Origin of the sequence: Burkholderia sp. Bp8998, assembly GCF_003854235.1 — a bacterium.
GTDB lineage: Bacteria > Pseudomonadota > Gammaproteobacteria > Burkholderiales > Burkholderiaceae > Burkholderia.
Genome location: NZ_QTQF01000032.1, coordinates 1 through 57,671, shown reverse-complemented (window position 1 = coordinate 57,671; position 57,671 = coordinate 1). Strand labels below are relative to the sequence as shown.

The 57,671-nt window shown below is 58.7% G+C and carries 52 protein-coding genes and 1 pseudogene (1 of these 53 running past the window's edge); 37 read left to right on the top strand and 16 right to left on the bottom strand.

Annotated features, from left to right (window positions below; genetic code table 11):
* Window positions 1-1,645, top strand: the 3' portion of a protein-coding gene (locus tag DIE06_RS27385) for an ATP-binding sensor histidine kinase (RefSeq protein ID WP_124664060.1). It extends 3,503 nt beyond the left edge of the window; only the last 1,645 of its 5,148 coding nucleotides appear in the window; its start codon lies beyond the left edge, outside the window; the stop codon is at window positions 1,643-1,645.
* A gap of 27 nt (window positions 1,646-1,672) precedes the next feature.
* Here the strand turns inward: DIE06_RS27385 and DIE06_RS27380 are convergent, their stop codons facing one another.
* The 5 genes and pseudogenes from DIE06_RS27380 to DIE06_RS27360 form a co-directional block, all read right to left on the bottom strand.
* Entirely contained in the window at window positions 1,673-2,338 is a 666-nt protein-coding gene (locus DIE06_RS27380; RefSeq protein WP_124664059.1) for a response regulator transcription factor, read from the bottom strand.
* Between the two features lie 97 nt (window positions 2,339-2,435).
* Entirely contained in the window at window positions 2,436-2,813 is a 378-nt protein-coding gene (locus DIE06_RS27375; RefSeq protein ID WP_124664058.1) for a response regulator transcription factor, read from the bottom strand.
* A 135-nt stretch (window positions 2,814-2,948) separates the two neighbouring features.
* Entirely contained in the window at window positions 2,949-4,463 is a 1,515-nt protein-coding gene (locus DIE06_RS27370) for a winged helix-turn-helix domain-containing protein (protein WP_124664057.1), read from the bottom strand.
* 104 nt (window positions 4,464-4,567) lie between these two features.
* Window positions 4,568-5,015: pseudogene (locus tag DIE06_RS39135) on the bottom strand (MFS transporter); the annotation flags it as partial.
* Window positions 5,016-5,275: 260 nt separating this feature from the next.
* Complete coding sequence (locus tag DIE06_RS27360; protein ID WP_124664055.1) at window positions 5,276-6,259, bottom strand: alpha/beta fold hydrolase; 984 nt, start codon at window positions 6,257-6,259, stop codon at window positions 5,276-5,278.
* Window positions 6,260-6,654: 395 nt separating this feature from the next.
* On the opposite strand from DIE06_RS27360, the gene DIE06_RS27355 reads away from it, so the two are divergent.
* The 12 genes from DIE06_RS27355 to DIE06_RS27300 all read left to right on the top strand — a co-directional run bounded on the left by DIE06_RS27355 (window position 6,655) and on the right by DIE06_RS27300 (window position 20,318).
* The gene (locus tag DIE06_RS27355; protein WP_124664054.1) at window positions 6,655-7,077 is read left to right on the top strand and encodes a DUF3331 domain-containing protein; all 423 of its coding nucleotides are present in this window, start codon (window positions 6,655-6,657) and stop codon (window positions 7,075-7,077) included.
* Between the two features lie 55 nt (window positions 7,078-7,132).
* The gene (locus tag DIE06_RS27350) at window positions 7,133-7,960 is read left to right on the top strand and encodes an alpha/beta fold hydrolase (RefSeq protein WP_124664053.1); all 828 of its coding nucleotides are present in this window, start codon (window positions 7,133-7,135) and stop codon (window positions 7,958-7,960) included.
* A 165-nt stretch (window positions 7,961-8,125) separates the two neighbouring features.
* Entirely contained in the window at window positions 8,126-8,506 is a 381-nt protein-coding gene (locus DIE06_RS27345) for a BON domain-containing protein (protein WP_124664052.1), read from the top strand.
* A 347-nt stretch (window positions 8,507-8,853) separates the two neighbouring features.
* Window positions 8,854-9,831, top strand: a complete 978-nt coding sequence (locus DIE06_RS27340; protein ID WP_124664051.1) for a zinc-binding alcohol dehydrogenase family protein — start codon at window positions 8,854-8,856, stop codon at window positions 9,829-9,831.
* Window positions 9,832-10,199: 368 nt separating this feature from the next.
* A complete protein-coding gene (locus tag DIE06_RS27335; RefSeq protein ID WP_124664050.1) occupies window positions 10,200-10,694 on the top strand; it encodes a (2Fe-2S)-binding protein in 495 nt (164 codons plus the stop codon).
* On the top strand, window positions 10,646-12,949 hold the full coding sequence (locus tag DIE06_RS27330) for a xanthine dehydrogenase family protein molybdopterin-binding subunit (protein ID WP_260433783.1): 2,304 nt from the start codon (window positions 10,646-10,648) through the stop codon (window positions 12,947-12,949). Before DIE06_RS27335 ends, DIE06_RS27330 begins: the two co-directional genes overlap by 49 nt.
* Window positions 12,946-14,244 carry a c-type cytochrome gene (locus DIE06_RS27325; RefSeq protein ID WP_260433782.1) on the top strand — a complete coding sequence of 433 codons (1,299 nt, stop codon included), beginning with the start codon at window positions 12,946-12,948 and terminating at the stop codon, window positions 14,242-14,244. The genes DIE06_RS27330 and DIE06_RS27325 overlap by 4 nt, the downstream gene beginning before the upstream one ends.
* Before the next feature lie 362 nt (window positions 14,245-14,606).
* The gene (locus DIE06_RS27320; RefSeq protein ID WP_260433788.1) at window positions 14,607-16,094 is read left to right on the top strand and encodes an FAD-linked oxidase C-terminal domain-containing protein; all 1,488 of its coding nucleotides are present in this window, start codon (window positions 14,607-14,609) and stop codon (window positions 16,092-16,094) included.
* Between the two features lie 9 nt (window positions 16,095-16,103).
* Window positions 16,104-17,321 carry an FAD-binding protein gene (locus tag DIE06_RS27315; protein ID WP_185733489.1) on the top strand — a complete coding sequence of 406 codons (1,218 nt, stop codon included), beginning with the start codon at window positions 16,104-16,106 and terminating at the stop codon, window positions 17,319-17,321.
* A 1-nt stretch (window position 17,322) separates the two neighbouring features.
* Window positions 17,323-18,651 (top strand): glycolate oxidase subunit GlcF, encoded by a 1,329-nt coding sequence (glcF, locus tag DIE06_RS27310; RefSeq protein WP_124664047.1) that lies wholly within the window; start codon window positions 17,323-17,325, stop codon window positions 18,649-18,651.
* 117 nt (window positions 18,652-18,768) lie between these two features.
* A complete protein-coding gene (locus tag DIE06_RS27305; RefSeq protein ID WP_124664046.1) occupies window positions 18,769-19,635 on the top strand; it encodes a fumarylacetoacetate hydrolase family protein in 867 nt (288 codons plus the stop codon).
* A gap of 467 nt (window positions 19,636-20,102) precedes the next feature.
* Entirely contained in the window at window positions 20,103-20,318 is a 216-nt protein-coding gene (locus DIE06_RS27300) for a CBS domain-containing protein (protein ID WP_260433781.1), read from the top strand.
* A 555-nt stretch (window positions 20,319-20,873) separates the two neighbouring features.
* Here DIE06_RS27300 and DIE06_RS27295 read toward each other — a convergent pair.
* The gene (locus DIE06_RS27295) at window positions 20,874-21,476 is read right to left on the bottom strand and encodes a TetR/AcrR family transcriptional regulator (RefSeq protein WP_124664045.1); all 603 of its coding nucleotides are present in this window, start codon (window positions 21,474-21,476) and stop codon (window positions 20,874-20,876) included.
* A gap of 177 nt (window positions 21,477-21,653) precedes the next feature.
* Here DIE06_RS27295 and DIE06_RS27290 point away from each other — a divergent pair, with 177 nt between their 5' ends.
* Complete coding sequence (locus DIE06_RS27290) at window positions 21,654-22,367, top strand: hypothetical protein (RefSeq protein WP_260433780.1); 714 nt, start codon at window positions 21,654-21,656, stop codon at window positions 22,365-22,367.
* 308 nt (window positions 22,368-22,675) lie between these two features.
* Window positions 22,676-23,740 carry a porin gene (locus tag DIE06_RS27285; protein WP_409364518.1) on the top strand — a complete coding sequence of 355 codons (1,065 nt, stop codon included), beginning with the start codon at window positions 22,676-22,678 and terminating at the stop codon, window positions 23,738-23,740.
* Window positions 23,741-23,945: 205 nt separating this feature from the next.
* Here DIE06_RS27285 and fahA read toward each other — a convergent pair whose 3' ends face one another.
* Both fahA and DIE06_RS27275 read right to left on the bottom strand, forming a co-directional pair.
* Window positions 23,946-25,268 (bottom strand): fumarylacetoacetase, encoded by a 1,323-nt coding sequence (fahA, locus tag DIE06_RS27280; RefSeq protein WP_124664044.1) that lies wholly within the window; start codon window positions 25,266-25,268, stop codon window positions 23,946-23,948.
* A 13-nt stretch (window positions 25,269-25,281) separates the two neighbouring features.
* Window positions 25,282-26,109, bottom strand: a complete 828-nt coding sequence (locus DIE06_RS27275) for a cyclase family protein (RefSeq protein ID WP_124664043.1) — start codon at window positions 26,107-26,109, stop codon at window positions 25,282-25,284.
* A gap of 165 nt (window positions 26,110-26,274) precedes the next feature.
* Between DIE06_RS27275 and DIE06_RS27270 the strand changes: the two genes are divergently transcribed.
* Window positions 26,275-26,976 (top strand): TetR/AcrR family transcriptional regulator, encoded by a 702-nt coding sequence (locus tag DIE06_RS27270; protein WP_124664042.1) that lies wholly within the window; start codon window positions 26,275-26,277, stop codon window positions 26,974-26,976.
* A 1,155-nt stretch (window positions 26,977-28,131) separates the two neighbouring features.
* On the opposite strand, the gene dapA is transcribed toward DIE06_RS27270, so the two are convergent.
* The 3 genes from dapA to DIE06_RS27250 all read right to left on the bottom strand — a co-directional run bounded on the left by dapA (window position 28,132) and on the right by DIE06_RS27250 (window position 31,004).
* Complete coding sequence (gene dapA / locus DIE06_RS27260) at window positions 28,132-29,031, bottom strand: 4-hydroxy-tetrahydrodipicolinate synthase (RefSeq protein ID WP_124664040.1); 900 nt, start codon at window positions 29,029-29,031, stop codon at window positions 28,132-28,134.
* A gap of 521 nt (window positions 29,032-29,552) precedes the next feature.
* Window positions 29,553-30,413: a DMT family transporter gene (locus DIE06_RS27255; protein WP_124664039.1), complete on the bottom strand. Its 861-nt coding sequence runs from the start codon at window positions 30,411-30,413 to the stop codon at window positions 29,553-29,555.
* Window positions 30,414-30,782: 369 nt separating this feature from the next.
* Complete coding sequence (locus tag DIE06_RS27250; RefSeq protein ID WP_124664038.1) at window positions 30,783-31,004, bottom strand: cupin domain-containing protein; 222 nt, start codon at window positions 31,002-31,004, stop codon at window positions 30,783-30,785.
* 397 nt (window positions 31,005-31,401) lie between these two features.
* Here DIE06_RS27250 and DIE06_RS27245 point away from each other — a divergent pair, with 397 nt between their 5' ends.
* The 8 genes from DIE06_RS27245 (at window position 31,402) to DIE06_RS27210 (ending at window position 38,924) form a co-directional block, all read left to right on the top strand.
* Window positions 31,402-32,676, top strand: coding sequence for an IS256 family transposase (locus DIE06_RS27245; protein WP_409364517.1), 1,275 nt, complete (start codon window positions 31,402-31,404; stop codon window positions 32,674-32,676).
* 230 nt (window positions 32,677-32,906) lie between these two features.
* Complete coding sequence (locus DIE06_RS27240; protein ID WP_185733488.1) at window positions 32,907-33,488, top strand: helix-turn-helix domain-containing protein; 582 nt, start codon at window positions 32,907-32,909, stop codon at window positions 33,486-33,488.
* Window positions 33,489-33,595: 107 nt separating this feature from the next.
* On the top strand, window positions 33,596-34,345 hold the full coding sequence (locus DIE06_RS27235; protein WP_221624072.1) for a B3/4 domain-containing protein: 750 nt from the start codon (window positions 33,596-33,598) through the stop codon (window positions 34,343-34,345).
* A 435-nt stretch (window positions 34,346-34,780) separates the two neighbouring features.
* Window positions 34,781-35,554: an ABC transporter substrate-binding protein gene (locus tag DIE06_RS27230; RefSeq protein ID WP_124664088.1), complete on the top strand. Its 774-nt coding sequence runs from the start codon at window positions 34,781-34,783 to the stop codon at window positions 35,552-35,554.
* Window positions 35,555-35,616: 62 nt separating this feature from the next.
* The gene (locus DIE06_RS27225; protein WP_124664036.1) at window positions 35,617-36,306 is read left to right on the top strand and encodes an ABC transporter permease; all 690 of its coding nucleotides are present in this window, start codon (window positions 35,617-35,619) and stop codon (window positions 36,304-36,306) included.
* Window positions 36,303-37,016 carry an ABC transporter permease gene (locus DIE06_RS27220; RefSeq protein ID WP_124664035.1) on the top strand — a complete coding sequence of 238 codons (714 nt, stop codon included), beginning with the start codon at window positions 36,303-36,305 and terminating at the stop codon, window positions 37,014-37,016. The genes DIE06_RS27225 and DIE06_RS27220 overlap by 4 nt, the downstream gene beginning before the upstream one ends.
* 21 nt (window positions 37,017-37,037) lie before the next feature.
* On the top strand, window positions 37,038-37,805 hold the full coding sequence (locus DIE06_RS27215; protein WP_124664034.1) for an ABC transporter ATP-binding protein: 768 nt from the start codon (window positions 37,038-37,040) through the stop codon (window positions 37,803-37,805).
* A gap of 189 nt (window positions 37,806-37,994) precedes the next feature.
* The gene (locus DIE06_RS27210; protein WP_124664033.1) at window positions 37,995-38,924 is read left to right on the top strand and encodes a LysR family transcriptional regulator; all 930 of its coding nucleotides are present in this window, start codon (window positions 37,995-37,997) and stop codon (window positions 38,922-38,924) included.
* Window positions 38,925-39,036: 112 nt separating this feature from the next.
* Here DIE06_RS27210 and DIE06_RS27205 read toward each other — a convergent pair whose 3' ends face one another.
* Window positions 39,037-39,357, bottom strand: a complete 321-nt coding sequence (locus DIE06_RS27205; RefSeq protein ID WP_124664032.1) for an antibiotic biosynthesis monooxygenase — start codon at window positions 39,355-39,357, stop codon at window positions 39,037-39,039.
* A gap of 326 nt (window positions 39,358-39,683) precedes the next feature.
* Here DIE06_RS27205 and DIE06_RS27200 point away from each other — a divergent pair, with 326 nt between their 5' ends.
* From DIE06_RS27200 to DIE06_RS27180, 6 genes are all read left to right on the top strand, one after another.
* Window positions 39,684-40,139, top strand: a complete 456-nt coding sequence (locus tag DIE06_RS27200) for an Lrp/AsnC family transcriptional regulator (RefSeq protein ID WP_124664031.1) — start codon at window positions 39,684-39,686, stop codon at window positions 40,137-40,139.
* Window positions 40,140-40,277: 138 nt separating this feature from the next.
* A complete protein-coding gene (locus DIE06_RS27195; protein WP_124664030.1) occupies window positions 40,278-41,327 on the top strand; it encodes a homoserine dehydrogenase in 1,050 nt (349 codons plus the stop codon).
* 2 nt (window positions 41,328-41,329) lie between these two features.
* Window positions 41,330-42,745 carry an aldehyde dehydrogenase family protein gene (locus DIE06_RS27190; RefSeq protein ID WP_221624071.1) on the top strand — a complete coding sequence of 472 codons (1,416 nt, stop codon included), beginning with the start codon at window positions 41,330-41,332 and terminating at the stop codon, window positions 42,743-42,745.
* Window positions 42,746-42,869: 124 nt separating this feature from the next.
* The gene (locus DIE06_RS27185; protein ID WP_221624070.1) at window positions 42,870-44,213 is read left to right on the top strand and encodes an amino acid permease; all 1,344 of its coding nucleotides are present in this window, start codon (window positions 42,870-42,872) and stop codon (window positions 44,211-44,213) included.
* Complete coding sequence (locus tag DIE06_RS38715) at window positions 44,207-44,398, top strand: hypothetical protein (protein ID WP_221624069.1); 192 nt, start codon at window positions 44,207-44,209, stop codon at window positions 44,396-44,398. Before DIE06_RS27185 ends, DIE06_RS38715 begins: the two co-directional genes overlap by 7 nt.
* Window positions 44,399-44,438: 40 nt before the next feature.
* Window positions 44,439-45,665, top strand: a complete 1,227-nt coding sequence (locus tag DIE06_RS27180; protein WP_124664028.1) for a PLP-dependent aspartate aminotransferase family protein — start codon at window positions 44,439-44,441, stop codon at window positions 45,663-45,665.
* Between the two features lie 85 nt (window positions 45,666-45,750).
* On the opposite strand, the gene DIE06_RS27175 is transcribed toward DIE06_RS27180, so the two are convergent.
* A complete protein-coding gene (locus DIE06_RS27175) occupies window positions 45,751-46,527 on the bottom strand; it encodes a hypothetical protein (protein ID WP_124664027.1) in 777 nt (258 codons plus the stop codon).
* Between the two features lie 192 nt (window positions 46,528-46,719).
* Between DIE06_RS27175 and sugE the strand changes: the two genes are divergently transcribed.
* The 6 genes from sugE to DIE06_RS27145 all read left to right on the top strand — a co-directional run bounded on the left by sugE (window position 46,720) and on the right by DIE06_RS27145 (window position 52,161).
* On the top strand, window positions 46,720-47,040 hold the full coding sequence (gene sugE / locus DIE06_RS27170; RefSeq protein ID WP_124664026.1) for a quaternary ammonium compound efflux SMR transporter SugE: 321 nt from the start codon (window positions 46,720-46,722) through the stop codon (window positions 47,038-47,040).
* A 149-nt stretch (window positions 47,041-47,189) separates the two neighbouring features.
* Window positions 47,190-47,453: a hypothetical protein gene (locus tag DIE06_RS39130; protein WP_260433779.1), complete on the top strand. Its 264-nt coding sequence runs from the start codon at window positions 47,190-47,192 to the stop codon at window positions 47,451-47,453.
* A 329-nt stretch (window positions 47,454-47,782) separates the two neighbouring features.
* Window positions 47,783-48,871 (top strand): nucleotidyltransferase, encoded by a 1,089-nt coding sequence (locus DIE06_RS27160; RefSeq protein ID WP_124664025.1) that lies wholly within the window; start codon window positions 47,783-47,785, stop codon window positions 48,869-48,871.
* Between the two features lie 80 nt (window positions 48,872-48,951).
* Window positions 48,952-50,571: a ThiF family adenylyltransferase gene (locus DIE06_RS27155; protein WP_260433787.1), complete on the top strand. Its 1,620-nt coding sequence runs from the start codon at window positions 48,952-48,954 to the stop codon at window positions 50,569-50,571.
* Entirely contained in the window at window positions 50,568-51,092 is a 525-nt protein-coding gene (locus DIE06_RS27150; protein WP_124664023.1) for a Mov34/MPN/PAD-1 family protein, read from the top strand. The genes DIE06_RS27155 and DIE06_RS27150 overlap by 4 nt, the downstream gene beginning before the upstream one ends.
* Window positions 51,043-52,161, top strand: a complete 1,119-nt coding sequence (locus DIE06_RS27145) for an SAVED domain-containing protein (RefSeq protein WP_124664022.1) — start codon at window positions 51,043-51,045, stop codon at window positions 52,159-52,161. The genes DIE06_RS27150 and DIE06_RS27145 overlap by 50 nt, the downstream gene beginning before the upstream one ends.
* A gap of 187 nt (window positions 52,162-52,348) precedes the next feature.
* Here the strand turns inward: DIE06_RS27145 and DIE06_RS27140 are convergent, their stop codons facing one another.
* Window positions 52,349-54,565 (bottom strand): P-loop NTPase fold protein, encoded by a 2,217-nt coding sequence (locus DIE06_RS27140; protein WP_124664021.1) that lies wholly within the window; start codon window positions 54,563-54,565, stop codon window positions 52,349-52,351.
* 120 nt (window positions 54,566-54,685) lie between these two features.
* On the opposite strand from DIE06_RS27140, the gene DIE06_RS39125 reads away from it, so the two are divergent.
* Window positions 54,686-55,843: a lysozyme inhibitor LprI family protein gene (locus tag DIE06_RS39125; protein ID WP_260433778.1), complete on the top strand. Its 1,158-nt coding sequence runs from the start codon at window positions 54,686-54,688 to the stop codon at window positions 55,841-55,843.
* A 1,116-nt stretch (window positions 55,844-56,959) separates the two neighbouring features.
* Here DIE06_RS39125 and DIE06_RS27130 read toward each other — a convergent pair.
* Together DIE06_RS27130 and DIE06_RS27125 are read right to left on the bottom strand one after the other, a co-directional pair.
* Entirely contained in the window at window positions 56,960-57,226 is a 267-nt protein-coding gene (locus DIE06_RS27130; RefSeq protein ID WP_124664020.1) for a hypothetical protein, read from the bottom strand.
* Window positions 57,201-57,671 (bottom strand): DNA/RNA non-specific endonuclease (locus tag DIE06_RS27125; protein ID WP_148094367.1); only part of this gene is annotated, 471 nt, incomplete at its 5' end. The genes DIE06_RS27130 and DIE06_RS27125, both read right to left, overlap by 26 nt.

Sequence of the window (57,671 nt, the reverse complement as noted above, 5' to 3'; positions counted from 1 at the left end):
TCGAGAACAGATGGCGACTTGGTCGGCACTGAACCCGGGTACGTTCCAGAACAAGCTGATGCTGATCGAGGCGGAGTTCGAGCGCGTGCGTGGCAACGATCTTCGCGCGATGCAGTTGTACGAGGTGTCGGCCAACATGGCGGCTGCACAAGGCTTTGTGCACGAACAGGCGCTGGCCCACGAACTGGCAAGCCGGCACGCGGCCGAGTCGTCGCTTTCCGGCGTCGCGCGCCACCATTTGCGCATCGCCCATGCGTGCTATCGGCGCTGGGGCGCGCTTGGCAAGGCGGCCCGGATTGAAGCGCAGCATTCGTTTGTCGCGACTGACGCTTTACCGGCGGTGGCGCCATTGGAGATTCAAGGCAGCACGGATCTCGATTTCATGGTCGCGATGCGTACCGCGCAATCGCTTTCCGAAGAGCTCGACCTGCAGCGTCTCGTCCAGTCGCTCATGATCAACATGGTCGTACATGCCGGCGCACAGTACGGCGTGCTGATCCTCGTGCGCAACGGTGCGCCGAGGATCGAGGCATCGGCCCGTGTCGATGGCGACGACGTGGTCGTCGATTTCACGCGGACGCGACCAGTCGACAAGGACATGCCGACATCGATGCTGAATCGCGTCATGCGAACGCGCAAGCCGCTCGTGTTTGACGATGCGTCGACGCAGGGTATGCCCGAGCATGCGGCGAGCCTGGCCGTTCGCCCGACCCGATCCGCATTCTGCTTGCCGTTGCTCAAGCAGGGGGAACTGATCGGCGTGCTTTATCTTGAGAACGCGTTGGTGCACGGCGTATTCACGCCCAAACGGACCGCGATGCTCGAGGTGCTCGCGCCTCAGGCCGCGAATTCACTTGAAACCGCACGGCTCTATACCGAACTCATCGAGGAGAATGCGCGCCGTCAGGAAATGGAAGAGGCGTTGCGGCGCGCGCGAACGGAGTTGGCTCATGCGGCCCACGTCACGGTGATGGGGGAACTCGCCGCATCGATCGCCCATGAGATCAACCAGCCGCTCACCAGCATCGTATCGAGCGCCGGCGCGAGCCTGCGCTGGCTAGGCAACGCGCAGCCGAACATTGCCGAGGCGCGGTCCAATCTCGAAGATATCCGTGCGTCAGGCGTTCGTGCGGCGGACATCGTACGAGCGTTGAGGTCGCTGGCGAAGCAGGCACCCGTCACGCTCGCGCCGGTCGTGATCGATGATCTCGTCGGAGAGATGCTGAAGCTGACGGCGATGGAGATCGACGCGAAGCGCGTCCGGCTACGAGTTCGGCTGGATAGCGGTGGCGTCGAGGTCCTGGCAGACCGGATTCAGATCCAGCAAGTCGTTCTGAATCTGATTACAAATGCGCTGGATGCAATGGACGGCGTGGAACACCCACGCCTGCTCGACGTGGCATCGACGATCGAGGCGGGCCATGTCGTTGTCAGCATACTCGATAGCGGCCCAGGGATCGACGAGTCGCTGATGGAGCGCATCTTCGCCCCCTTCTTTACGACCAAGTCGCACGGAATGGGCATGGGGCTCGCCATCTGCAAATCGATCATGGAGGTGCATGGCGGAATGTTGACCGCAACGGCCGGACCGTCCGGAGGTTCGGCATTCGTGTTCAGGCTGCCGCTTGCCGACATCGCCCGCTGAACAGACTGCCCTGGCAGCAGCCCGTTACTAATTTCGGATGTCGTGTGGTTCGACGCCGAGCGCTTGCGCCATGCGAACGAGATCGGGCAGCGTGCGCGCGCCCATCTTGCGCATCACCTGACCGCGATGGACCTTCACGGTGATTTCATGCAGGTTCAGGTGCCCCGCGATCTGTTTGTTCATCAGGCCGGTGATGACGAATCCCATGACTTCGCGCTCGCGCGGCGTCAGAGAAGCGTATGCGGCCCGCAGGCCGGTCAGCGAGCGCGCCGCATCGAGCCTCGCGGCGTCAACCGCGAGGGCGTGCGTGACGGCGTCGACAATATCCTGCTCGCGAAACGGCTTGGTCAGGAAGTCGACTGCACCGCTTTTCATTGCCTTGACGGACATCGGTACATCGCCGAAGCCCGTCATGAACAGGATCGGAATGCTCAGCCCGTTTCGCATGGCGTCTTCCTGAAAGGCGAGACCACTTTCTCCACGCAGACGCACGTCGAGTAGCAGGCAACTCGGAGTGTCCGGCCGATGGAAGGCAAGAAAGTCGCGCGACGACGCAAACGTTTCGACGTGCAGTCCGACCGAGCGCAGCAGCGAGTCGAGCGAGCGACGCAAAGTTTCGTCGTCGTCGACGATATAAACGACAGGCGGATGGTTTGGCACGTCCGGCGATATCGTGCTTGTTTCGCTTGTCATTCTGGATCCCTTCGGGGTGGTTAAACCGGCGCGCATCATGTCGCCACGGCTCCCAACGTTCTATGCAGTTGAAATATCACGGCGATTCGAGGCGGAATCAGTAGGATCCGGCGGTGCCGGAGGATGTCGCTTGGTCGACCAGATTCAACAGGTCGTCATCCGAAAAGGGTTTGCGCAGGAAATCTAAAGCACCTTGATCCAGTGCACGCTTGACGACATCGTCGTCGCGTTGGGCGGACATGATGATGACTGGCGTTCGCGCCCCTTTTTCTTTGAGCGCGCGCTGGACTTCCAGGCCGTTCATTCCTTTCATCTTGAAGTCGAGAAGAATGCAGGCGGCGTGAAGTCGTTGGTCGGAAAGCAGAAAATCCTCGCCCGACGCAAACGACAAGGCTGTATGTCCAGCCGCTTTGAGAAGGCTTTCGAGGCTTTTCCGTACCGACGCGTCATCATCGATAATGCAAACGAAGGCCATGAGCGCGAACTTTACGAGGCAAGCTGTAATAATAAAGACAGATTCGTTTCGCCGCGATTAGTCGTTCGTATAATTGCACCGAACGGAGAAACCACGCTAGCCCTGAATCGGCCGGGTTCGCGACTCGCGGCGACGTCAATATGTGACTTGCGCCACCGATGCGGCGGCAGGTGCGTAGGTTGCCGGTTCGCAATAGGGGTGATGATGTTCGAGTTCGCCGCATTCGCCAGCTTCTATCCGTCTTTTCAGAGCATAGGCCCGCGTAGGCCCCGGCAGTCGGTAGCGCTGCGATTTGGCGGTCGGGCTGGTCAGGATCAGCGACTTCTCCACCAGCCCGACGATACCACTCAGCATCCGCGCCGAGTCAAAGCGCTCACAACCGGCGACTGCGCGAGCGGTTGCGAGCTCGAATGGGCCATCGATGACAGACAAGCGGCCCAGTAGCGTTCGCTCGTCATCGTCCAGCAACCGATAACTCCAGTCAAGCGCTGCCGCCATCGTCTTATGTCGCGGCGGTGCGGCTCGCAACAGGTTGGGCAACTCGAGCAGTCGTGCATCGAGTTCGGCGCTCAACGTCGGAATCCCGAGTGAAGCGACACATGAAGCCGCCAGTTCCAGCGCGAGCGGAATGCCGTCGAGCGCGCGGCACATCGATGCGACGAGCTGCAGCGTACACGGATCGAGCGAAATGTCCGAACCCGTCGCCGTCGCGCGCTTCAGGAACATCTGGACGGAACTGCTGGCTAGCACGTCCTCGCCGGAGGCGCCCGCGGCCGGCGAATCTAGCGGAGGGATCCGGTACACCCGTTCGCGTGCGATCCGCAGCGGCTCGCGGCTTGTCACAAGGATGCGGGTGTCAGGGCGATGCGCATGAAGGTCGGTGCAGAGTTCCGCGACTTCGTCGGCGACGTGCTCGCAGCCGTCGAAGTACAGCAAAGTCGGTCGCGCGTCGAGCGTCGCAAGCAATTGGGCGAGATCAGTCGACGGCACCTTCAATGCACGTCCGGTGGCATGCAACACTGATTCGTACGGCTGTCCCTCGGACAGGTCGACCAAACAAACTGCCATGCCTGAGCCGGCCGAGAACTGCCAGGCGCATTCGTGGGCGATGGTGGTTTTTCCGATCCCGCCGGGGCCGCAGAGCGTCACGATGGCCTCGGACGTGATGGAATCGAGCACGCTGGCGATTACGGAGTCACGTCCCACGAGGGCGGAGGGCACGGCCGTGATGCGGCTCGGCATATCGATCGGGCCGCCGCCAGACGGTGCTTGTACCGGCCGGGCGAGCCTGTAGCCGCGTCCCGCGCACGTCTTGATGGTGCCATGCTTTCCCCCAAAAATCTTGCGTAGCGCCGAGATATGAACCTGGATATTGTTGTCGACGACGAAGGTGTTCGGCCAGACCTTGTCCATGATCTCGTCCTTCGAGACGAGTCGTCCGTCCGCCTTGATCAGCAACTCGAGGATGTCGAATGCCCGCATGCTGATATGGCGTGCTTCGCCGTCCACGAAAATTTCGCGGCTTTCGAGGGATACCGCTACCCGGTCGAATGTGTGCATGTTTTGCTCATTCAATGAAATAGCGCAGGCGCGCCGTCTGTTGAGCACTCGCCCGGACGCGTGGAACGCGGCCCGGTAACTTGTCGCCATCGTATTTCGGGAGCCGGTATGTCGCTATTATCCATGTGTCTAAGTTGGCTAAACCTACCGAACATGGACCAGCAAATGTCGCACTGTCACCCGGTGACCGATGGACCGGTCATGATTGTGCCGACCACGCGTCCACGCGCATCATCCGGTGGAAAATGCACGACGAGCTGGATCAGGAACTGCACGGCCACCGAACTGAAACCGATATGCAGCGAAATGGCGAGGAGAGATCCAGGCGATTGCACGACTGCCGCCACCCGGCTCACGCTCGCGCCGAGCGCTGTCGTTATCATCAGCTTGCGGTTTTAGAGCGGGGCGCCGAGCGGTTCGCTGAAGAACAGGCGAGACGCATAGTCAATCTGCGTGAGCGACACGATGAGGCTTGCCGGGTCACCCGACATGTGAAGACATGGCGCGATCATTCCGGTAATCGTTGCGCGTAGTACAGGTTTGCAACGATCGCGCCCCAACAGAGCGCGAAGCGTGTAGTGAGCCTTCGGCGAGTTTGGCGGCATGTCCTCGGGCCGCAACCGAAGTCGAATCTGCCGACATAAGGGTTCACTGAACGTAGAGCATCATACGCATCGCGGCCATTGGAGCAGTGATCGGATGGCCGCGGTGCGTGGGGCGGTAACGCATGCGTTCCGTTCTGCGCATAGTGCGTCATGCACGCAGGCAAGAGTATGGGTTGTGCGCTCCGATTGGAGCGGCGCCAGCGCGCAATCCACCAATGCCGGCAGGCAAAAGCGGGGCCGGACGCATCTGCAGCCGCGCGTGCCGGCTCCAGCGGCCCCTTGCGCGGCATCGTACGATTACGCTTGCAGGAACGCCAGCAGTTCGGCGTTGATCTGGTCCGCGTTGACGACGCACATCCCGTGCGACGCTCCGGCGATGATCTTGAGCCGGGCGTCCTTGACGATCCTGGCCGATAGCTCGGCCGAGTCATGGATCGGCACGATCTGGTCGTCATCGCCATGCAAGATCAGCGTCGGCACGTTGACCTTCTTGAGATCCTCGGTGTAGTCGACCTCCGAGAATTCCTTGACACACAGATACTGACCGTATGCGCCGCCCATCATGCCCTGGGCCCAGAATCCGTCGATCGTCCCTTGCGAGACTTTCGCACTCGGCCGGTTGAAGCCGAAGAACGGCAGTGCGAGTTCCTTGTAAAACTGTGAGCGGTTCTCGGCGACGTTCTTACGGATACCGTCGAACACCGCCATCGACAAGCCACCGGGGTTGCTCTCCGACTTCACCATCTGTGGAGGTACCGCGCCGATGAGGACGGCCTTGGCGACCCGCTCCGTACCGTGGCGACCGATGTAGCGCGCGATTTCGCCGCCGCCCGTGGAGTGGCCGACGAGCGTCGCTTCGCGCAAATTGAGGGCGTTTATCAGCGCAGCGAGATCATCGGCATAGGTGTTCATGTCGTTGCCTTGGGACGGCTGGCTCGACCGTCCGTGACCGCGCCGGTCATGCGCAATGACCCGAAAGCCGTGCTGGACGAGGAACAGCATCTGCGCGTCCCACGCATCCGCGGAAAGCGGCCAGCCATGGGAGAAGACAACCGGACGGCCGGTGCCCCAGTCCTTGTAGTAAAGCAGGGTGCCGTCGTTCGTGGTGATCGTGTTCATTGCGTTGACTCCGTGATGGGCCGAAGTGGCAGAAGAATGTCTCGTCGGACTGACGGCCGACGCGGCTGCGGGCAGTGCCGCCGACTCCAGGGCTGTGGCGCCGGCGAGCATCATGTCGCGTCGCCGAGGCGAGGGCGGGACATCAGTTTGCGGAATGCGCATCGTGGCTCCAGGTGCGTGCGGGGGATGATGTCGCGTTGAACGAGCGGGTAATGCTGCCGGCGCGGGACGATGGCACCGGGCCGGCAGTTATGCGCCGTCGGAATCGGGCATCGTCCGGATGCTGACAAGCGCGGTAGGCAGCCTAAATCGTGTTGCGGCAGCACGTACTGAGAGCCGTCTCAATTTTCATGAAAGCGCCACGGCTGCGCCGAGCAAGCGTACCGGCAAGAAAGTTTCAGAAACGGTAAAGGACGCTTCAGCGGAGTCTCGCTATCGTTGGTCCCGAATCGTCTCCATACCCTACCCGTATCGCTTCATGCCAAAAGACGCCACGAGTGATGCAGCGGTCAGGCACGGGGACGCGTCGCCCACGTCATTTGCGAGGATGCCTTGCCATGAATGAGATCAGTCGTTGGGAGCGGATGCTTACGCAGTTTGCTCCGTTGTTCGGCGCGGACGGCCATGTGCCGGTTTGCCAAAGCGTCGACGTCGCCGGACGATGCCGGCGCGACGTCGCATCTATGCAATCGCTCGGTAACGTTCGAGCGCGGAGCTCGATCGTTTCTGTCGAGCGCCAGACAGAGTCGTCGGTTCTCGTATCGTGGAGCGATCCGACGTGCTGTCGCTACGACGAGCAACGCTGGATCAGCGCGAAGTCCCGGATGCGAGCTCGCTGCGCGTTGAGTGGACACGTCATTCGCCTGGGCGATTCTGTTTACAAGCCGCAGTGGCGCGGAGCAAGGAGGCCGGCGAACGGTGCGGAGATGATTCTGACGACCGAACTGGATCGGCTTATCGTCGAACTGAGTCGCCATTGATACCCATTCAGGTCGCGGGCTAATCCGACGACCGCCAACCTGTCAGGAAATGACTATGAGTCTGTTCACGACCCCCGATGGCGTTTCGCTCTACTACAAGGACTGGGGCACCGGCCGTCCGGTTGTCTTCATTCACGGCTGGCCTTTGAATGCCGATATGTGGGATGTACAGATGCACCACCTCGCATCGCAGGGGTTTCGATGCATCGCGTACGACCGGCGCGGGTTCGGTCGGTCCAGCCAGCCGTGGCAAGGTTACGACTACGACACGCTGGCGGATGACCTCGCAGGCTTGCTCGATAAGCTGGATCTGCGTGAGGTCACGCTCGTCGGCTTTTCGATGGGGGGCGGTGAGGTTGCGCGCTACATCGCGCGACACGGGGCCGCCCGTGTGGCGAAGGCCGTGCTGATCGGTGCGGTCACGCCGTTGATTGCGCAGCGCGACGATTATCAGGAGGGCATCGCGGTCGAAGTGTTTGATGGAATTCGGACGGCAATACTCGCCGATCGCGCTACCTTTCTCGAAAACTTCTGGTCGTTGTTCACCGGGTCCAACCGAGCCGGTTCGACAGTCTCACGCGCGGCGCTCGAGGCAACCACGTACATGGCGCTGCAGGCAGGCCTGAACGCCACGCTCGATTGTGTGCATGCGTTCTCGGAAACGGACTTCCGTGCAGATCTCGACAAGCTCGATGTGCCGACATTGATCGTGCACGGCGATGACGATCAGACCGCACCGATCGAGCTTACGGCGAGAGCGACAGCGAATCGTGTGCCTCACGCAACCCTGCTCGAATACGAAGGTGGCCCACACGCGCTGTACCTGACGCATGCTGAGCAATTGAATGAAGATCTGCTTGCTTTCGTGCGAGCGTACGATTAACCGCGCTCGGTTGGGAGGTAAAAAATCAGCACGACGTGTGTCGAATTTGAACGGAAGCTGCAGCAGCATTCAAGTTCATTTTATGACGGAGATCGTTCAGCGGAACTCGATCTTTGCGTCGCGTAGCAGGTTCTGTAACGTTCGTCATAGCCCTGAGGAAACCACATGAAATCTAGCCTTCTTTCACTGTTCATTGCTGCAGTCGTTGCGGCTCCTTCGATAGCGTCCGCGTCGGTTGCGTATGCACCCGCGGAACCGGAATCTTCCGTCGTTGGCCGGAAACATAAGGATTCGGCTGTTGTTGTATCGCGCAAGAAAGCGAAAGCCACCGATCGAGCTCTTGCAAAGCGTGTGCGGAAAAGTTTCGAGCAGGATCATGCGCTGGATTCGGCGCGCATTGTGGTGTTTGCCAAAGGCGGCACGGTGACGTTGACCGGTGAGACCGCGGACGACGCGCAGATCCAGCTCGCAGAAAAGCGAGCGAGTGCGGTGCCTGGCGTGACATCGGTGAGCAACCGACTGACGCTTACCGAAGGCGGAAGCTGAGCGTTGTGCCAAACCTGATGGCGACGAGAACTCGGAGTATTGCCGGCTGGGATGGCCGTTGCGTTCGAGCGCAACGGCCTGGATGAGCAACGTCAGGCACACGGTGCGCTTTTCGAATCTGCTGCTAACAGCTGAACACGGCAAGAGCGTACATCGCATAGTCAGTGGTCGGGTCGACATCTCGGGAGTCTCCTTGATGCGAAGCGCCGGGCGACGCTCCCACGGTTGTCGCAGGTTCTGATGCTCGACCCGTCGCAAACGACTTTCCACGGGTACGTGACCGACCGCATACGGCTGCACTCGGGAACGTCATTTCGGCAGCTGGAACTTCTTGGAGAGGCTGACGAATGAGGCGCGTTCGCGTCCTTGAGAGAAGCAACGATGTCAATTCCTTGCGCCTGGAAGTTGAGACGCAATCGCTTCCCGAGGCGAATGATTCGGAATGCATCGTCGAAATTGTAAGTGCCGGTGTTGATCCAAGCGACGTGAACGCATTGCTTGGCCTCGTGCGGCACGCCGTGTGGCCGCGTACACCAGGTCGCGACTACGCCGGTCGAGTAATCGATGGGCCTCCGGCGCTTGTCGGAAGATCGGTGTGGGGCAGCGGCGCCGATCTTGGAATCCGGCGTGACGGCACGCACGCGCGCTATCTTGCAGTTCCGCTCAATAGCGTACGCGAAAAGCCGGCTAACTTGACGTTGGACGAAGCCGGGGCAGTCGGTGTGCCGTTTGTTACGGCATTCGAGGGTTTCCGTCGGGCTGGTGGGGTCAATAAGGGGGATGTGGTGCTGGTCCTCGGTGCCAACGGAATTGTCGGACAAGCAGCGATTCAACTCGCGACGATGGTGGGCGCCACCACGGTAGCTGCCGAGCGTGCAGCACCGGCCTACCTTGGTCATGCGAACAACAAGGTACGTATGATCGATGCGTCTTCGAGCGATTTCGATGCGATGGTGCGTGATGTCACACATGGACACGGTGCGGACATCGTATTCAATGCGATCGGCAGTCCGTACTTCGAGCAAGCCAATTTGGCGATGGCGGTCGGTGGTGCACAGATCTTCATTTCAACGACCGAGGGGGCGGTGCCGTTCGATATCTCCACGTTCTATCGTGACCAGCACAGCTATGTTGGAGCCAACACGCTCGGTCTCGATGCGCGCAAAAGTGCGGTCATCCTCGACAAGCTGCTTCCCGCATTTGAGCGCGGTGCGTTGAGACCCTTTCCGATCCACGACGACTACATGTTTGACCTCGATGACGCAGTGCGCGCGTATCGGACTGCATATGCCGGTGCGGCTTATCGGACGCTGCTAAAACCCTGAGCGTTGTCCGCGAATCGCGCATTGTCACTGTACATCCCCAATCCGCATTTCAAATGAGCTGCATGTGGTTGCCACGTGCATGGTTGTTATACCGAGGCGCTATCGGTCTGTCTGTCGGCGAACTGACCGGTTTGTAATTGCATACTGTCAGAAGGTGATGTGTCTGACGGTACTCGAAGATCAATGCCCGATCGCCGGACCTTCTTCCTCGTCCAGTTGATTCGTTTCATTCTCCAAGAACGATTCAGGCAGATTCAGGAATCTCGTTGTGGAATTCCCTAATCTGTCAGTGTCAATCTCGATGACTCGCAGGACATGGTGAAAAAGGCGTGCGATTAATCGAATTCGCTGATCAAGGACGACTGCAAATGGGAAAGCAAGTGCCAATACCGGAGCAACAGACGAGTTCACCGTGGCCGGTTACATCACTGGTCATCAACGGGCAGCGCACTGAACTTCGCGTTCCCCCTGACATGCCGCTCCTGTGGGCGTTGCGCGAGATCGTCGGTTTGTGCGGTACGAAATTCGGCTGCGGCATCGGACAGTGCGGTGCCTGCACGGTACACCTGGACGGAAATCCGGTGCGCTCGTGCGTTCTGCCGGTGTCTGACGTCAACGGGCCAGTGACGACAATCGAAGCAATCGGCAAAACCGATATCGGCAAGCGGGTCCAGGCAGCCTGGCTCAAGCTTGAAGTAGTCCAGTGCGGTTACTGCCAGTCCGGGCAGATCATGTCGGCTGCTGCCCTGCTGACGCGCGACCCCCATCCCGACGATTCGGCCATCGACGCAGCGATGTCAGGAAATCTGTGCCGATGCTGTACGTACCCGCGCATTCGTGCGGCAATCAAGGTGGCAACATGAAAACGTATGGGCCCGTTGACGAAGCTACCTTACCTGACATCGCACGCCGTCGGTTCTTGACGGCAGGCGCGTTGCTGGTTGGTTTTTCCCTTGCAGCGCCGGCGCGTGCGTTTATGAGAGAACCGGATCTTGCTGCTGTCGGTGCCCTCGACGCGGCGGGTACGGGTTTTGATGGTTTTGTCCCAAATGGTTTCATTCGCATCGGTGTCGACGGGCGAATCGTGCTTGTGGTACCGAGCGTCGAAATGGGGCAGGGTATCGCTACCGGCGAGGCGATGATGCTGGCCGAGGAACTCGAGGTGGAACTCGACCAGGTCGAGGTCGTGATGGCGCCCGCCGATGCTCATGCCTATACTCAGTCGCTCCTGAAAGCACAGGCCACGGGGGGCTCTACATCGGTTCGGGCTTATTTCGGTCCGCTAAGAAGTGCCGGTGCGGCCGCGCGCACAATGTTGGTAGGGGCCGCGGCCGAGCGGTGGCATGTTCCTGCAACGGAATGTTCCGTATCGCGCGCGATCATCACCCACGATCCGACCGGGCGAACGCTGTCTTTTGGAGCAGTCGCGTCGGCCGCACGCCGGCAGCCAATGCCGACGCGTGTCGCGTTGAAGCCACCTTCACGTTTCCGACTCATCGGCAAATCAACCAAGCGGGTCGATACGCCGGCCAAGGTTAACGGGACCGCTACGTTCGGGATCGATGTACATGTCGCAGGAATGCGTGTAGCCGCACTGGTGATGAGTCCGACCATCGGCGGCAAGGTCCACCGTGTCGACGACCGGGCCGTTCGGGCAATGCCAGGCGTGGTTGACGTGTTGCGAATTGACGATGCCGTAGCTGTGGTCGGTGAAAACTATTGGATTGCGCGTCGTGCACTGGCGCAATTGCAGGTCGAGTGGGAAGTAGGACCCAATGCCGCGCTGACCTCGGCCGCACTCGCGAATCAACTACGAGACGCGCGAGGTACACCTATACTCGGCAAGCAGGTCGGTGAGCCGGAACGCAAGTTGGATGAGGCTGGCGATCACCGGATCGAATCCGTTTATACGCTGCCATACTTGGCACATGCAGCACTCGAGCCGATCAACACGACGGTTCACGTGCGGTCAGACGGGTGCGATATCTGGGTCGGCACGCAGGTGCCGCAGACAGTACGTATCGTTGCTGCACAGATCACCGGTCTATCGATGGAGCGGGTCGTTGTTCGCAATCACCTGATTGGCGGCGGATTTGGTCGCCGACTGGCTGTCGATACGATCGAGCAAGCCGTGCGCTTTGCGCGCCAGGTCAGCTACCCGCTCAAGGTGATCTGGACACGTGAACAGGATATCCAGCACGATCGCTTCCGTCCTGCGTATCACGACACCATTTCGGCGGCGCTCGGAGCCGACGGTATGCCGGCGGCGTGGATACACCGCACGAGATGCTCGACCGTCCGTTCGTACTACGATCGCAAGCCCTGGCCACAGGGCCAACTCGATCATGATGCCGTGGCCGGTGCGGCAGACCTGCCTTATGAAATTGCTGCGATGCGCTCCGATTGGGTGAGGCAGGATGGGCCTGTCGCACTGAATTGGTGGCGCGGAGTCGGGGAGACTCATAACGTATTTGTTGTCGAATCCTTTCTAGACGAGCTCGCGCATGCCGCAAAACGCGATCCGATCGAATACCGCCGTGCGCTCCTGCGCCAAAACCCCCGCTCGCTAGCCGTGCTCGATCGAGCGGAAAAGGCTGCGGGGTGGGGAGACCCGCTACCATCACGCTGCGGCCGAGGTGTCTCACTGCATGACAGTTTCGGCACGCACGCTGCACTCGTGGTGGAAATCGAGGTCGATCCACAAGGCGATATTCGGTTGCGGCGAGCTACCGCGGTCGTCGACTGTGGCATCGCTGTCAATCCTGACAGCGTGGTGGCGCAAGTCCAGGGTGGCGTACTGTTCGGGCTCTCGGCTGCACTCTATAACGAGATCACGATAGAAAAAGGTGTGGTCCAGCAGAGTAACTTCCATGACTATCGACAGATCCGCATGAACGAAGTGCCTCCATTCGAGGTAATCGTCATGCCGAGCGAGGAATCGCCTGGCGGACTCGGTGAAGTTGGAACGGTCTCGGCAGCCCCGGCGCTAGCGAATGCGATCTTCGCTGCAACCGGAGTGCGTCAGCGCAGTCTGCCTATCAACAGGCTGGCGTTGGCGATCAAAGGGGAAAGTCGACGTGCGCCGTCGATCTCGGCGTTCGACGGGAGACGCGCATGATGCTCCGTCAAAAGAAATGGGTAGTCGCCATCGCCGTGGGAAGTGCAGCGTTAGCCGGCCTGGCGTCGGTGTTTTTCTGGCCGCATCGCCTTGAGCCGGTCTCGACTAGTATGGCGTTGCCGCGAGGTGATGTGTTGATAGCGCGAGGTCGCTATCTTGCGACCGCCGCTGACTGCGCTGCATGTCACACGGTACCGAACGGTCGGCCCTTCGCGGGCGGGGCGAGCTTCAAACTCCCTTTCGGCAAAATATACGCGCCCAATATAACGCCAGACAGAGACTACGGCATCGGTGCGTGGAGTGACGCGGAGTTCGTACGAGCCTTGCGTGAAGGAGTGGGGCGGCATGGCGAAGATCTCTATCCTGCGTTTCCATATACATCGTATTCAAAGCTCTCCAACGATGACGCATTGGCGATCCGAGCGTTTCTCGCAACGCTGGAGCCGGTTCATGCGTCGGCACCTTCGAATGACCTCGCCTTCCCTTTTGATCAGCGTCGATTGATGCGGGCCTGGAAGGTACTCTTCTTCGATAACAAGGCATTCATTCCTGATCCGACACGTAGCATCTCCTGGAACCGCGGAAACTATCTCGTCAATGGTCTTGCCCATTGCGGGGAATGCCATTCGCCGAGAAATATGTTGTTCGCCACGAAGACCACGGAAATGTTATCCGGTGGTGTTGTTGATGGTTGGAAAGCTTGGAACATTACTTCCGATCCGGACACTGGAATTGGTAGATGGAGCGATTCGGATCTTGTCGAGTACTTGTCGAGAGGATATGCGATCGGCCATGGCGCGGCGTCGGGTAGTATGCGAGAGGCAGTCGAGATGAGTCTTGGCCGACTACCACGACGCGACATTGAGGATATGGTGACATACTTGCGGACCGTCCCACCACGGCGTAGCGATCCGGCGGCCGCCGTTTCCGTGGCATCGTCAGTGCTTGCGCGATCGGGGCGATGGGCAACCGTACAGGGTGGTGATGGTGTCGGCAAGCGCGTATTCGAAGCTGCCTGCGTGAGTTGCCACGGTTACGATGGAGACGGGCAGCAAACGAAGCGTGCCGGTCTAGCCGGGGCCCATGCCCTTAGCGACCCGGCCGGTGACAACCTCATAGGCTTGCTGCTCGATGGGTCGCACAGCCGCGAGGACGCTCCTTCCACGTCAATGCCTGCGTTCGGTGCCGCATACAGTGATGTCGAGATTTCGGCAGTTGCAAACTACACCATCGTTCAATTCAGCGGAAAGAGAGGGCAAGTTACACCAGATCGAGTGGCTGCATTCCGAAAATAAAGCAGAGTATTGATCTGCATCAGTTCTGAACAAGCAATATCTGCCTGCTCTGTAGTCGAATATTTTTCGTCGTTTAGATGATGTTCGCTGGTTGAAGGGTTCTCGATTCATATAGAAAATTCTTCGTTGTTAAAGAAGATCTCTCACTTGAAAGATTGGTCAGGATTTTCGTTCGATTGAAATAGAAACATTGAAAAATTCTTAATCGTAAAATTAATCAATTAATTAATAATGATTAAATTTCTTGCGATTGGGCTGCGCCGTCTAATTGGCATGTAAGTTATTAATGGATGGTGCGCCCGAAGTCGGTCGTGCCCCGCATGTCTGGACAACCAGTCGCCGAAGGAGCTTCCGACGTGAAAATGCCTGTTGTCGATTCGTCCGTTATCGAGCGCCGCGCCACGATCGCGGAAGACTTGCGAGAGATCGTTGGAGAAGAATGGGTGCTAGACAGCGAGGTGGAGCGACGCCCGTACGAATGCGATGGTCTGACCGCTTACACGGCATTGCCGTTACTCGTAGTTCTCCCCGACACGACGGAGCAGATTAGCCGAATACTCGCGTACTGCCACGCCGCGCGCATCAAGGTCGTGCCTCGAGGATCGGGTACGTCGCTGTCTGGCGGCGCGCTGCCACTTGAGGACGGTATCTTGCTCGGCACCGCACGCATGAACCGTATCGTCGATATCGATGCCGCAAATCGTGTCGCGCGTGTTCAACCTGGTGTGCAGAACATCCGGGTGACCGAGGCAGTTCGTTCGCTTGGCCTCTGCTACATGCCGGATCCGTCCAGCCAGGCGATTTCGACGATCGGCGGAAACGTCGCCGAGAACTCAGGAGGGGTGCATTGCCTGAAATATGGTGTCACGTCGAATCACGTTACCGGAATGGAAATCGTGTTGATGACGGGCGAAGTGCTCAGGCTGGGCGGTGCGTTTGTTGGCGGCGCGGACGGCGAGTTCGACCTGTGCGGCGCATTGATCGGCTCCGAAGGTCTGCTGGCCGTCGTTACTGAAATTGCGGTGCGGTTGACTCCCGAACCGCCGCTAGCGCGCGTCGTGTCACTGGGTTTCGCCGATGTCGCCCACGCGAGCCGTTGTGTCGGTGACATCATTGGGAGCGGCATCGTGCCGGCCGGACTCGAATTCGTCGACCGCAGGGTGATCGGAGCGGTGGCGTCATTGCTCGGTGAAATGCCGTCCTCCGGTGTCGAGGCGTTGTTGCTGTGCGAACTTGATGGTACCGAAAGCGAGGTGGATGCGCTGGTCGAGGAGGTCGAGCGCATCGCCCGCAACGCTGGTGCTGTCGACCTGAAGGTCAGCCGGACAGAAGCTGAACGCGAACGTCTGTGGCGTGCCCGCAAGCTCGCATTCGGTGCGATGGGAAAGATCGCGCGGGACGTCTACGTGACGGACGGGACGATTCCCCGCCGCCGCCTTGCGGAGATATTGAGTCGGATTGAGGAATTGTCGAAACGCCATGGGCTCGAGTACGCAAACTGCTTTCACGCGGGCGATGGCAACTTACATCCGATGGTGTTGTTCGATGCCGCCATTCCCGGTGATCTCGAGAAGGCAGAAGCATTCGGCGCGGATATTCTTCGAGCCTGCGTCGATCTCGGTGGTGTGCTGAGCGGTGAACATGGCATTGGTGTCGAGAAGCGTGATTTGCTGAATTACCAGTTCGACCCGAACGACATTGCACAGCAGCAGCGGCTCAAGTGTGCATTCGATCCGAATGAGTTGCTCAACCCCGGCAAGGTGTTCCCGACAGCCTGTCGTTGCGTCGAATTAGGCCGCGCCCGTATGCGCGACGGCAACGTGCGCTTTGCCGATGTTCCCCGCTTTTAGGATATGCAAATGGTACCGACCGACAATCGCCTAATTCTAGATCGAATCTGCCCGCGTGATGCGGAAGACCTAGTCGACATCGTCGCCGACGCGGATAGTCATGGCCGCTCCTTTGAGATCGTCGGAGGCGGGACAAAACGTGGATTCGGCGAACCGATTAGCGCCGACGCGCTGTTGGATTTGTCTTCAGTTTCCGGGATCGATTTCTACGAGCCCGAGGAACTTGTGATCAAAGTGCGCGCTGGCACGCCGATCGAGGTGGTGCATGAGGCTCTGGCCGCGCACCGGCAACAGCTCGCGTTCGAGCCCCCGGATTACGGCGCGTTGTTTGGTGAACAGGCGGGACGCAGCACGATCGGCGGTATTGTCGCCAGTAATCTTTCCGGACCGCGCCGCGTATCTTCGGGTGGGGTGCGCGACGCGGTGCTTGGCGTGGAGGGTGTGAACGGTCGAGGAGAGGCTTTCAAGGCAGGCGGGCGTACCGTCAAGAATGTGACCGGCTACGATTTGCCTCGGCTGATGGCAGGTTCGTTCGGAACGCTGGCTGTGCTGACGACTGTCACCTTGAAACTGCAACCGGCATGGTCGGACGAGATCACTTTGCTGATCGACGGGATCGACGACGAGACGGCGATCGAACTGTTGACTGATGCGCTGCAGTTGCCTTTCGACGTTAGTGCCGCAGCTCATATCGGCGGCGCACGTCGTGAGGCGCAGACCACAGCTTTAAGGCTTGAAGGTTTCGGTGTGTCGTTGGCGGCACGTGCGAAGGAGCTCATGAAGCGTCTGGGGCGATCCTTCACTGTTCAATCGATAGGCACCGACGCGAGTCGTGGATTTTGGCGCGCGTTGCGCAATCTGCAGGTGTTCGCTGACGACCCTAACGCATGCATATGGCGCCTCATGCTACCTGGCACGCAAGCGGCGGGAATCGTCGAATCAATGGGGGGCGACGCGATCTACGATTGGGGCGGCAGCCTTGTGTTCCTGCGAACCGACGGGGCAGATGTTGCAGTCCAAGCGGAGCCGCTCCGGCGCGCTGTTGATGCAGTAGGCGGTCGAGCCTGTTTGTTGCGAGCGCCTGCGACGCTGCGGCGCACGGTCGGCGCGTTTCATCGTCGTCCGGCAGCGCTGCGCGCACTCGGTGAACGTGTGCGCGGGATCTTCGATCCGAATCGAGTGCTTAATCCAGGCCGGCTAGTACCCTTCGATACGGGAGTGGCGTGACATGAGAACCCGCATTCGCGACACCGTACTAATCGACCCTGATATCGCGCTGTCGAACGACATCATCCGCAGTTGCGTACATTGCGGCACTTGCCTTTCGCACTGCCCAACCTATCAAGTTCGCCACGACGAGAACGACAGCCCGCGTGGGCGCATCGTCTTGATGAGGAACATGTATGAGTCGGGCGGCGCCCCGGACCCGAAGACAGTCGAGCACCTCGATCGCTGCCTGACTTGTCTCGCGTGCGAGGCAATCTGTCCGTCCGACGTACAGTATTCGAAGTTGATCGCACATGGCCGCGAGTACGTTGAGAGCCATTATCGTCGGCCGCTCGTGCATCGCGCGATCCGCCGCGCACTGGCCGGACTGATTCCCAGGCGCGGAATGTTTCGTGCCGCACTGGCTGTCGGTCGGCTGTTCTGGCCGCTGAGGTCGGTGTTCGGCGGCACGCCGCGCGCGATGCTGGAGATGACTCCTCGCAAGCCCCTCCCGAAGGCAAGCCCAGTCGACCGACCACAGGTGTTTCCCGCGCAAGGGCCGCGGCGTGCGCGCGTGAGTTTGCTGAATGGTTGTGTGCAAACTGTACTGGATCCTGCCATCAACGAAGCGACGATCAGGCTGTTGCAGCGGCACGGTGTCGAAGTCGTTATCGCGCGAGGTGCCGGGTGCTGTGGGGCACCGGCCGAGCACATGGGGCATGAAGTGCAGGCACTGCAGCTGGCAAAGTCGAATATCGATGCATGGTTGCATGAGGTCGACGGGCCGGAGGGGCTCGACGCCATCATCGTCAACACGTCTGGATGCGGTACGTCGCTCAAGGCTTACGGTCATGCATTGCGGCTTGATCCTGCGTGGAAGGATAAGGCGGCGCGCATCAGCGCACTTGCCAGGGACATTTCGGAGTTCATGACGCAGGTCGGACTTCGGACGCCAGTTATCGTGCCTGGGTTTCGAGTTGTCTATCACGCGGCGTGCTCGATGCAACACGGTCAGCGGATAGTGCATCAGCCGATCGACTTGCTGAATGCCGCGGGGTTCGACGTCGTCCAACCGTCGGACTACTTCATGTGCTGCGGGTCGGCCGGTGTTTACAACCTGCTGCAACCCGAGATCGCGAACGAGTTGAAGCGGCGCAAGGTCGCGGCGATCAGTGCAACAGGCGCCACAATTGCAGCGAGCGGCAACATCGGTTGCATGACCCAGCTTGCTGACGCGGTCAGCGTGCCGTTCGTGCATACAGTGCAGTTGCTCGACTGGGCCACTGGTGGGCCGTTGCCCGGAGCATTGCAAGACATCATCAAGACGCGCGGCTCGTACCACGCCGAATAATGATGTCTCGGCATGCCGGGGATGGGGGGCACACCGTCGGCTGCGCTGGTGATATGCCTAGAGAGGATTTTGACCATGTAACCGACATCTTCTCAGATGTCGAATAAGGAGCATGCTATGCGATTTGCTGCGTATGAAAAGAACGGTTTTCGTGGTTTGGCCGTCGAACGAAATGGGGAATGGTTCGGCCCATCAGCCGAGGATTCGGACGCTCCCAGGGATCTGGACACGATGCTGGCGCAGGGTGCCGATCTTGTCGAGGCAGCTGATCGCCTCGCGCGCGGAGCGCGAATCGATCTCGACTCGGTGCGTCTGCTGCCGCCATTCACGCATCCAAACAAGATCTTGTGCGTGGGGCTGAACTACCTTGACCACTCGAACGAAACAGGTTTTGCGAAGCAGACATATCCGACTGTATTCGCCCGGTTTACGTCGAGCCTGATTGGACACGGCGAACCAATAACGCTGCCGACGCAATCCACTCAACTCGATTACGAGGGCGAGCTTGCAGCAGTGATCGGGAAGGGCGGCCGCGGAATCTCGCGTGAGCGGGCACTCGATCACGTAGCTGGCTATTCAATCTTCAACGATGCGACGCTGCGTGACTATCAGTTCCGTACGCCGCAGTGGACGATGGGCAAGAACTTCGATGGAACAGGGGCATTCGGGCCGTGGTTCGTCACTGCGGATGAATTGCCGGCAGGCTGTGAAGGATTACGGATCCAGACACGCCTGAACGGGGAAGTCGTCCAGGACGCGTCGACGTCCGACATGATATTTGATGTTGCGACGCTGGTCGCATTGTTGAGCGACGTGATGACGCTGCAACCCGGCGATGTGATCGTCACCGGGACGCCGGCCGGGATCGGGATGGCGCGCGATCCTCAGCTCTGGATGAAATCTGGTGACGTATGCGAAGTCGCAATTGAACGGCTTGGCGTGTTGCGCAACCCGGTTGCATCGGCTGCCGTCACCCACAACTGATCGAACATGTCGGGCATGCCCTGTGTAGATTGACTGTCGCCGCATCATACGCATGATCGGATTCCGACTGCGTGTGAGCGGCGATGCCAGCGCTCTGGAAGTGGCGTCTGCTGGTTTTCTACGTGGCGCGTTCACCCAAGTTCTTCGAAGGGCGTCTCTGGCACCTGTATCGCCCGGCCGCCGGATTCAGCCCCGCTGCCCCTGAAGCGTCGGAATTAACGCTGTCATTGGGAGCGCATGTAGCAATCTTCGCGATCCCGTGTGTGACCCGACGGTATCGATGACGGTATCTCTACAATGGCCGTTATCGAGATGTGCGGTCTTCGTGGATCTTCAACGAAAACAAGCCTTGATTTTCCGGTGCGGCCTCTCCAGTGCCGGCAACAGCCGGCAGGATTCTTCGGTATCTTTGACGGTATTGTCGAAGGCGTGCCTGTTAGTGTCCAACGCATTGCGGGAGAAATCTCATGTGGGCGCGTGACGTGATGACAACCTCGGTCATTTTCGCTACTCCGGAGATGGGCGTGCAGGAAGCAGCCAAACTGCTCGCCGAGCACTCAATTAGCGCGGTTCCGGTGGTAGATGCAGATGGCAGGCTGATTTGCATCGTGAGAGAAGGTATCCGTCCTGACTTCACCGCTCATGATGTGCCTGCTCCCTTCGGGTGGCCGTCGCCCAATTGACAAGTACTACAAGAATCAGAGCGACCCCTCCGCTTGAAAGGCGATACCAGACTTCGCTATCGGCAGACTGATCCACTGGACCAGCCGCTCAAATCTCTAGTTGGGACGCGTCGAGACCGTTTCAGTCGTTAAATGTAGCGACGAGAAGGTATCCCAAACACGCGCACAAATCGGAGAGAACGGTGCGGATGATAGGGAACCTTATCACCATCGCACGATCGGCTGCTCAAACTCGGCTGTCGCACTGCGCGTGACTGCGGCCACCGGGCGCTGCAGCAGCCTCGCGGTGAGGTAACACATTCGCTTCGCAAACTGTGACAACTTTGCAGTGGCCTATGGCTGTCATGCCGGCGATGCTACGCATTTGTCCGCTGGTGGCATGCACGCATGTGAGGCACGATGAGTTTCGCGACGCTTGCCTCGTGAATACGGATCGCTACGTCAACCACGGTGTGACGTTGGTCGCGCGCCAGCAAATTCCCGCTCGATCAAACTGGATTTCTCGTCGAGCGCTTGCCCGGCCCTGATGGTCTGATCTTTTAGATTGCCCGATGCTCATGCGTCTCGTTCGCGAAGCATCCAACGCGTCAGTTCTCGAATCTGATCGGTCGTGACGCGCTCGTGCAGGATCAGTGTGCGTAGGTAAACGGCACCGATCAGGCAATGAAGCAGGGGCATCGGATCCGCCCCCTGCGGCCACTCGCCCAATTTTGCGGCGCGGTCGAAAACCTGCTGAACCGCCGAAAAGCGGTTCGCCCACAACCTGCGCAATTCGCCCGCCACGGTCGCATCGTTGTACGTCGCCAGCACGAACTGAATGGCAGACCTGCCCACGCCGGTTCGCAAGTAGCGCGCGGTTGCCGACAGCAGCGCGACGAGATCCGCATGCAGCGAACCCCGATCCGGTATCGCGATGTGCTCGGCAAAAAGCTCGAAGACGGCCTCCATCATCAGCCCTTCCTTGCTCTTCCAGCGGCGATAGATCGAACTCTCATGCACGCCCGCGAGCGCGGCGATGGCGCCGATGTTGAGCCCCTCGAAACCCGCTGCCTGTAATTGGGCAATCGTTGCGGAGATCACGGCTTCACGGACACGTGCGCTGCGGCCGCCCAGGCGGCGACGGGGCGATGGCGATTCTTGTTCGGCAGACTTTGGCATGAGCGGATTTTACACACCGTTTCGTTGACCGCCGGCGTCGCCGTGGCGGTCCGGTCACGAGCACAACGGTGGGCGGTGACCGACAGGCATGCGGTAAACACTAACGCAAGTTTACTTGCGTTAGTGGCGCGAGTCGGGAAACATGGCGACTCGTTCACCAGCGCGACGGAGGTTCAAGTGAAAGCAGTGACGTTTTTCAAGTCAGGTACTGAAGTGGCCTGCGAGGACATCCTCAGAATGGAGGTAAAAAGGGCGCGCTACATGATGGCCTTGCTCATGGAGAAACTGGGGGCAGACGGCATGGTCAGCCTGTTCGCGAAGGAGATCGCGGAGCACGAATCGAACGAGAAGGATTGGTCGCTGCGTGCGAATGGTCGCTTCAGTTCGTCCGTTGCCGAAGCGCACGTAGCGGTGGGCACCAGCGCGGAGTTCGTGGCCTGGTTCTGGGAGGGATACGGCGGGCCGAACAGCCCGGCAATGCTTCGTGCTCACCCTGAGCATCTCGGTGCGCTACCGCTTTCGGACGGGCGTGTCGGCATTCTGGAAGTACCCGGCCATACAAAGTCGCCGGCCCTCCTTAAGCTCCGCCATCTGGATGACTGGAGCGGTATCCCGATCGAACTGGCACCCGATATGCCGCATCGGATGATGGGGCGTGTCGAGACGCCCGATGGTGTGACTGTCGGTTACTTGCTGCACCAATTCAGGGACACGCTTCCGGGGTTCGATGCGCGGCTGGAGATCTTCTGGCCATCGACCGCGCCGGAGGAGCTCATTCACGGCCACTCGGACCACCTGATGGTCGAGTGGTGCAACTGGTTCGAGCTGTACGCCCTCTCGCGGACGCAGGCACGCGACTTGATGCCGTTGGCGCTTTCCGTGAATACATGACCGCGCCATCGGTTCGCGATACCGTGAACCGATGGCGGCGGATGTGCGATCAAATTTGCGATCCGATCCCTCGGCAACGTCGCAAGGGACATCGATCCCTGGCCGACGGAGGTTCAAGAAAAACCAATGCTCCGGCGTGCGTGCCCGGCAGCACACCGAGGACCGAAGCCGAAGCGGCCATCTGTCCGGCTTCATTTGATCGCCATACGTCGGGCGCCGCACGAGGCAGATTCATATTCAATTATTTTGCAGTCCTGCATGACTGGAGGAGGCATTAAAACGTGAGCAAGATGCAAAAAATCCGTCCGATGCTGCTGTTCCCTTTCTCGATCGCAATATCGGGCTTACCGTCAATCGCACATGCGCAAAGTAACGTCACGCTGTATGGTGTCTTGGACTCCGGCGTGATGTACGCGAGCCGTACCTTCGACGCCGCAACGGGTACGAGCGGCCCGCATCAAGTGTCGGCAACGGATGGCGGGATCTCGGGTTCTCACTTCGGTATCACCGGTGCCGAGGATTTGGGCGCAGGTACGAAGGCGATCTTTACGCTCGAAAGCGGTTTTACGATGAACAACGGGGCGCTGGGCAACTCGAACGGGAATCTCTTCGGGCGACAAGCCTTCGTCGGGCTCTCCGGACACTTCGGTACCGTCAAGGCCGGCCTGCAGTACTCGCCGTTCGGACTTGCGATCGTCGACACGGACGCGCGGCATGCGTCGTTCTTCGGGAGTCAGGCCGGAATCTATATGGGCAATTTTTTTGCGACCGGCATTTTCGTCGCGAATGCCGTGTCCTACACGAGCCCGACGATCGCCGGCTTGCAGGCGAGTGCATTGCTTGCGCTGGGCGGCGATCCAAAGGGATTTCAGGCAGGGCGCCAGTATGCGGCTCGCGTGAGATACGAATGGAAAGACCTGGTCGTGAACGCTGCCCTCTTCAGTGGAAATCCCGGCGGTTCAGCCAGCGTTTCCACACCATTCCCGTCAACGATCGAATTCAGCGGTCGAACGGTCGGCGCGAGCTATAGCTGGGGAGGCGCGACACTCAAGGGATCGTACACAAGCTACAAGATCGCCGGCTCCTTCAACGAGAAAGTGTACTCTGCGGGCGGCGAATATCTGATCACTCCCACACTGTCCACTGATGTGGGAGTCTGGTACATGCGGGACAGCAACGACTCAGCGAACCATTCTTTGCTGACATCTGCCGGGCTGTACTACTTTCTGTCGAAACGAACGACCTTGTATGGCGCGGCGGCATTCGTGAACAACCACGGGCTGATGCACACGGGATTCACGGTGAATGGCGCGCTTTATGAGCCAACGGGTAGCAGTACGAGCGTCGTCCTTGGCGTTCGCCACATCTTCTAGGACGCCCGAAAGCGACATGCTTTGAAATCGCCGCCAGCGAGTACGCTGGCGGCGATTTCACGAACGCGTCCGGGTATTGCAGTGCGGCGTTCAAGCAGGGTGCGCGGACGCCACGTGTGCCGTGAGGGGGAAGCCGCCGCAAAGTGTGAGAACCACGCACGTGGTCCTCACATTGCCTCAGCAGCGGGTGGGAAAAGACTTGCGGTCAATGACCGCTTTCCGCGGCAGGCACCGGCAATACCGTTCCATAGTTGGCGCCGAAACCGATTCGTGCGAAACCATCGCGCTCGCACCAGCCACGGAAAATGACGGTATCACCATCTTCGAGGAACGCGCGATTTTCACCGTTGCCGATGTCCACGGGTTGCGCGCCGCCGACCGTGAGTTCGATCAATGCACCGGCTTCGCCCGATGACGGCCCGGAGATGGTGCCGCTTCCCAGTAGATCGCCGCTCTGGAGGTTGCACCCCCCCATTGTGTGGTGCGCGATCATCTGTCCCAACGTCCAGTATTGATGCCGGAAACTGGTGCGTGTCAACGTGCGCGGTTGCAGTCCTCGCGCAAGCTGACGCGCACTGAGGATCGACGCCTCGAGTTGGATGTCGAACGCACCGGCCGTGCTGTTGTCTTCTGAAGACAGATAGTCGAGCGGCTGTGGGCGCTCGGCGACGCGTGACCAGGTGGTGCGGTACGGCAGCAATGCTTCGAGGGTGACGAGCCAGGGCGATATCGTCGTCGCGAAGTTTTTCGAGAGGAATGGCCCGAGCGGGTGCATTTCCCACGACTGGATGTCGCGCGCGGACCAATCGTTCAGCAGGCAGAGGCCGAAGATATGCCGTTGAGCATGGAGCAGCGGGATTGGGGTGCCGCGCGGATTGCCGGTCCCAATCACCGCGCCCAGTTCCAGCTCGTAGTCGAGCCGGCGACATGCGTCATGAAGGGGAGGGGTGGACGGATCCGGGCGGTATTGCCCCATTGGCCGGTAAACCTGCTGACCGCTGACGTCAATCGACGACACGCGACCATGATAAGCGATGGGTAGCCAGTCGAAATTCGGGCTGATCGCCATGCTGAGCGGGCGGCTGCAGTTCACCGCATGATCGAGCGAGGTGTAGAAGTCGGTGTAGTCGCCGATACGCACGGGTACGGCGTACTCGGCTTCCGCCTGTGATACCAGCGTCTTCCGCACGCCCGGCTCATGCGGACTGCCGGCTCGAAGCAGGTCGAAAAGTGCGTGACGCAGTGCCTGCCAGGCAGTCGGCCCCATATCGAGCAGTGCATTCAGTGTGGTTGCCGTGGCCGCTCGCACGGCCTCGAGTGCCAGACCGTCCATGCAGCCCGCCTGCTGTAACGCAGCGAGGTCGACGATCTGGTCGCCGATCGCGATCCCGCCGCGCCAGGTTTCGCCGACGCCCCTGCGGCGAAACACGCTGAGTGGCAGATTCTGCAACGGAAAATCGGTCCCTGCCACGTTGGCCGCTTCCAGCCAACTGTGTTGAGTGACGTCGTGTGTGTGATTCAAGTCCATCGAGGCTCCTTGCCTATACGGTTCGATGCAGGTCGCAAGCTGTTGCGTTGAGGGCGTCGTCGAAAATCGCCACTGCGCGAGTCCAGCCGGCGGAGGCGCCCCGGATTTTGTGCGGGAAGCACGAGATGAAGAAGCCGTGAGGTGGCAGCACCTCGAGATTGTGGAGTTTTTCCAGGTGGCAATAACCGATCTTGCGGCCGGCCTTGTGTCCTTCCCAGATCAGCGATGCATCACGCGTTTCGGCATATTTTTTCGCTGTATGTACGAATGGCGCATCCCAGCTCCACGCGTCGGTGCCAGTCAGGCGAACACCTCGCTCGAGCAGGTACATGGTCGCGTCGAAGCCCATGCCGCAACCCGAGGAAACATAGTCGGGTTGTCCGTAGCGCGTGCCTGCACGCGTGTTGATGACGACGATTTCAAGCGGCTTGAGTTCGTGGCCGATGCGCGCAAGCTCGACTTCGACGTCGGCAGCAGTCACGACGTAGCCATCGTCGAAACCGGTGAAATCAAGCTTCACGCCGGGCTGAAAGCACCAATCTAGCGGCACTTCGTCGATGGTGATCGAGCGCTCCCGCTCGCCCGTCGAATCGTTCATCGTGCTGTGGAAGTGGTAGGGCGCATCCAGATGAGTACCGTTGTGTGTGCTCAACTGGATGTGTTCGATGGCCCAGCCTTCGTTGTCAGGCAGGTCGGTTTCCTGAAGTCCGGGAAAGAAGGCGGTAACGGCTTTGGCCGTATTCCGGTGCGTCAGATATTGAATCTTGGGGCCGTAACCCGGCGGATCGGAAATGACGTCGTTTTCCAGATAGATCGATAGATCGATGAAGCGTCGTGTCATGTGCGGCTGCTCCTGATTTGGGGACTTACCTTCAACGCCGCATAGCAGCGGTCACGTTATTAAGACTGTACGATCGTACAGTCAGTATCGTATTGGTGTAAACTGGCGCCGCATAATGAGCGAACGGCATTCGGGGCAATCGAGCCACAGGACAGTGGAGAAATCATGCAGGCGAAGGAAGTCACGGTAAGGGCGGCCGGCGTACGGAGCGGGAAGGGAGCGCAACGGACGGTCGAGACGAGCAAGCGTGAGCGGGTGCTCGACGTGGCCGAGCGATTGTTTGCCGAAGGCGGTTTCGATGGCGTTTCGATGCGGGATATTGCATCGGCGGCGGAGGTCGGCTTACCGTTGATCGTGTATCACTTCGAGACCAAGATGGGTCTGTACCGCGCCCTGTTCGAGCGCCGCAAGACCGTGCTCGACACGCGGTTGGCTTTGCTTCGTGAACCCGTGGCTGCAGGGGAAGACCCGCTCGAGCATATCGTGCGCGCCTTCGTGCTCCCGGTGATGCAGATCCAGAATACCGAGTCCGGACTTGCGTATGCCAAACTCGTTGCGCGCGAAGCTTCCGATCCGCGCGAGGCCGAGCGCGGCATCGTTGCTGAATATTTCGATCCGTTCGCGGCGGAATTCATCAAGGAAATCAGGAAGACGCTGCCAGGCCATAGCGCCAACTATGCGCACTGGGCCTACTTGTTCGCGGTAGGCGCGTTGGTGATGAGTGCGTTTGACAGTCGCATCGAGCGTATCTCGGGCGGCAAGATCAAGGCCGGCGCCCTGAAGCGCAAGGCCGAGCATCTGGTGACTTTCATTTCCGCCGGGATTCGCGCTGGCGCAACCACTGACGCGCGTGCGTCAGCCGCTTAGGCGGCACCGTGTTGTTGAACACCATTACATTCGAGATCGCGTCTCGGTTCTCAATGCATCGTGTGGGACCTGACTGTTGGCGGAAGCCGTTAGAAAGGCTGGGCCGTCTCCTGACAGGACCACGTAACGTCTTGCCGTCCAATCCACTGCGGTCCGTTGCGACGCAGAGTTCAGTCGGGACGCTTTTTGACTCAAACCAAGTACGCCGGTGGTGGAATGGAAAGCCGGGGCGCGACAGCATCTGACGGCCTTCGGCCGGTAGCGGCGGAACAGGCCACTATCGAGCGCTGGAAGCTGAAGAGCGAGCCTTGCAGGCTGCTCTGCGACCCAAACGCTGCCTCCTGGTGTTGAAGTGCTTGGAAACTGCTAATCGTGCCCATAGATTACGCTAATGTAATAATGCCAGCCGGCCCCATCCGATAAGGCACAGCGGCGGCCTCGAACACTTTTCTGGGTGTTGTATTTCAACAACGTCTGCACGTCGAATGCCCGTTTATTTTGCTAATGGGGTTCTGCTGTCCTTTAATTCCGCTAATACGTCTGATGAAGCTCGATAAGGAGTTGCAATGACGGCTTTGGAACAAGCGGATAGGCGTGCTTCGAAAATTGCTGACGTTCTTCGTCGGTTAGGGCGAGGACCACTCTCGAAGAAGCATGCGGTGGTAGCTGCGAATCTGCTGGGCGTCCACTGGACAACCGCGATCAGCGCCGCGAACGGTACGTTCACGGTTGCCAGCGGCGCAGCTAGTGCGTTCTTGCTGACGCTTGCAAAGTAGTGAGAGACGCGCGTCGAGGTTGCGAGTGAACCGTTAGGATTTTTGGGGTCGTGCCGAATGTCCCAGTCCATGCTTTCATGAGTACTCGGCCGTAGGCCGGAGGCTGTCTTGCCGAGACCAGCGACATCGTGGCAGCATCTGACAATTACATACATCGGCGTCGAGCGATGTCCGGATTCGTGGAACTCAACAAGAGAGAACGATTGACCGATTGCTCGAATCTGGCACGCGATGATCAAAGAGGGGGCGACGAGTGAGCGGAGCGCGCCTCGATGACGATTGGAGGCCGCACTTGATGAAGCGTGCGGCCTGCTCATGAAGTGGAGCCTCGATATCCACAATGCTCGCCGGCTGAGCTAGAACTTGGTTTAGTGGTGCCTCAAGCAAGCAGTTCGGCTTCGCGCAGGGCCGAGCGGATGACATCATGGTATCGCTCCTCGAGCGGTGTGAGCGGTAACCGAATGCCGCCTTCGATTCGGCCGAGAGCGTGCAGTGCCCATTTGACGGGGATCGGATTGGCTTCGCAGAAGAGATGCTTGTGCAGGGACAGCAATTGAAGGTGATGACAGCGAGCCGTGATTGCGTCGCCTTCAAGTGCGGCTCGGCAGAGGGCGCTCATGGCGTTGGGAGCGACGTTTGCCGTGACGGAGATATTGCCGTGGCCGCCGAGCAGCATAAGTGCGATAGCGGTAGCGTCGTCGCCGCTGTAGATCCCGAAGTTCACCGGGGCATGCTTGATGAGATTCGCAGCACGTTCGACGTTGCCCGTCGCGTCTTTTACACCGATGATGCCGGGAATGTCGGCAAGGCGCAGGATCGTCTCGTTGGTCATGTCTGCGATCGTGCGACCCGGTACGTTGTAAAGAATCATCGGCAAGTCGACGGATTCAGCAATCATGCGGAAGTGTTGATAGATGCCTTCCTGCGTGGGCTTGTTGTAGTACGGAACCACTTGCAACGTGGCATCCGCGCCAACCTGCTTGGACAATACCGACAGTTCGATCGCCTCTGCCGTTGAATTTGCCCCAGCGCCAGCAATCACGGGGATGCGACGTGCAGCCTGTTCGACGGCAGTTTTGACCATGAGGATATGCTCGTCGACCGTCAGCGTTGCTGACTCTCCGCTCGTGCCGACTACGACGAGTCCGTCGGATCCCTGTTCGACGTGCCAGTCGACCAGCTTGCGAAACGCCGGCAGATCGAGACTGGCGTCTTCATGCATGGGGGTAACGATAGCGGGAATGCTACCGCGGATCGACGTGGTTGTTTCAATATTCATCTCTGTTTCCTTTGCGCATTGCGATATTGAAGTCTGATGTTCTGCGTTTGGATCCGTACTCTCGATTATCGAGAAGTTCGATCACCTGACGACCGATCACGATCTGCTCGCTACCGCTTCGCGCGCGGGCATAACTCGATGTCGGCAACATCGGTAGGCTGGGTGCGCATACGCCGAACCGCCGACATTCAACCAAGGCATGCTTTCGGGGTCTGCCGAAAACTGTTCCGCTTGTCCGTCTTGCATGAGTGAAACGGTGATCCGAATCGCCTGTGACTGACCTTGGACGTCAAATGCGGTATTTGACCGAACCAGCCAACCCTTCAGCGCTAGTGCGTAGGTAATTTCCTTGGCATCTTGTTCGAGCGGAATCCAGACATTGAGTCCGCCAGTCACGGGAGCCGTGGCAATTCCTCTTGATTCGAGGGGCGCTGGAGAGTTCGTTTATGGCTGTACTGATTGTCGTGAGCGCGAATAAGGCGAGAGCGATCTGAGTGACAAGCAGCTTTAGTGCATTGTGTTCAACTGACCAATAGCCCAATCCCTGATAGCGCAAGTATGACCCCAAGCACTCGTTGCCAAGTGAGCTGTTCACGAAGAATGGTCGTTGCCAGGAGCACGGTTGTGAGGGGGTAGAGAGAGACAAGCGTCGCCACGATCGACAACTGCTGGCCGTAGATCAGCGCTGACTTGTACAGCATCGTTCCGGAGGCGTCGAGGCAGCCAGCGATAGCGATGAAAATGGCGCCGCGAACGTCGGGGCGAGCTTCTAGGGTGACGCGATGGCTGAAGAGTGCCGTAATGATCAACAGTGAAAGGGATACGGAGCGAGCCACCGCCAGTGACCAGAATCCCGCTTGCAGGGACACCTGCTTCAGGCAGATGTAGGTGGCTGCAATCCCGCTTCCGGCGACAACAGCGAGAAGCAAGCCCTTGGTGAGCCGCGATTTGTCTTCGGCATTGCTGTCACCATGTTCTGCGCCACTCACGATCACGACAGCCAGAGCACCGAGGAGGAAGCCGATATAGGCCTGCAGAGACGGTCTTTCATGCGCAACCAGTACCCCGAACAGAACCGGCAGAACGATTCCGATCAACGCCGTTACAGGTGCGACCACGGCCATGGGTCCGATCCCCAGTGCCATATACAGAGCCGGCAGTGAGATTGCGATGCTCAGACCGGCTGCGGCGCTCCACCACCAATCGGTTGCTCCTGCCATCTGCCCATGGGTCGCGATGGCCAGCAAAGCCGTGATCGCGAGCGCCGGGACCTGGTTGAAAAGCATCACATACCCGATCGATATGCGACGCGTTGAGTAGCCGCTCAGAAAGTCAGCTGACCCGTAACAGACGGACGAGAGAAGCGCGAGAATCGAGCCCATTTTTTACCAGGATGGTTGAGAGGTCATTCGAATCTGCGCGTGGGAGCGCAGTTGAACAAACTGACACGCATTGATCGAATAGTACAAGATATTGTACTTTAGTCAATCAAAATGACTTCGCCTGGGCGTCGGAGATCAGGCTGATGGGTCCATTTGGCCGAGGATCCGCATGTGCGCCAAATGCGTGACAGGGCACCCATGAGCGAGTGCGTCGATGGAGGCGTTCGAGTGCCTGGCGTGCATTCGGACGAGCGGCAAGGCGAGCGCGGCACATTCTCGAGCGTGACGTCCATAGACCGTGTGAAGTCGATGGGCGTCCTGATGCGCAGCTGTTGCTCGTGCGGGGATCAGTCTCCTGCAGCCGTGGATTTATCGCTGCAGGCTCGCTACCGTCATCGAGAAGAACAGTTCTTCCGCTCCAGCGTTCGCGTAGCTATGGTATCGATTGGTTTGTGCAACGATTGAACAACCTTGCGGGACGTGAATGATCTCTTCCCCCAGCGTCAGAGTTAATTCACCGGCTTCAACATACAAAAGCTCGGTCGTGCGGTTCGGATGACCGTGCGAGACGTAATGTTCCCCAGGCTTCATGTTCCATTTCCACAGCTCGATCGTATCCGGGCCGTTTGCCCCCTGTGGCTCGCGATTGTGAGGTGCCGGCACGAATGGGATAGGCAGTACGCGGCAGGCGAGCCGGACGCCGTGTCATTGCGACAACGTCGACTGCTGTCGTTGCGAACGGCGGCGCTAAGTGCGTTCGCGGCGATGATCGCGCTTGTCGCGCTGGACTATCCGGTGGGGACCGCCGTGATGGCGTGCGCGTCCGTACTTGTTGGTGGAGCGTTGCTGGTCTGGTGTGTCGCACGGCTGCGAAGTCCGCAATCCGGTAAGGGCTAGCTGGGCGGTCTAAGGGGCCGGTAGCCGACCGCCGGGGACCTATCCGTGATTTCGTGGGCGAGGCATATCATGAGGTGTAAAAGTCATGGATATGCCGATGAAGAAGAAAAGGCAAACTGTAGCGCGTCAGGCAGCGGCCCGAGGGCCGCTGCCTGAACTGCCCAAGGAACTGCTGGACCAACTGGTCAAGGGGCCGATGACGCCGGCCGAAGTGCAGGACCTGATGTTGGCGTTCAACAAGGCAGTCATCGAGCGTGCGATGGGCGCCGAGATGAATCTGCATCTGGGCTACCCGCCGGGCCAGGCCAAGCCCGTAGGGCAGGCCAACGAGCGCAACGGCGCCAGCGGCAAGACGGTCATCACGGATCGCGGCCCGGTTCGTGTCGAAGTCCCCCGTGACCGTGACGGCAGCTTCGAGCCGATCCTGATTCCCAAGCACGAGCGTCGTTTCACCGGCTTCGACGAACGCATCATTGCGATGTACGCGCGCGGCATGAGTGTGCGCGAGATTCGGGCGTTTCTGGCCGAGAGCTACGGCACCGAGGTGTCTCCCGACTTCATCAGCTCAGTCACCGACGAGGTGATGGCCGAGGCGCTGAGCTGGCAGAGCCGCCCACTCGAGGCGATGTATCCGGTGGTGTTCTTCGACGCGCTGCGGGTCAAGATCCGCGATGACGGCGTGGTCAGCAACAAGGCCGTGTATCTGGCCTTGGGCATCCAGGCCGATGGCCAGCGCGACGTGCTGGGCCTCTGGATCGAGCAGACCGAGGGGGCCAAGTTCTGGCTCAAGGTGTTCAACGAACTCAAGACTCGCGGCTGCCAGGACATCCTGATCGCCGTGGTCGATGGCCTGAAAGGATTGACCGAGGCGATCGGCGCTGCCTATCCCAAGACGACTGTCCAGACCTGCATCGTGCATCCGATCCGCAACAGTCTTGAGTACGCCAGCTACAAGGACCGTAAGGTGCTCGCCGCAGCGCTGCGCCCGATCTACGCGGCTGCCAGCGAAGATGCGGCACGGCAGGCGCTGCAAGACTTCGCCGACGGACCTTGGGGCGCGAAGTACCCGACGATCGTGCAGTCGTGGCAACGCGCGTGGGAGCACGTCGTGCCGTTCTATGTGTTTCCGCCGGAGATTCGACGGGTGGTGTACACCACGAACGCCATAGAAAGTCTGAACATGCAGTTGCGCAAGATCATCAAGACGCGCGGCCACTTCCCGAATGACGAGGCGGCGATCAAGCTGCTCTGGCTGGCGCTGCGCAACGTGCTGGCCAAGACCGTGCGGTCCGCCTTCGACTGGAAATCAGCGATGAACCAGTTTGCTATCCTGTTCGGCGAGCGGTTTACGCAGGCGCGCGGATAACCTGTTGTTCAACCGCCTCGCCCACAAAAATGCGGACAGGTTCACCGCCGGCCGGCGCCGAGCCCCAACCACTGGCACGTCCCCGGCATCGGGGTCGGTTTGCTGGCTCTTGCCGGAGATTACGGCTTGCTATCTTCGGGGCGCTGCGGCGGGCATGCGCCCGTCGGCGCCAATAGCAACCTGCATGCATGGTACATTATATTGATCTCACAACATGTACCGGTTCTTGCATGAACGACGTCGACGCCATCAACACCATCGTCGGAAGAAATCTGGTTGCGCAGCGCAAGGCCCGCGGGCTGACGCTGGATCAGCTGGCGCAGGCCTCCGAAGTCAGCCGCGGAATGATCGTACAGATCGAGCAGGGCAAGACCAACCCCAGTGTTGCGACGCTATGCAGGCTGGCGAATGCACTTGTCGTGCCCATCTCCAAACTGATCGAGACGGATTTGCGCCCGACGGCGTACAAAACGAAGCTGTCGGACGCCTCGGAGCTTTGGCGCGGGGCCGCTGGCGGTCTTGGACGGCTCATCACCGGCTTCGACGAGCCGTCCGTGCTCGAATTCTGGGAATGGCGCCTGAGTCCGCACGAATCTTACGATGGAATTGCTCATCCTCCGGGTACGAAGGAACTGCTGTTTGTCACTGCCGGGACCCTAACGGTCACTGCGGGGCCGGTAGGCGAAACGGTCGACTCCCAAGAGGCGTTGGTGTTCTCGGCGGACGTCCCGCATCGGTACGCAAACGAGTTGGACCAAGAGGTTGTGTTCATGATGGTGGTTGTCGAGCCCCGGACAGCCGCACGCGCCTGAGTCGATACGTTCAGTCGATGGCAGTAAACTGAACCAAAAGACAAATATATTGAACTCTCGATTTTTTCGGGCTATAGTCATTCCCAGAATGTTCTTGGGAGTGTGCCGTGCCTGTTGAAATCGAAGATCCTGTAGCGACCGCGCTGGAGCAGTTCCGTGTGTCGGATGCGATTGATGATACGTATCCGGAAGCGACGATCGCAGTCATTGTGGCCCTCGGGCTGAGCAACGGTCCGACGAATGCCGAGAGCGGCAAGGCGCTCGCAGACGCCGCTACGACCTTGCGCGCGGGCGTCGATGCGGACGGGCTTCGCGACCATCCGAAAATCGCGTGTTGGCACGAAATCTATAAGCGGTTTAACGCAAAGCCGCGCAAGTACCCGTGTTCGGTCGAGTCGCTCGCCCGACGCGCGCTTCGGCCGGACTCGGCTGTTCCGACGATCAACTGCCTGGTCGATTTCTATAACGCGCTGAGCTTGCGTCACCTCGTGCCGATCGGAGGCGAGGATCTCGACGCGCTTCAAGGCGTGCTTGAACTGCGGCCGGCCACGGGGCGCGAGAGCTTCGATATTGCGGATGACTCTTCCGCGGACCATGTGATCGTGCCTGAAGGGGAGGTCATCTGGACGGACGACCTCGGCGCGACCTGCCGGCGTTGGAATTGGCGCCAAGGACGACGTACGCGGCTCACGGAAGAGACGAAGAACGCCTATTTCGTTATCGATGCGGCTGTTCCGTCGACTGGCGGAAAAGAGATCGTGCAAATCGTCGAAGAGCTGACCGACATTCTTCGAGCCCATGCCGGCGCAGCACAAGTTGGCTATCGACTCATCAAGGTCGGTAGTTTGCCGCTTTGATGCACTGAAGGCTGGTATCGCAGTTGGGTGTGTCGGTTAGTGGTGCGGGAAATGTGTACGTTCCGGTGTCTCTAACACCGGACACGATACCGATGTTCCTGCTGTTGCTGATCACCGATTCTGCTGTAGTGAGACAAAGAGCGACGGGGCCGACCGCGGTAAGGCAGTGTCCAGGTTCGAGATGGGACGAGGTGTGTGTAGCCCAAACAGGGTTGCATTCGAGCGTTGCACGATACTGTTCCTGGAGAGCCCAATTCCAGGCGACGATCGACTGAGCCATATGGACTGGTCGCCCGTATGTTGCGGTGTAATTCTATATTAATAATTTAATTAGGTATACGAAATTTGTGGTGGATCAGGGGAGGCGTAGCTTTGACCAGGTGGGCCGCCCCTTGTAGTGATGTACTTGAAAAGCAAAATTACCCGGAGACAGTCATGAAGAAGCTCGTTGCGTGCGTCGCGCTTGCCGTCGTTGCATCCAGTGCATTTGCGAAAGAGTGGTCGACAATCCGATTTGGTGTGGATGCGACCTATGCACCGTTTGAGTCGAAGAGCTCGGACGGGAAGGTCGTCGGTTTCGATATTGATCTCGGCAACGAGATCTGTGCACGATTGAAGGCAAAGTGCGTGTGGGTCGAGAACGATTTCGATGGCTTGATCCCGGCATTGAAGGCGAAGAAATTCGACGGCGTGCTGTCGTCGATGTCGATGACGCCGCAGCGCGCGGAGCAGATCGCGTTCTCCGCGAAGTTGTACAACACGCCGACGAGACTCGTGACGAAGAAGGGCATCACGTTGGAGCCGACAGCCGATTCGCTGAAAGGCAAATCGGTGGGCGTCGAGCAGGGCACGATCCAGGAGACGTACGCAAAGACCTACTGGGCACCCAAGGGCGTGCGCGTCGTCGCGTACCAGAACCAGGATCAGGTTTATTCCGACTTGCTCTCTGGGCGACTGGATGCATCGCTGCAGGATGCAGTGCAAGCTGACATCGGTTTTCTCAAGACGCCGCGCGGGGCTGCCTATCAGTTCGCCGGCGGGGATATCACCGATCCGAAGACGCTCGGCGAAGGCGCAGGTATCGGTCTGCGCAAGGAAGACGCCGACCTGAAAGCGAAGCTTGATCAGGTGATTGCCGACATGCAGAAGGACGGCACGTTCAAGAAGATCGAGCAGAAGTACTTTGCATTCGACATCTACGGGAACTGACCTTTTCGCGGCGCACACGGCGATGACCGTGCTGCGCCGTGTCCCTTTCTGGATACCCTGACATGCTTTTCCAAGGATTTGGTCCGTTGCTGTGGACCGGCACCGTCGCGACTGTGAAGCTTGCGGTGCTGTCGCTGGCTGCGTCGTTCGTGCTCGGGTTGCTTGGCGCGGCCGCAAAGTTGTCATCGAATCGCGTGCTGGCAGCGCTCGGCACCTTCTATACGACGCTGATTCGTGCTGTTCCTGACCTGGTTCTGATGCTCCTGTTGTTCTACGGGATGCAGATTCTGCTGAACAACGCGACCGACATGCTCGGCTGGGATCAGATCGACATCGATCCGTTCGTGGCGGGCGTCGTGACACTGGGCTTCATCTACGGCGCGTACTTCACTGAAACGTTCCGTGGAGCATTTCTTTCAGTGCCGCGCGGTCAACTCGAGGCGGGCTTTGCGTATGGGATGGGCGGCTGGCGGGTATTTCGACGCATCCTGTTCCCGCAGATGATGCGTTTCGCGCTGCCTGGAATCGGCAACAATTGGCAGGTGCTGGTGAAGGCGACTGCACTGGTGTCGATCATCGGTCTCGCCGACGTCGTGAAGGCGTCGCAGGACGCGGGCAAGACTACGCTGGACTTCTTCTTCTTCACGCTTGTGGCGGGCGCGATTTACCTCGCGATCACGACTGTTTCAAACATCGTGCTGCACCATCTCGAGAAGCGTTATTCGGTCGGCGTTCGGAGGCTCGCACTGTGATCAGTCTCATCAGTCAATACTGGCAAAACTATCTGTATACCGACGGGTACGGCTTCAGCGGGCTCGCTGTCACCTTGTGGCTCCTGGTCATATCCATTGTGCTTGGATTCCTGCTTGCCATACCGCTTGCGATCGCGCGAGTGTCGTCCAATCGGTGGATCTCGCGGCCCGTGTGGTTGTACACGTACGTGTTCCGCGGTACGCCGCTTTATGTGCAGCTCTTGATGTGCTACACCGGCATCTACAGCCTGCAGGTCGTTCACGAACACGTGTTGCTCGACACGTTCTTCCGCAACGCGATGAACTGCACGCTGCTCGCGTTCGTGCTGAACGAATGCGCGTATGCGACCGAGATTTTCGCGGGTGCGATCAAGTCGACGGCGGCCGGCGAAATCGAAGCGGGCATCGCTTATGGTATGTCGCGCTTCAAGCTCTATACGCGGATCATTCTGCCGTCGGCGCTGCGGCGCTCGTTGCCGAGCTACAGCAACGAGGTGATCCTGATGTTGCACGCGACAACGCTCGCATTCACGGCGACCGTGCCGGATATTCTGAAAGTCACGCGCGATGTAAACTCCGCGACCTACATGTCGTTCCAGGCCTACGGTCTCGCGGCGATTCTGTATGCAACCGTCGTTTTCGGGATGATTTGGGCATTCCGAAAGCTGGAAGCCCGATGGCTCGCCTATCTCGCGCCCCGCGGTCACTAACGAATCAGGAAGGACACACGTATGTACAAGCTTATCGTTGAGGATCTCCACAAGAAGTTCGGGGACAACGAGGTGTTGAAGGGCGTTTCGATGAAGGCGAAGGCAGGCGACGTCATCAGTATCATCGGCTCGAGCGGCTCGGGAAAAAGCACTTTCCTCCGTTGCATCAACTTCCTCGAGCAACCGTGCTCCGGCCAGATCACGATCGGGACCGAACTGATTAAAACGACGCAAGACCGGCGCGGAGCGTTGCAAGTCGCAGACCAAAAGCAATTGCAACGGATGCGTACCAAGCTTGCGATGGTGTTTCAACACTTCAATTTGTGGGCGCACATGAACGTCCTCGAGAATGTCATCGAGGCGCCGATGGCAGTACTTGGGATCGGAAAGGACGAAGCCACGTCGCGCGCGCGAAAGTATCTCGAGAAGGTCGGCCTGCCCGCGCGCGTCGAGACCATGTATCCATCACACCTGTCGGGTGGCCAGCAGCAGCGTGTCGCGATTGCGCGTGCGCTTGCGATGGAACCGGAGGTGATGCTGTTCGACGAGCCGACGTCTGCGCTCGACCCCGAACTGGTCGGCGAAGTACTGAAGGTCATGCAGGCGCTGGCCGAAGAGGGCCGAACGATGGTCGTCGTTACGCACGAGATGGGGTTTGCGCGGAACGTGTCCAATCATGTAATTTTCCTGCACAAGGGAAAGATCGAGGAGGAAGGGAATCCGCAGGACATCCTCGTCAACCCGAAGAGCGAGAGACTGGGACAATTTCTGTCGGGTCGATTGAAATAATTTTCTCCCCGGCGCGGCTTGTTTCTGCAGGAATGTGCGCGAGGCGGGAGTTGGCCACAACGCCGACTCCCGGTTATCTGCTGCGTTTTGCGACTGCGTTCGGACGTATGGCTGTGGCCCTTTAGAAGGGGTGACGCAGGTATCGATATGGCTTGTCGATTCTGTCGACGAGTCGGGTAGGAACACGCGATGAATTCTGACATCAAGGACGGATCCAGCACTCAGGCGACAACGAGAGTCTTGCCATCATTGCAGGCGCTCGTTTGCTTCGAGGCGGCTGCTCGCCTGGAGAGCTTCAGTCGGGCTGCAGAATCGTTGCATGTGACACACGGTGCAGTAAGTCGTGCGGTCCGGGTGTTGGAGGATGATCTAGGCGTTCAATTATTTGCTCGCCGAAATCGACGCGTTTTTCTCTCGCCGGATGGGCAAAGGTTGGCCGAGGCGGTGCGGCAGAGTTTCGACCGGATCGGAGCGGTGTGTCGCGAATTTCGCGAGCGAGCCGGTGAGACCGTCTTGACATTATCTTGCGAGCCAACGCTGATGATGCGTTGGCTGATTCCGAACATGACGTCGTTGCAGGCGCAGTTGCCGCGGCTCGAGCTGCGACTTGTCGCGGCATCCGGTCCAGCGCTCGGAGACGGAATCGATATGGCGATTCGCCGTAACGATGTTCAGTGGTCTGCGGATGTCGAGGCGACGTGCTTGTTTGCAGAGCGAGTGGGACCGGTATGTCGTCCCGAGTATGTGCCTGATTTTTTCGACGCAGTGGACGATGGCTGGAGCCTTAAAGATTCTGCGACCCTGCTGCATACGAGAACGCGACCAGATGCCTGGCAAACGTGGGCAACTCTGACCTCTTATGCAGGGAATGCCCTTCCGGCAGCTGGCAAGACCTTTGAACACTTCTATTTCAGCCTTCAAGCAGCTGCTGCAGGCGTAGGGGTCGCTATCGGCCCCTGGCAATTGGTGAGGCGCGAAATTGACAGTGGCCTTCTTGCGGCGCCGATGGGTTTTGTCGAGGACGGCTCTGCCTACTATCTGCTGGCGCGTACTCCCGTTGAGGAGAGTAAGGTCGGCCGCGTGGTGAGGGACTGGCTCTTGAATCTAGTATCCGAGTAGCCTCCGTCATCGTTGTGACTGCAAGGTGCTTTTCGTTGCTCAAGGGGAGGCTCATCGCCTAGCGCATGGGCGGCAGCTACGCGACCCATGCGCAGTTCAGGAGCCTCGAGTATTAAGCGGGGAGGGTTGGTTTTTTCAGGCGATCGTCGCCATACTCCCGCAGCACCTGGGCAATGACAACCCGATGCCCGTCGAGCCAACGTGCCTGCTTCGCCTTGGCTTCAAGGTGGGCGGGATGCTTGACCAACCGCAATAGCGCCTCTTCAGACTCCCAGTAGTAAATGTTCTGGATCAGTCCCGCAGCGGTGTTTTCCCATGTCTCTTCGCCCAGATATCCCGGGGTGCTGCGGGCGATCTCCGCGATCTGCTGATCGAGCGTGTGAAATTCGTCGTCGTACTGCCCGGCCTTGAAAATAAAAGTGGAAGAGAACATTGGGCTTCCCGGTAATGTGGATCCATTCGACCTGAGGACGCGCATCCTGCCCCGGGCCGACCTCGCTCGTTTTAATGCTGAAAACCGTCATCCTCGTGTCGACCAGCCGGGTTGCCAGCCTGAGGAAGTATCCGGTGAGCACGTTGCTCGTGCCGGCAGTCAAAATGCTAGCATAGTTCAATATACTGTTCTACAATGACCTTCATATTGAACTTTTGGTGCGGTCGGAAAGTCTTCGTCGATGTCGTGCGGTCCCGTCGGGCGCTGTCCAGGGAGATCTCCGGTCTGGCAACCATCTGAATGTCTGGAGCGTTGCGAGGAAGATCATGAAGCGTGTACTGGACAAGGTTGACGAGAAGATCCTCGCGCAACTCGCGGAGAACGCGAGACTGTCTCATAACGATATCGCCCTCACGGTGAACCTGTCGCGCAACGCGGTGCGTTTGCGAATCGAGCGACTGGAGCGCGATGGCTTCATTCGCGGCTACACAATCAGGAAAGGATCAGCGACGCCGGAGTCCGAGCCCATTCGAGCCTTGATGTTCGTGTACCGGAAAGACCGTATGCGGGGCGGAGATGTATTGAAGTACGTGCGGTCCGTGCAGGAAGTCGTTACATGCGACGTCATGAGCGGCGACCTGGATGTTGTCCTCCATGTTGAAGCAGTAAGTGTTGATCGAATTCACAAGCTCTGGGACGAAATATCTGCGCTTCCCGAGGTGCTCAATACCGTCACCTCGTTCGTCCTGACCCGTGCAAAAGGCAATTCGCACGGCGCCTGAACGCTTTCGCGTCCAAATCGAGCGTTTTGAACATTCGCGAGCAAATTGCTCGTCATTTCGTTCAAGCTGCCATATTTGGACTGCCAAGCGTGTTCGATAACATTTTCGTCATCTTTCCACTACGACGAAGGTGCTGAAGTGAGCGAATACAAGGTTGCATTGATCGGGTTTGGCGGCGTGAACAGGGCGCTTGCGCAGTTGGCAGCGGACAACAATGCCAAGTGGCAAAGCGAGCTGGGCTTCCAGTTGAAGATCGTTGGTATCAGCGACTTGCACCTGGGGTCGGTCGTTCGCCCCGAGGGCATCGATCTGAACGTACTGCGCGATCTCCCGACGGAGAAAGGCGCGCTGGCGAAGCTGCCGGGTGGCAATGTCGACGCCGCGACGGAACAGGTCATTGAGACGTCCGGAGCGGACATCGTGGCTGAAGCGACCTTCACCAATGCGGTCAATGGTGAACCGGCAACGTCGTACTGCCGGCTTGCGCTGAGCAAGGGCATCAGCGTTGTCACGACCAACAAGGGGCCGGTGGCCTTCCATGCGGAAGCATTGAAGCGCGAAGCTGCCGCGAACGGCGTGCATTTCGAATACGAAGGCTCGGTCATGAGCGGCACGCCTGTCATTCGCCTCGCAAAGGAACTGCTTGCCGGATCCGAGCTGAAAGGCTTCGAAGGCATTCTCAACGGTACGTCGAATTTCGTGCTGTCGAGCATGGAGTCCGGCCTGAGCTTCAAGGAAGCGGTCGAGAAGGCCCAGCGTCTTGGTTATGCGGAGGCTGACCCGACTGCCGATATCGAAGGGCATGACGTTCGCCTGAAGGTCGTGATCCTGGCCAACGAGCTTCTCGGTGCAAAACTCAAGCCGGCGGACGTATCGTGCAAGGGCATCAGCGGCTTGACGCTGCAAAGCATCCACGACGCCGCTGCATCAAATGCGCGGTGGAAGCTGATCGGTAGCGCATCCAAGCTGGCAGACGGCACGGTGCGCGCCAGCGTCGAGCCCAAACTGCTGCCGCTGGAAAACTCGCTGGCTGCGGTGGGCGATGCCATCAATGCCGTGACGTTCCGGACCGGCATGTTGGGCGACGTGACGGTGCGAGGCCCGGGCGCCGGCCGTGTGGAAACTGCGTACGCACTGCTCGCTGACATCATCAGCATCCACAAAGCGAAAGTCGCACTGGGGAAATGAACATGAACAACGTTGCATTTCCCGCCACCGCGGCCCATAGCGTGATTGCTGTCAACAATCCGTTCGATGGCACCCAAGTTGGAACCGTCGTGAATATGCCGGCGGAGCGTGCTGAGTCCCTCATCGACATCGCTCGTGACGGCGCGAAGGTGTCTCGCGATCTGCCGCGTCACGAACGGGCCCGTATCCTGGAGACTTGTGCTGCACTGGTCGAGCGCGACAAGGAGGCGTTTGCCGCGCTCATCGTGGCCGAGGCCGGCAAGACGCTGAAGCAGGCACAGAAGGAAGTGCTTCGTTGCGTCAATACGCTCAAGCTGTCGGCCGACGAGGCTCGCCACAACGGCGGGGAGGTCGTGCCGTTCGCTTCGTACGTCGGCTCGGAAAACCGTCAGGGCTGGTTCACGCGCGAACCGCTGGGCGTCATCGTTGCCATCACGCCGTACAACGATCCGCTCAACCTGGTTGCTCACAAGCTGGGGCCGGCGATTGCCGGCGGCAACTCGATCGTGCTGAAACCGTCGGAGCTGGCCCCGTTGTCGGCGATCAAGCTGGTCGACTACTTGAACATCGCCGGCTTGCCGTCGAATGTCATCTCGATCGCGACTGGCGGTCCGGCCCTGGGCGAAGCGCTCGTTTCTGCTCGCGATGTACGGATGATCTCGTTCACGGGTGGATTCGTGACGGGCGAAAAGATCGCACGCTCTGCCGGTCTGAAGAAACTCGCGATGGACCTCGGCGGTAACGCGCCCGTCATCGTGATGGACGACTGCGATCTCGAGGACGCTGTCGAATCGTGCGTGTCGGGTGCTTACTGGGCTGCAGGCCAGAACTGCATCGGCACGCAACGGATCCTCATCCACTCGCGAATTTACGACGCATTCAAGGAGCGCTTCGTTGCGCTTACCCAGGCGTTGAAGACGGGCAACCCCGCTCTGCCGGATACCGATGTCGGCCCGATGATCACGGCTCAAGCCGCGCGACGCACCGAAGGTGTCGTCAACGATGCAATTCGTCAGGGCGCGAAGCTGCTGTGCGGCAACGTCCGTGACGACTCAGTCTATGCGCCGACCGTTCTCGAGGACGTGAGCTTCCAATGCGATCTGTGGACTCAGGAAATCTTCAGCCCGGTCGTTGTGCTGCAGAAGATCGACTCGATCGATGAAGCACTGGACCTGGCGAATCGCCCGGAGTACAGCCTGCATGCCGGTATCTTCACCAAGGATCTGGAGATCGCCCTGAAGGCGGCCGACAAGCTCGAGGCAGGCGGGGTCATGATCAACGACTCTTCGGACTATCGCTTTGATGCAATGCCGTTTGGCGGCTTCAAGTATGGGAGCCTCGGACGTGAAGGCGTGCGATTCGCGTACGAGGACATGACGCAACCGAAGGTTGTCTGCATCCGCAAGACGGGGCGTTGATTTAATGCAGTAAATGTTTTGCCCCAACGGCTCACCGTAAATGGTGAGCCGCTTTGCTTGCAAACGGAGTTCGATCGGCATCGCCGGTCGAGCTCCGGAGACACACCGGAAGGAGACAATATTAGTGAGTTCGAATATTCGCGCCAATCAATCGAGAGCTGAAGCGTCGCGCTCGGCGGTTTCAGACGTGCAGCTGGGAAGCGAGGATCAAGGCTACCAAAAGACGTTGCGGCCACGTCAGGTACAGATGATCGCCATTGGTGGCGCGATCGGAAGCGGGCTGTTCATGGGGGCGGGTGCTCGCCTGGCAGCGGCAGGACCGTCGTTGGTTCTTGTGTACGCGGTGTGCGGATTCTTCGCCTGGTTGATCATTCGGGCGCTGGGAGAGCTGGTGATGTACCGGCCGACAACCGGGTCCTTCGTTTCCTACGCTCGCGAGTTTTACGGTGAGAAGCTGGCCTATGCGGCTGGCTGGATGTACTGGACCAACTGGGTGACAGTTGCAATTGCCGATCTGACGGCAATCGCGTTGTACATCGGCTTCTTCAAAGCCTACGTGCCGTTCCTGGATGGCATACCGCAATGGGTATTAGCACTGGGAACCCTAGTCTTCATCACATCGTTGAACTTGCTGTCGGTCAAGATTTTTGGCGAGCTCGAGTTCTGGTTCTCGTTCGTGAAAGTGGCGACCCTCGTGTTGTTTCTTTGTGTCGGGAGCTACATGGTGCTCTTCAGTACGCCACTTCCAGGACATTCAGTCGGGATCACGCTGATCAACGATAACGGAGGGTGGTTCCCGCATGGTGTGCTGTCCGCCATCGTGATGGTGCAGGGCGTAATCTTCGCGTACGGGAGCATCGAGCTGATCGGCACCGCGGCAGGTGAAGCAAAGGACGTCAAGACCGTCATGCCGAAGGCAATTCGGGCCGTGCTGTTTCGAATCGTCGTGTTCTACATCGGCTCCGTCCTTCTCCTCGCGATGCTGTTGCCGCACACCGCCTATCGTGCCGGCGTCAGCCCGTTTGTCACGTTCTTTGGCTCGATCGGCGTGCCGGGGGCAGGCGCGATCATGAACCTCGTTCTTGTGACCGCGGCGCTTTCCTCCGTCAACGCAGGCATCTATTCGACCGGTCGCATCTTGCGCTCGCTTGCCATATCCGGTTCCGCACCAGCATTCCTCGCCAAGATGAATCGGCAAGGCGTGCCGTTCTCGGGAATCATGCTGACCACCGTCGCGTCGTCAGTCGGGGTCGTCATGAACGCGCTGGTTCCTGGCCAAGCGTTCGAGATCGCAATGACACTGACTGCGGTGCTGCTGATCGGCTCGTGGGCAACGATCATTCTTTGCCAGATCAAGCTGTGGAAATGGTCGCGAGACGGGTTGGTCGAACGGCCGGAATTCAGGATGGCATTTGCCCCTTACAGCGGTTACGCAACGCTGCGTTCTTCGCGTTCATTCTGGTGCTGATCGGGTTCGACTATCCGGTCGGAACCTTCACCATCGTGTCCGTTCCCCTCTACGGTGCGGCGCTGGTGGTTGGATGGTATCTGGTACGCAAGCGCGTCCAGGCCATTGCAAACGGCGAATTGACGGTCAGTGGTCAAGCCGAGCCGCGCGAATACGGCGGGCAGGCATTGGCGTCGAACGACTAACCCGGGAATGCATTCCCATTCATCGTGTAACAGGTGGAACATGTCAACCAATAGCAAGCAACAACGCCCGGACAAGGGCAATCTGTCGACCCTGTCGTTTTCGACTCAGGCGGTCCATGGCGGTAACGTCGCTGACGTGACGACGGGCGCGGTTCGTACGCCGCTCGTGATGGCGAATTCGTATCTGCTGCCGGAGGATCCGTCGACCATGGATTGGTCAAGCCCGGACGGCCTTACGTACACGCGCAATGCCGGCCACAACCAGGTTTGCCTCGAGAAGAAGCTGGCCGCGATGGAGCACGGTGAAGAAGCAGCCGTGTTCGCGACTGGCGTTGCAGCGCTACATGCGATCTTTTTCACATTTCTCAAGAGCGGCGATCACGTCGTGCTTGGCGATGTGACTTATGAGGCCGTGTGGCGCTTGTTCGCGGAGCTCCTTCCGGAGCGTTATGGGATCGAAGCGACGTTTGTGGACATGGGCGATCTGACGGCTGTCCAGGCGGCGATGCGACCGAACACGAAGCTCGTTCATACGGAGACGATTGCGAACCCGACGACGAAGGTCGCGGACATCGAGGCCGTGGCGGAGATCGCCCATCGTGGCGGCGCGATGTTGTCGGTCGACGCGACGTTCACGCCGGCGTCGATGTATCGGGCTGCAGAGCACGGCGCCGACTTCGTGGTTCATTCTCTGACCAAGTACATCAACGGCCACGGCGACGCGATGGGGGGCGCCGTGATCGGCCGCTCGGCGTTGATCCGCGAGCTGAAGCACAATGCTCTCGTCGATCTGGGCGCTACCATCTCTCCTTTCAATGCCTGGCTGATCATGCGAGGCTCGGTGACCTTGCCGCTGCGTTTCGAACGCCAGCTGTCGTCGGCAAAGAAGGTTGCAGCGTTCCTCGATTCGGATCCTCGTGTGGCGTATGTGATGTTCCCGGGACTCGCATCGCACCCCCAGCACGAAGTGGCGGTTCGCCAGTTCGGTGGCACGAACTTCGGTGCAATGATGGCATTCGCCGTCGAAGGCAGCCCCGATGTTCAGAACCGCTTTGTCGCGAACCTCCGCGTGATCACTTCCGCGGTATCGCTGGGGCATGATGAGACGCTCATCGTTCACGTCGGCGGCGATGGCCGAGGCGGGGCAGAGAAGTACCCTGCCGAGTTCCAGAAGTACGGCCACCTGCGCCTGTCGATCGGCCTCGAGGATCCGGATGATCTCATCGCCGATATCTCCGCGGCCCTGGACGCGACGTTCACGAAGTAAGTGATCCGAGCGATGACGCTCCGCCATTCAGGCGGAGCCGCTTGGCGCGCGAAGGCAACGTCAATGTCTTCGCGCTTCGGTTCGTTTACAGATAAAACGGCCGACTGCTCTTTAATCCGATAACGCGTCGGATTTTGTTGAGGGCGTTCACGACCGACTCGTGATAGGTCAGCTTGTCCAGCAGAACGGGCGTGAAGTTGATCGTGCCGGAGTCGGTGGGGATTGGGAATGGACGCTCAATGCCGTCGTCCGACTCAGTCACGATTGCTGTTCCTGAAACGTCGACAAGATTCATGAAAAGATAGAGCGGCGCAGGTAGATCGAGCTTGCTAATGAGTTGTTTGACTGTCGTGGGGAGTTCCTTCAATAGCTGCAACTCGTAGACGCCAGGCCACCAAGTCCGGGATTCGGTCAGCCATGGACCCACGTGCAATACACCAACCATTTCGATGGAATTCTTACCGTCGATGTAGACATATCCGCTGTATCTGCCATTGCCGTCTGGGGTTGACTTGGCTAGCCAGCCATTCTCGTACGGTTCGATGCAGCTCAACATCACGTTGACCGGCCTCATTGCAAGCAACAGGCCAGAGAGATTGGTCTGCAGCGGGTAGCCGAGGGTTACACCATCACCTTTTCTTTCACTCGAGATTCTTCCTATCCACTTCGGTCCGTCTTGAAGTGGAATCGGCGAGCTGCCGGCCATGATGGCGGCAGCACGGCGATTTGCTTCTTCTTCCAGGTTGGCTAGCGTTTCAATCATCGTTTGCCTCAAATACGGTATAAGTGCCACGATCAATTTCGTTCCGGCAGCGCTGTTGAGTGAGAATGTCGACTGCTCTGCTACGTCACGTGGAGTCATTATAAAAAATCGTAAATATACGGAAAAGCGACCAAATCTGACATTCTTGGTGAGCTGAACTCACACGTTTTCATTTTTCTTATAGGGTTGCTAGACTCTTTTCGTGTGTGGACGACCTCACATCGAGTGCAAGAATGTCCTTGTGCTTGTTCATTTTTCGGGGGCGACCCCGTTCTTTACGGAGTATTCCCGTTGCATTGGTTTCTTCTCGTTATCGCCGGTTTGCTTGAGGTCGCTTGGGCCACTGGCCTCAAATCTTCCGAAGGGTTCACGCGGCTTTGGCCGTCGGTATTCACGGTCGTCACGGCGCTCGGCAGCTTCTGGCTTCTTGCTGTTGCCATGCGCCATTTGCCGCTTGGTACGGCCTATGCCGTATGGACCGGTATCGGAGCAGTGGGCGCATTCATTCTTGGCATTGTGATGATGGGTGAGGCCGCGAGCGTAGCTCGCGTAGCAAGTGCCACGTTCATCGTATTAGGAATTGTTGGACTCAAGATTACGTCAGGTGCCTGACCGGCCGGGCAGCCATGTTGCTCGTCTTCAACGAAGGTATTGGCGACCAACGGATGTCTCGTCTCTTCGATCCTTACTGTTGATGCCGATGGACATTGCACGCCAATCGCAATGTTGCGCACACTGCTTGAAATGAAGGAACTACGTGTATGGACACATGCGATCTGCTGTTCAGAATGCTCCGCTATCAAGCATGGGCGAATGAAGAGATCCTCGGCGCAATGATGGACCTTGACGCGATGCAGCATGTCGAAGAGCGGTCGTTAGCGCTTCGTCTGATGAACCATTGCCTCGTGGTAAACAAGATATTTATCGCAAGCGGCCTGTGCGCGCATCCACCGCGGGACGCGTCGCTCCGTCGTGTTCAGTCCTGGAATGGCGTTTTCCCAGCCTCGGCCGAAGCGCAACCCTAAATGCATTCGGCCGCCGCACGCTACTTGCAAGGTGGGAGTCGGTAATGCAAGCAACGGGGGAATTTCAGTCGGCGACTCCGAAATTACGGCAAACGTTTGCGGGCAAACGCTATATATTGTGCTTGATGTTGGTTGTGACGCGATATATAGTGGTCATAAGGGCGGTTGTCTATGATCACGTCCATTTTGAGTGCATAGCAACCAGTGGACGTGCTTCGAACGGCACGTTTGAATGGCTATCGATCTCCCGGCCCGAAATCCCATTTGAGTGGGGGACGGGCGTCCTTCCTCAAAAATAGTTGTGACGACCGCGAAATCGCTGGAAATTAATGCACCCCCTAATTGGCTTGGGACTGTTCGCGGCTGCTGTGGCCTGGCTCTGTTCTGACAACAAGGAATCCAAGATGCCCGCGATACAAAAGCAATTCGAAGATTTCCACGCGAACATCAAGCTCGACGATGATGATGAGAAGGCGAAGCTTCGCGAAAAACGCGAGACGCTGCTTAGGACGTTGCGGGCCAGCCTCGGGGATGACGTCCCGTCCTTCGAGAACTTCAATCAGGGTAGCTACTCGATGCACACCGGGATCGTGCCGCTCGATCAGAACTACGACATCGACGTTGGGCTCGTTTTCGATTGCAAGCGGGACAAGTACCCCGACCCAGTGGAACTTAAGAAGAAGGTCCGTGATGCGCTCGACTCGAACGGACGCACGGTCGCTATCCGGCGACCGTGCGTGACCGTCAACTACATGCGCGGCGACAAGCCGGAGTACCACGTCGACTTGGCCATTTATACCAAGCGTGATGACGGATTGCTCGACTTGGCCAAAGGCAAAGAGAACTCGGGCGATAGCTTCCGAGTTTGGGATGCGTCGGATCCGAAGAGGCTAACTGAGATCATCTGCACCGCGTTCAAGGACTCGAGCGAGCTAGCACAGTATCGTCGGTGCATTCGCTATATCAAGCGCTGGCGCAACGTCCATTTTCGCAATGGAGGCGCGCCGCTCAGCATCGCACTCACCGTGGCGGCGAAGGAGTGGTTTAGACCACGGTTTGAAACGTCGGGCAAACCTACTGACCTGCTGGCACTCCTCGATTGGATCAAGGCCATGCTGTCACGCTTTGGAAATGTCTACACCAACGATGACGGTTGGCACGAGCGGTTGAAGGTCTCGTTACCGGTGACCCCGTACAACGACCTGATGGCGTGGATGACCAAAGGGCAAATGAGCACATTCAAGGAGAAACTCGAAGGATTGCGCGACGCGCTGAGTGACGCATATGACGAGGATCTACCGGAGGACGCTTGCAAGCTGCTGACGAAGCAGTTTGGTGAAGATTTCAAAATTCCAGAGAAGGCGGAGACCGCAAAGGCCGTCGCTGCCCCGGTCATTAGCACGGGAAATTCTGCGTGACTGCGACTGTGTCCGCTGCACAAGAGAAGGTGGACGCGTGCTTTCTAGTCGTCGAGACGCAATGCGTCGAGCGCGGGTTGGTGCCGCCCATTCGCCTCGCCTGTGCCTCAGACGGACACCTTGCTGTCCGGTTATATGGCGCAACACGTACTTGGGACATCAGCATCGACTGCACAGAAACCTTGTTGAGATTGCCGCGTGTCTCCCTGGTTTCGCCGGCTGGACTTCTGGCGCACGTCTCGTATTCCGGCATCATCTGCGTGAACGATGGACAGGGACTGTCCATTGATCCTGACCGACGTGCTGACATCGTCGCGTACACGCTCTTGGCTGCATACGACCTGCTTGAAAAATCAGCCACTGATGCTGTCGCAGGTAGAGACGAGTTCTTCAACGAGCTCGAGGGATACTGGGCCAGCATGCCCGAGACACTGCGCGGTCGCGCGGCCTTTGAACCGGATGGCAAGGAGCGGCTTATTTCGGCGTACCTGAATGCGCGGGGGAAGCAGCCCAAGTGGTATTTTGCCGACCAAAATCAACCGCTTCCGCCCGAATTCTACGGCGAGAACCTTGCGACAAAGCGAGCGTTGTACCTTCACTTGGATGACTTTCCGTTACCGCCGGAGAATCCTGGGAAAGTTGACGCCGACTTTATCGAAGCGGTTCGGGCCAAGCTTTCCGTGACACAACTGCAACTGTGGGCCCAGTTGTTTGGACCGTCGAAGGGCGGCCCGAAACAAATAGCGTTGCTGGTGACTGTCCCGCGAGCCGATGGCGGCCGCTCATTGGTTGGGATGGCCTTTACTGCCATCCGAGGCGCCGTCGATCGCAGCAGGCCGATCATCCCGCTCGTGATGCGACGCCATACTCCAACCTACATGCGTGAACGAGGGGGAGCGTCACTTGAACTGTTGGAGAAACATATTGCGGTGCTTGGCTGTGGGGCGGTCGGAGCCGTTGTCGCAGACAATCTTGCGGCGGCGGGTGTCGGCAAGTTGACGTTGGTCGACAACGATGAATTCTCCGAGGACAACGTCTTCCGGCATTTGCTTACCCCTCTGTGGATTGACGCCAACAAGGTAGCCGGCTTGCGGCACACCTTGGAGCGCAGATACCCGGGAATTAGCGTCGAGGCAGTCCCTTGGTCTGCCCAGACTTGGCTGAGCACGGCAAAGCTCGATGAGTTCGATGGAATCGTTGTTGCCATCGGCGCGCCTTCCATTGAAAGGGCAATTGCTCGGGGCATCCGGAGGAGCGCTGCGCATCTGCCCGTGGTCTTCACTTGGCTGGAAGCGCTCGACCTTGGCGGTCATTCCGTACTCACATGGTGCGACCAGGAAGGGTGCCTGGATTGCCTTTATCGCGACGATGAAGGCCAATCGGCCCTTGCTCCGAGAACTTCGTTCCTAGAGCCAAACCAGCATGTGTCTCGCAATCTCACGGGCTGCGCCAGTACTTTCGTTCCATACGGCGCACTCCAGGCGCGAAAAACCGGCCTCGTTGCAGTCGAACATATCCTTGGTGCGCTGCACGGCAAGCCGGAAGCATCTTACAAATTCTGGGTGGGCGACGGCGTTGCCGCACAGAATGAAGGATTGCGCACAACCAACTGGTGGATGAGCGCAAAGCAGACTTCATCAGATTCCGCGTCGCTGCGCGTGTTCGGGCGGCCGTGCAAACGCTGCAGAGGGACAATGTGAAGCTTGTGTTCCGCGTTACGCCGCGACAGCGACTCATTATTGTCGAGCATGCTGTCGAGCAGATGAATGCGTTCGCCCAGCACAAGTCGTGTCAGAAAGAGGCGGGCGGCGTTTTGCTTGGGCGTTTTTTGCTCGATTCTCGAGACGTGGTCGTCGACGAGGTGACGATCCCTCAAGACACTGACCGAAGAAGTCGATTTGGCTTCTTTCGGTCGAGGAAGCATGAGATGCGCGCCCGGGAACGCTGGCAACAACAGTCAAGCACCATGGCGTATCTCGGCCTGTGGCATACCCATCCAGAGGCAGACCCAATTCCGAGCGGAGTGGACCGTTCGGACTGGCAGCAGGCTGTATCGAGAGACAATTTTGAAGGCGACAGGTTGTTCTTTCCTATCATCGGTAGGAACCGCATCCGGGTATGGACGCTAAGTCGCCGCGGGACGTTTCGCGAACTGAAAGAGGAAGTCAAAAATGGCAAGGACGCAAGGACGTATGCATATCCCAGTGGATGTTCGTCGTGACCTTTGGGTGGCGGCCGCTGGTCGATGTGAGTTCCGCGGATGCTGCAAGCCGGTGGACCGTGATTTCCTGACCCTGAAGAAGGCTAACGTCAGCGAGTACGCCCATATCATCGCGGATAGCCCTGACGGCGCCCGTGGCATCCAGGGCGAATCGGAACGCCTTGCCAAGGCCCCGAGCAATTTGATGCTCATGTGCTACGACTGTCATGCTCGTATTGACCGTAACGGTAAGGGGAACGAATACACGACCGAACAGCTGCGAGCGATGAAGCGCGAGCACGAGAAACGCATGGAGCTCATCTATTCCGCGACGGGAGTAAAGGAGAGCCTGCCCATTTTGATGTCATTCCCGGTGGGTGCCCACGTGCCAGTTATCGAGCTTGGCGATATCCATTTCGCGATGCTCAATAACACCCAATACACGCGTTTCCCTTCCGGCAAACACATCCACATAGACAAGGGCGACTTCGACACTCAGGACGATTCGCCGGATTTCTGGCCGCGGGCTGAACGTGTGGTTACCGACGCGTACGACAGGTTAATTTACCCAGAGATTACGGATAGGAATGGCGCGGCTCACTTGACGATTGCAGGATTCGCGCCTATACCGATGCTTATGAAGCTTGGTGCGTTGGTCGGTGACAAAACTGATGCAACTGTGCTCGACTTGCCGAGTGAGCGTTGGTTGTGGGACAAGTCACCCGATTGCTTAGTTCCAGAGTTCACTTTCGAGGTGCCGGAAAAGCTTCCACGGGAAGTGGCGATTGTGGTGAGTATCTCGAACAACGCGACTCGCCCCGAGGCGGCAAACGTGGTCGAGTTTCACGCTGACGCTCCTGGAAGGGGAATCATACGCACGGAAGGACACCTGCGAATTTTCCGTCGAGACTTCAACGACTTCTTGCTGAGGGTAGTCCGAGCGGGCGCTCGGGTAATCCATGTTCACCCCGCAACGCCCCTGTGCGCGAGTGTCGAGATTGGCCGGTTGCTGCTACCGAAGATATTCGAGGAGGTGCATGTCTGGGAATGGCGCGCACCAACGTGGAGGCCCGCGCTCAGGCTGAAGTAAGCGGCCTCGCCCGGGCTTTCGCTCAGAACATTCGTTGATAGTCAAACTCGTAGCCCGCTTGCTCCGCAGGCGTATCAAGGACTTCAATACACCTACTGAGGAGAAAGCGCACTCGTTCGAGGTCTTCAGCAAGGGCAAGCGCTCTGAGCGCATCCGTTATGGGATGCGTGCGGCAAGGGCGAAGTCATTACGCAGGTTCGCCGCTATCTGCTTCTGATTGGCATCGCAGCTTTGTTGCCCCATCGAACACGACCTCCAGTAGGTGTCGGTCATCATCGGCGAGCTTGGCGCCTTGCAAGTGTTTGCGCGCGGCGTTGCAAATGGCGTGAAAGTCATACAAGACTAGGTCTGGCGTGTCGGTAAACCGGTATGATTTGCCCTTCGTCGAATGGGAAACCCCAACGAGACCATGCGCGACTTTCAACATGAATGACGCGTCATCCATCATCCATCGATGCAACCATATTTTAGGCTCGTCGCTCTTGTCGAAGTGCGTCCAGACGCGTAGGACATTCCAGAAGTAATGCGCCTTAGCGAGTTCTCCATCGCCGGAAGCTTGAATAATTCTTCCAAGAAGTATCCGCCCTAGCTCCTCGAACGCTTGATGGTCAACGACGGGGCTCTCCCGATGTGACTCGTTGTCGGCAGGGAACACCGACAAGTCCCGCCCTATTCCCAGGTAGAGGTCGGCGCACAAAACAATGGACGAGTTCGCCGAGAATGCTGACTCCAGGAACCGCGCTGCCGTCGCGGTACCAGCCAACCGCAGCATCTTTTCAAGAAGAAACAACAGTGCCGAAGACGGCGACAGTGCGAATATGTCATTGGACCGTGGTTCGCTCAGAATTCCGTCTGCATTGGAAAAAAGGGCGTTGACGATAGGCTGACTGACAACTGGCGGCGTAGGTGAATCGAATCTGTATCGAAGCTCCTCAATGAGTTCGGTAACCATCGTTTTCCCCGTACTGCTTCGCTTTCCAATGTACGAGGATATCGTCGAGTTCAGTTGTTCCTCTGTACTGTCGCCAGAGACAACGTCATCTATGACTCGCTTCGAGATCGCATCAGGCGAGGGGTTCAGCGAGAAGTACGCATCGTATCCCGCTTCAGATGCAATGCCCCGTCGTTTTGCGATTAGGTGATACGGTTCGGAGTGGTACAGCCCACCTTGCTTGGTGAGGTCGCCGATACTAGGGAAGAGTACAGAGACGATTTTGAGGATTTGGTCGCGGTCTTCTCCTGACGCAAGCGACTCCTTGAAGCGGTCAACGAACGGCTGCCGGGCGCTTGCATCTAGGAACCGGAATTGGCCTTCTCGGAACAGAAAGTCCCGATTATCACGTATCCAATTGAACACCTGAGTCTCGAAGAGGCGCACTCCTTCCATTGCCAGCAAGTCAACGGGGTCAATTTCACCTTCCAATGCCGGCCAGGAGAACTTAACGGCGTTGGCGAGCCGCAGGACATCACGAGGATTCTCAACCCAGCGACGGATGCCGTCGCTAACGATTGTGAACCAGCGAAGGTCGTCCGGTTCTGCATAGCCGGTCATGAATGAAATTTCATTATCCAAAATTCTCAAAAGCGAGTTCTTGGAGGGCCTCGGAAGTTCTATCTCGTGCTGGATAATTTTATCCGAATAGAGTGGGCCAGTTTCGGTGTCCGGCTCTTTGAATGCTTCGGAAATCTTATTGCGATCGTACGATAGCAGATACACGACATTGGGAAGTTGCCCGACGGTCTTGACCATTTGCATGATGGAAGTAACTTCATCGCCTGAGAGACGATCAATGTCGTCGACGGTAACAAGGAATCTCTTATTCGATTTTTCGAGTTGCTCTACGAGGCGAGAGTGCGCAGATTGCAGTGACTCGTCTCGAAGGAAGTGGTCGATTTTGTCCTTGACTGGGCGCTTCGCGATATTCACAACAGCAGTCGCTACGCCCTTCGTGACACCAATGTCGACGGCGATAGCAACTTTTGCAAGAGCGTCCATGACGGCGTCGCTCGAACCGCCGAACTGCTTCACGGCCTTCCGCCATGTACGCTTAATCCAGCTTTCACGGGGACCTAGCGATTCCGACAGAACCTTGAAGAACGCGGAGACCAGGTCTTGGTGGCCGGAGACCATCCATGGGCGAAACTCAATGACAATAATTTTGTCGTCCTCGTTGGCTGCCTCCTCGTTGTACTTTTCAAGATACGCACACGCGAAGTTGAGGAGCGTTGACTTCCCATGTCCCCACATGCCGTTCACCCCGATGACGTAACCGTACGGTGCCTTGAGCGAGTAAATAACGCGGGCAAGTCTCTGGGCGAGGGGAGCAACGCCCAGTCGATCCTCGTGCCAAGGATTCGTCTTTGCTCTGTCATCGCCGAAGGTCAATGTGGTCTTAATTTTCATAATCGTGCGATTCGCTCTTGTGCTACGTGGTCGTGCTAATGCTTGAAACCGAGCTTCACGAAATGGGCTTCAGTGCCATGTATTCGCCCCCCCGTCATAGAGTGAAAGTGTAAAGCGCTTTTGAGCTCCGACGCTAGCGGTGGCGAACCGAACATTGATGGTGATATCGAGTGTCTTGCGCGAATTGACGCCCTCAATAACGAAATCAAGGAATACGGCGACCTGTTCTCGCTCACGTCGAGCGCATGGACGGGGCTCAAAACCGACCTTGATGTGGTTCGTGCACTCCTGTCATTCCAGACGGCCCTCGAACGTGCACGTGTACGCGCGAACTGGGATGATGTCGGCCTTGACCCGGTCAGCCAAGGGCAATGTGGCGACGCCGCTCAAGATGACCTGCAGCGGATGCGTGAGCTGCGTAAAATCGAGCAGGTTATTGCGAGTCTCGCTCATCTGGAAACCGAGATGGGCCATGTCTGGGCCGGTTACAAGACTGATGTTGTCGTCGCGAAGGCATATGTGCCTTTTCAAGGATCGCTCTCTGCTGCACGAGCAGAAAGCCACTGGGCGGATGACGGATATACGGTAATCGAGTCTGGACGCGCGGGCGCAACGGCGGCTGCCGACATCCGGAACATGCGCGAGTTGGTTTCGTTGCATGCCCGCATTCAGGAGTTCGCAGACCTCTCAGGCAAGACATCCAGTCTGTGGAGCGGTCTGCAAACCAAGATTGATGGTATCGAGCCGGCCCTCAAGTTTTTCGAGCAATTCTCGGCCGCGCTGGCGAACCTCGCGAACACACCGGAACTGCTTGCGGCGGTCAAAGCCCCGGTCGCCCTTCTGCTTGGCGACAGCAACGTTCTGCTTGAGCCTTCGGGCATCAAAAGTGTGGCATGGAAGGACCTTCCGCTGGATTCAACTCCGCTCCCCGAATGGGTGCATTTGACGGAGACGGAAGCGGCTTCCGTCACAGCCGCACTCGCACCGGTGCAATCGACCCTGCGGCCAAGCTTCGATTGCAGCAAGGCGCATTCGGATGCTGAACACCTCATCTGCACTGATGCCCAACTGGCGGCGGCTGATGTCGAGCTGGCTGCCATATATGCCAAAGCAAAGGCGGCTGTCACGGACCAGGTAGCTTTCAAGGCGCGAACGCTGGAGCAGTGGAACTACCGCGAGAAAACCTGCCATGACCGCGAATGTCTGGCAAGGTGGTATGCAGATCAAAGTACCGTGCTCCAGCATATTGCGGAGTCAGGCAATGTGGCAGCCGAATAGTCTTCGTTCTGGGACGCAGCCGTGGGGAGCACCGCCGGTGCGGCCGAAAGAGTGGGCAGGCCGTAACCACGGTGTAGGTGGAGCATTGCGACGGCATCTTTAGCTGTTACACCGTCGAAGACTTTGGAGCGCTATGGACATCTTTGCGGGTATTGTCATCGTTATTCTCGTTCCTCTATTGCTGATATCGTTCCTTTCTCGAAACAAGCCGGGGTCGGCGTTCGGTCCAATTGTCTGTTCGAGATGCAATGTTGAACTGCGCGGCTGGCGGAGTTCCGGCAAGAAGCAGGTTTGGTTTCGCGACGACGGCGGGCAACGTGTTTACTTCTGTGCCCGGTGCAAAAACAAATAGGTACGGCGTTGCTCTTCTTGGTCAGCACGTATCTCGGACTGTTTCCCAATACACCCGAATCCACGAAAGCGGAGCACTTCTGTGGCTCGCTCGCCAGGACACTCGACATACTGGACACTCGTCGACGCCGGGTCGTCGCTCGGGTTTCAGCTCCGCGACTACTTAGCGACTTCGCCTACAAAGACTATCGAGCCCTTTTAGTTCTTTGTTGGACGTGCGGATCACTTTGATTTCGTCGCCGTAGAGTGTAGGCGAGCCGCGACGCTTTGTCGCAGCTAGATCGGGCTACATCGGCAAGCCGGGCAAAAATCAAAGGGCGCCCAGTCAGGTGTGGGTCCGAAGAACACCGTGTAGCCGTTTCACGGAATCACTCCCCCGAATACAAAGGCCGTCCAGCCGACGGCAATGTCGCGTCAGCGTATGCGCGAATGACGTTGAGAACGGTCCTTGCCGTCGCGCTGACCGGAATGGCGGTATGGTGTCGGCTACGCCGGACGAATTCTCGCTGTTGCCTGTCCGTCATTTGTCAAATTCGCCACGCACCGCGCCGCCAGCCTCCTCGTTGCGTGTCGATATGCATGTCGACACGTTCAGCGAGGAGGGGCACTCCAGGCGCGTCATTCGCCACCTTGCATGGACGAAGCAGCGCTCGCGCCGCTTCGGTGAGGCACGGATAAATCACCCGACCCAGCAATGGGTGGCTGGCCCGACCGACCCATTCGTTCACTTCCCGCGCGTTATGTCAGATCCCGTCGGGGCGGCGCTCACCCCGCGAACGGGTTCTTGATCTTGCCGGTCGGCGCGGGCGGCGCTTCGGTAACCTGCTCGGGCAGCGCGGGATCGTGTTGCAGCGCGTCGACGATGCTCGCGATGGCTTGCTGCAAGGCAAGCGCGGCGGCGAGGCCGGCTTGGTCGCGCGTCACTTCCAGCGTGCCGGACAGCACCACCCGCTCCGGGTCGTTGGTCACGGTGAACGCGTCACCGTGGATATTCAGGATGGACGTGTCATCCTCGAACGCCTTGAACGCCATTCAGCCCTCCGATACGTGTGTCTTTCAGCGACTCCGGGATGCCGGGGAATCGCAAACCGCTTTGTGCCTCGAACTCGTGCACCGTCGCGATCTCGTAGCGGTTCGCCGTCGTGTTGTTGACGACGATGACGAACGCCAGGCGCTGCGTGGGCACATAGACTACCTTGAAAATCTGCGTCGGGACGATCACGCCCGTTGCGCCGATCGTCTTCAGTTCCGCGCCCTTGAACATCGGGCCGGTGACCACGTAAGTGTCTGCGGCGCTCATGCCGATCCGGCGCACGGCCTCCTCGATGTGCGCCCACAGCCGGCGATTGTTCGTCGGGTTCTGCGGCACCATGTTCGCGAGCGAGAAGGATTCGGCCATTGCCTCGTCGTTCCAGCGGTCGCCCGCCGGGCTCATGTGCCCGCGATCATAGCCACTCTTGCGGTAATCCGCGAGCCG

Excerpts from the sequence above, each read along its gene's own strand:
- DIE06_RS27275 (WP_124664043.1), bottom strand. The coding sequence starts at position 26,109 with ATGACACGACGCTTCATCGATCTATCGATCTATCTGGAAAACGACGTC.
- DIE06_RS27250 (WP_124664038.1), bottom strand. The coding sequence starts at position 31,004 with ATGAAGCCTGGGGAACATTACGTCTCGCACGGTCATCCGAACCGCACG.
- DIE06_RS27130 (WP_124664020.1), bottom strand. The coding sequence starts at position 57,226 with ATGGCGTTCAAGGCGTTCGAGGATGACACGTCCATCCTGAATATCCAC.
- DIE06_RS27340 (WP_124664051.1), top strand. The coding sequence starts at position 8,854 with ATGAGGCGCGTTCGCGTCCTTGAGAGAAGCAACGATGTCAATTCCTTG.
- DIE06_RS27360 (WP_124664055.1), bottom strand. The coding sequence starts at position 6,259 with ATGCGCATTCCGCAAACTGATGTCCCGCCCTCGCCTCGGCGACGCGAC.
- DIE06_RS27375 (WP_124664058.1), bottom strand. The coding sequence starts at position 2,813 with ATGGCCTTCGTTTGCATTATCGATGATGACGCGTCGGTACGGAAAAGC.
- DIE06_RS27245 (WP_409364517.1), top strand. The coding sequence starts at position 31,402 with ATGCCGATGAAGAAGAAAAGGCAAACTGTAGCGCGTCAGGCAGCGGCC.
- DIE06_RS27215 (WP_124664034.1), top strand. The coding sequence starts at position 37,038 with ATGTACAAGCTTATCGTTGAGGATCTCCACAAGAAGTTCGGGGACAAC.
- DIE06_RS27255 (WP_124664039.1), bottom strand. The coding sequence starts at position 30,413 with ATGGGCTCGATTCTCGCGCTTCTCTCGTCCGTCTGTTACGGGTCAGCT.
- DIE06_RS27225 (WP_124664036.1), top strand. The coding sequence starts at position 35,617 with ATGCTTTTCCAAGGATTTGGTCCGTTGCTGTGGACCGGCACCGTCGCG.
- DIE06_RS27180 (WP_124664028.1), top strand. The coding sequence starts at position 44,439 with ATGTCAACCAATAGCAAGCAACAACGCCCGGACAAGGGCAATCTGTCG.
- DIE06_RS27380 (WP_124664059.1), bottom strand. The coding sequence starts at position 2,338 with ATGACAAGCGAAACAAGCACGATATCGCCGGACGTGCCAAACCATCCG.
- DIE06_RS27295 (WP_124664045.1), bottom strand. The coding sequence starts at position 21,476 with ATGCCAAAGTCTGCCGAACAAGAATCGCCATCGCCCCGTCGCCGCCTG.
- dapA (WP_124664040.1), bottom strand. The coding sequence starts at position 29,031 with ATGAATATTGAAACAACCACGTCGATCCGCGGTAGCATTCCCGCTATC.
- DIE06_RS27145 (WP_124664022.1), top strand. The coding sequence starts at position 51,043 with ATGGCAAGGACGCAAGGACGTATGCATATCCCAGTGGATGTTCGTCGT.
- DIE06_RS27330 (WP_260433783.1), top strand. The coding sequence starts at position 10,646 with ATGCTGTACGTACCCGCGCATTCGTGCGGCAATCAAGGTGGCAACATG.
- DIE06_RS27175 (WP_124664027.1), bottom strand. The coding sequence starts at position 46,527 with ATGACTCCACGTGACGTAGCAGAGCAGTCGACATTCTCACTCAACAGC.
- DIE06_RS27230 (WP_124664088.1), top strand. The coding sequence starts at position 34,781 with ATGAAGAAGCTCGTTGCGTGCGTCGCGCTTGCCGTCGTTGCATCCAGT.
- DIE06_RS27200 (WP_124664031.1), top strand. The coding sequence starts at position 39,684 with ATGAAGCGTGTACTGGACAAGGTTGACGAGAAGATCCTCGCGCAACTC.
- DIE06_RS27140 (WP_124664021.1), bottom strand. The coding sequence starts at position 54,565 with ATGAAAATTAAGACCACATTGACCTTCGGCGATGACAGAGCAAAGACG.
- DIE06_RS27160 (WP_124664025.1), top strand. The coding sequence starts at position 47,783 with ATGCACCCCCTAATTGGCTTGGGACTGTTCGCGGCTGCTGTGGCCTGG.
- DIE06_RS27350 (WP_124664053.1), top strand. The coding sequence starts at position 7,133 with ATGAGTCTGTTCACGACCCCCGATGGCGTTTCGCTCTACTACAAGGAC.
- DIE06_RS39130 (WP_260433779.1), top strand. The coding sequence starts at position 47,190 with ATGGACACATGCGATCTGCTGTTCAGAATGCTCCGCTATCAAGCATGG.
- DIE06_RS27210 (WP_124664033.1), top strand. The coding sequence starts at position 37,995 with ATGAATTCTGACATCAAGGACGGATCCAGCACTCAGGCGACAACGAGA.
- DIE06_RS27370 (WP_124664057.1), bottom strand. The coding sequence starts at position 4,463 with ATGGCGACAAGTTACCGGGCCGCGTTCCACGCGTCCGGGCGAGTGCTC.
- DIE06_RS27355 (WP_124664054.1), top strand. The coding sequence starts at position 6,655 with ATGAATGAGATCAGTCGTTGGGAGCGGATGCTTACGCAGTTTGCTCCG.
- DIE06_RS27325 (WP_260433782.1), top strand. The coding sequence starts at position 12,946 with ATGATGCTCCGTCAAAAGAAATGGGTAGTCGCCATCGCCGTGGGAAGT.
- DIE06_RS27285 (WP_409364518.1), top strand. The coding sequence starts at position 22,676 with ATGCTGCTGTTCCCTTTCTCGATCGCAATATCGGGCTTACCGTCAATC.
- DIE06_RS27240 (WP_185733488.1), top strand. The coding sequence starts at position 32,907 with ATGAACGACGTCGACGCCATCAACACCATCGTCGGAAGAAATCTGGTT.
- DIE06_RS27345 (WP_124664052.1), top strand. The coding sequence starts at position 8,126 with ATGAAATCTAGCCTTCTTTCACTGTTCATTGCTGCAGTCGTTGCGGCT.
- DIE06_RS27270 (WP_124664042.1), top strand. The coding sequence starts at position 26,275 with ATGCAGGCGAAGGAAGTCACGGTAAGGGCGGCCGGCGTACGGAGCGGG.
- DIE06_RS27315 (WP_185733489.1), top strand. The coding sequence starts at position 16,104 with ATGGTACCGACCGACAATCGCCTAATTCTAGATCGAATCTGCCCGCGT.
- DIE06_RS27300 (WP_260433781.1), top strand. The coding sequence starts at position 20,103 with ATGTGGGCGCGTGACGTGATGACAACCTCGGTCATTTTCGCTACTCCG.
- DIE06_RS27305 (WP_124664046.1), top strand. The coding sequence starts at position 18,769 with ATGCGATTTGCTGCGTATGAAAAGAACGGTTTTCGTGGTTTGGCCGTC.
- fahA (WP_124664044.1), bottom strand. The coding sequence starts at position 25,268 with ATGGACTTGAATCACACACACGACGTCACTCAACACAGTTGGCTGGAA.
- DIE06_RS27320 (WP_260433788.1), top strand. The coding sequence starts at position 14,607 with ATGCCTGTTGTCGATTCGTCCGTTATCGAGCGCCGCGCCACGATCGCG.
- glcF (WP_124664047.1), top strand. The coding sequence starts at position 17,323 with ATGAGAACCCGCATTCGCGACACCGTACTAATCGACCCTGATATCGCG.
- DIE06_RS27335 (WP_124664050.1), top strand. The coding sequence starts at position 10,200 with ATGGGAAAGCAAGTGCCAATACCGGAGCAACAGACGAGTTCACCGTGG.
- DIE06_RS27190 (WP_221624071.1), top strand. The coding sequence starts at position 41,330 with ATGAACAACGTTGCATTTCCCGCCACCGCGGCCCATAGCGTGATTGCT.
- DIE06_RS27205 (WP_124664032.1), bottom strand. The coding sequence starts at position 39,357 with ATGTTCTCTTCCACTTTTATTTTCAAGGCCGGGCAGTACGACGACGAA.